Consider the following 49,013-nt stretch of genomic DNA (forward strand, 5'->3'; position numbering starts at 1 on the left):
TTCTTTATGGAACCCCAACCTATACAGGTTGGGGTTCTTTTTTTTATAGGTGCGACGTGTTCGCAAGCTCGGTTCGTCGCCTTTCTTTATGGAATCCTCATCATTCATTTGATGAGGATTTTTTGTTTTTGGGAAGTTTTAGAATTTTACGGCATAATTCATTGACCTGTGTTTAGAGTTTAACATTTAATCTTCATTTTGTTAATTACGTGAATTGAGGATAATAATACGTAAACATCTATTTTTTTATTTCTTCTATTAATTATTTTTGAAAAATATTATTATAGTCAATGGAAACAGGAGCTATTTTATGTCTACCAAAATCTTGTATTTTTTAACAAAAATTAATTATGAAGAAACTTTTTAAAAAAACCTTGTTTGTTGCTGCATTCCTACTTGTTTGTAGTTTTGTGCAAGCTCAATCCGTTACCGGAAAGGTAACTGATTCTGACGGACCTTTACCAGGGGTGAATGTTGCAATCCAAAATTCAAAAATCGGAACAACAACCGATTTAGATGGTAAGTTCACATTGAACGATTTACCAAAAGATGCCGTTTTAAGTTTTAGTTATCTTGGGTACACTACTCAAAAAACAACTTTAAATGGTAAAACAACTATCAATGTAACCCTTGTTTCAGACAATGTTGATTTGAAAGAAGTTGTAGTTGTAGGTTTTGGTTCTACTAAGAAAAAGGACATAACTGGTGCGATTGCAGTGGTAAGTTCAAAGGAATTTGAAGGAAGAGCGAATACCGGAATTGGAAACGCCCTTGAAGGCAAGATTGCCGGAGTTCAAATCACGAAACCATCTGGTCAACCACAGGCTGGTTACACCATTAGAGTTAGGGGAACATCAACCATTACGGCTGGTGCAGAACCTTTGTATATTCTTGACGGCATTCCTACTTCTTCAATAAACGACATCAGTCCATCGGATATTGAGTCGATGACGGTTCTTAAAGACGCTTCTTCGGCAGCGATTTATGGTGCCAATGGTTCTAATGGGGTAATTCTTATTACTACAAAAAGAGGTGGAAACCAGAAAACAAAAGTAACATTAGATGCTTACACCTCGTCTTCGACGGTGTCTAAAAAATTAGATGTGCTAGATGCAACTCAATACAAAGCTTTAATGACTGAAATGGGTCAAACTGTTGACTGGAGCCAATATCCTTATAACAATAACTGGCAAGATAAAGTATTAAGAACTGCGATGTCTAAAAACTATTCGTTAGGTGTTTCTGGTGGTGATGAAAAAACAAATTATTATCTTTCTGGAACTTATCTTAATCAAGAAGGGGTTGTAATGACTAATAAAGTAGAACGATATACTTTTAAATTGAATTTGGATCATAAAGTAAGCAAATCTGTAAAAGTTGGGTCAAGCATTGGGTACAGCAAATGGAAAGATGTTGATGTAAATGAAGGTGGAAAGTTTGGGGTAATTTTAAATTCAATAACAGGTGCGCCAGTGACCGATGTTTACAATGCTGATGGAACCTTTTCAATAAATCCATTTATTCCGGATCTTGAAAGTCCTGTTGCCTTGGTTTTAAAAAATGAACACGCTTACCAAAATTATAAATTTAACGGAAATGTATATACAGAAATCTCCATTTTAAAAGACTTGAAATTCAAATCTTTGTTTGGTTTTGAACAATTGAACAGCACCTATAATTCTTGGGTAGATCCGTATACAAGCAGAGAAGGAAGAGGATTCAAGGGTATGGCATCTTTGTCTAAAGATCAAACTTCTTTTTGGAATTTTGAAAACACGCTTAGTTATGCAAAATCATTCAACAAACACAATTTTAATGCTTTAGTAGGTTATATTGCTTCAGAATCTAGTAATTCTTCTGCTTCAATCAATGCTAGAAATTTTGGTTCAGCTGCAGTACAAACCGTAAACGCAGGATCAGTAAGAACAGCTGGTTATAACGAATCGAAAGGAAGAAATGAAGCTGTAATCGGAAGATTAAATTACAGCTATGAAGACAAATATTTATTGACTGGAAATTTCCGTGCTGATGCTTATTCAGGATTTGGAGAAAAAAACAGATGGGGTTATTTTCCTTCGTTTTCAGGAGGTTGGAGAATTTCAAAAGAAGACTTCTTTAGTGGTGTAAGCGCAATAAATGATTTTAAACTGAGAGCAGGTTGGGGTGAAGTAGGAAACGGTCAAGTGGGGCCTTTTTCTCACTATGGTCTAGTAAATCCTGGAGCTCCTTATGTTATAGGTGGTTCAGTTGTACCGGGTTCAAATCCTTCAACACTTGAAAGTTCTGATCTTAAATGGGAAAAAACCGAGCAAACTAATATTGGTATTGATATTTCATTGTTGAAAAATCGTTTGTCTTTGACAACTGACTATTACATCAAGAAAACAAGTGATATGTTGCTTAAAAAAATAATTCCTTCCAGTACTGGATTTTCAAAAGCATTATTAAATGTTGGAGCAATGGAAAACAAGGGTTTTGAATTTTCGGTAAGTTCTAAAAACTTAGAAAACGAATTAAAATGGAATACTGATTTTAATATTTCATTTAATAAAAGCAAAATCACCAGTCTTCCTGGAGGTAGCATACAATTAGGGCAACTTAATAACGATGGTCGAGGTTTAGTTGCCATAGCGAAAGAAGGACAACCATTAGGGACTTTTTATGGTTATGTTTCTGAAGGAGTTGATCCAGCAACAGGAAATATCAAATATAAAGATATTGATGCTAGCGGTGATTTAAGTGACGGTGACAAAACTATTATTGGTAATGCAAATCCTAAATACACTTTCGGATTGGCAAATGATTTTAAATATAAAAACTGGTCGTTCAATATCTTCTTCCAAGGAGTACAAGGAAATGATATTTTTAATGCCACTAGAATTGATACAGAAGGGATGTATAATGCAAACAATCAATTGACCACTGTATTAAATCGCTGGACTACAGCAGGTCAAATCACTGATATGCCAAGAGCAGATTTTGCAGGAACTAACAATGTTCTAGTTTCTTCAAGATATGTTGAAAATGGTTCTTATGTAAGATTGAAATCATTGACTCTAGGTTACAGTCTTCCTGAAAATTTGGTAAGCAAATTAAGTATGAGTAAAGTGCGTTTCTATTTAACTGCCGAAAATCTATTTACTTGGACAAAATATTCAGGATTAGACCCAGAACTTAGTATTTACGGAAGAAGTAATGATAACTCTTTAAAGAACATTGCACCAGGTATAGATTACGGAACCTACCCACAAACTAGAGATATTATTTTTGGTTTAAACCTTTCTTTTTAATCACATAAAATAAAACAGTATGAAAAATATATATAATAAATTAAGGATAGTAGGATGTTCTTTGATAGTTGTCGCGCTTTCTTCGTGCAGTTCAGACTTCTTAGATGTAGCTCCTACATCTACCCTTACAACAGGTAACGCCTATAATTCGGCTCAAGACCTTAGTAATGCACTAAATGGCGCCTATAGAACTTTTTATGAAGAATATTATCAATGGGATAATGTTCTTTTAGGCGATGTTCGTTCGGATAATTCTTATAATGCCAATGGAGATTCTCCGATTGACGCTTATGATCAACTAAATATTACAACAAGCAACAATAGGATGATGGCTAACTGGAGTCAGTTATATACTGGAATAGCCCGCGCCAATATTATTTTAGAAAAAATAAAAAGCGTTAATGATCCGGAATTAGATAAAAATAATCTAAGACAAAACATCATCGGACAAGCAAGTTTCTTGAGAGCATTTCACTATTTTCAGTTAGTAAGAAATTATGGTGGTGTACCAATCGAACTTCATTCTAATTCAACTGATCCTGGTACAATCAATTTACCTCGCTCAACTGAAAAAGAAGTTTATGATCAAATTGATGCTGACCTTCAAATCGCATTGGCAAACTTGCCTGATTCTTATGCAGGTGGTGCAAGCGAAAACAAGGCTAGAGCTACAAAAGGTGCTGCAAATGCTTTAATGGCAAAAATATGGGCGCAAAGAAGCGATAGAGATTACAATAAAGTGTTAGCCTATGCGAATGCTGTAATCAGTAGCCCTGCAGGCTATGGTCTAGTTGCTAATTATGCTGACCTTTTTGACGGAGCTCATTATTTCAGTAAAGAATCTATCTTGGAAATCTCTTTCCAAGGAGGTAACTGGGATGTATCTAACTGGGGTGTTCAATTGTTTTTGGCTCCAGAAGATGGATGGCAAAAATATGCTACTCCTTCTAAAAATTTAATTGCAGCTTATGATGCTCAAGGTGATGCAGTTCGTAAAAACGCAAGTGTTGTTTTTTGGGATAACCTAGACTGGGCTGACGAAAACTGGAATCCTTGTGGAGACAAAACTATAGCGGTTCCTTTTGTATACAAAGAAAAACATGCTGCAGGATGGAATAGTGGTGATCATCCTTATTTGTTACGTCTTGATGATGTTATCCTGATGAAAGCTGAAGCTCAAAACGAATTAGGAGATTTAGCTGGAGCATTAGTTACTACTAATCAAATTCGTACCAGAGTTGGTTTGCCTAATCTTGTCTCAGCATCAAAAGCAGATATGAAAACTAAAATCTTAAACGAAAGAAGATTAGAGTTGGCTTTTGAAGGCGAACGTTGGTATGATTTAGTTCGTGCAGGTGTTGCTACTACTGTGATGAACGCTTTAAATGAAGTTAAATATACTTGTGGTGGTGGAACTCAAAGTGCTCCAATTAGCATTAACTACAACTGTACAGATGCTAAATGGTTGTGTCCAATACCACAGTTAGAAAGAGATACAAATCCTAATCTGACTCAAAATCCTGGATATTAGTAATTTTTTATAATACAATGTTTGATTAGTTTTTTAATTATTGAATACTTCGGAGGTTTTCTTCGAAGTATTCTTTATTTTTATACACTATTAAAAATGCGATTATGAACAATAAAACAACATCTTTTCTGAGTTTTTTTATTCTGGTTGTTCTGTTTTCCTGTTCTACCAGTTCCAGTCAAAATAATCCAGTTCCTGTAATGCCTCCCGTTGACAATACGCCTCAACCCGTACTCTCAGGGAAAATGGTCTATCATAGTTATTCCTGTTATAATTGCAATGATTCAAAAATATTTCTTTATAATTTCAGCACCAATGAAAGAACAATATTAAGTCAAAATTGGACTATTACAAATCCAATGAATGCCCATTTCTCACCCGATGGGACAAAGATTGTATTTATGGGAATTTCCCAAACGAATAACAGTTGGGATGTTTTTATTTATACTTTAGGGACGAATGTTCAGCCAATAAATCTTACCCAAAATTCTTTAGGAAGAGATGAGGATCCAAAGTTTTCTCCTGATGGTTCTAAAATTGTTTTCAAACAAAATGGAATATTAAAAGAAATGGATACTACAGGAAATATTTTGAGGACATTTACCGTTCCTAACACTGAAGCTTCAATGCCTTATTATACTTCTGATGGTAACAGTATTGTATATTCAGGTAATGAATCCAAAAATGCTACAGCAGACATTATTAAATATTCGATTTCAGATGGCACCACACAGTTATTAGCTTCGATGGTAAATATCAACGAATATTATCCAATCGTCATTGATGCCAATACTTTTTTATTTTCTCGTTCGAGCGGAACTGATCAGGTTTATTTGGGTTATTTTAATGGCACAGCATCTATAAAATTGCCTATCAACGAATCGGACGCAGATTTCTCGGACGCTTATCCAGTTGATAGTCACACCGTTTTACTTTCTAGTACTAAAACGGGTGGAAGAGGAGAATATGATTTGTATTTAGCAGATAAAACCACGGGCAAAAAGTGGTCGTTAAATCTTTATAATCCTTATATTAACAGTGCCAATAACGAATTAGGAGGATGTTATTCCCCTTTGTAATTCACAAAAATAAACTTTATGAAACGTTCCCTAATTATTTTAGTAGCCCTTTTTGTCCATTCAATTTCAGCTAACTCGCAGAAGAAACCTTCTTTTGATGTAAATAAATTGCAAATCAATTGGGAATTGATAACCAATAATTATAATAAAGAGGAAAAAGTGCTCACTTCTTTGAAGTTTACAAATACTGGCAAAACCTTTTTTCCGGCCTCAGGGTGGACAATTTATTTTAATTACAGCCGCAATACTACTCCAACTTTGAACTCAAAAGACTTTAGTATTACACACATTAATGGAGACATTAGCCAGCTTAAATCTACTTCAAACTTCAAAGGATTAAAGCCCAATCAAAGTGTTTATTTTTCATTTATCTCCAATGGGAAGATTCTTAATCTCACCTATGCTCCCGCAGGATTATATATTGTTTGGGACACAAATCCCGAAAAAGGATACAACATTACAAACTATATTATGAAACCCATTGTGGATTCATCCGTCAATTTTGTCACCACCGAAACCACTTATAACAACGACAAATCAATAGAAAACATTCCGGTTGAAAGTTTGCCAAAAATCTTTCCTTCTCCAAAATATTTTAAAGCCAATGAAGGAAATTTTGTTTTGGAGAACAATGTCAACATTCAATCAGATTCCCAATTTTTAAGCGAAGCCAATTACCTTTCGAATGAATTGAACAAAGTTCTCGAAGGAAATATTTTCGTTAATTCAAACGCCAATAACGGAAAACAAATCATTCTAAAGAAAGCAGACTTAAAACACGAAGAATATATTCTTGATATTCAATCCAATAAAATTGAAATTTCGGCTTCATCAGGAAGCGGAATTTTTTATGGAATCCAATCATTGAAATCCCTATTACCTGCAGCATCTTGGAAGAAAAAATTAAAATCTATTCTAGTTTCCAATTGTTACGTAAAAGACGAACCTCGGTTTGGATACAGGGGTTTTATGTTTGACGTGGCACGAAATTTCCAAACCAAAGAAACCATCTTTAAAATGCTGGACGCAATGTCATTGTATAAAATGAACAGTTTTCATTTTCATTTTAGTGACGACGAAGGCTGGCGAATTGAAATTCCATCCTTGCCCGAACTGACTGATATTGGCGGAAAACGTGGACATACAACGAACAGCAAAGACTTTTTACCATCATCTTATGGAGGCGGTCCAGAAATGGGAGTTTATCCTGGAAGTGGTTATTATTCGAGACAGGATTTCATCGAAATATTAAAATATGCCACCGAAAGACATATTCAGGTAATTCCGGAAATTGAATCGCCAGGACACAGTCGAGCCGCAATAAAAGCGATGGATTCACGGTATAATAAATTTATGAAACTCGGAAATCAAGTGGAAGCCGAACGTTATTTGCTTCGAGATTTAAACGATAAATCCGTTCATACCTCGGCGCAACTTTGGAAAGATAATATTATGTGTGTGGCTTTGCCGTCAACCTATACTTTTATGGAAAAAGTAATTGACGAAATTTTGGCAATGTATAAAGATGCCAATGCGCCAATCGAAACGATTCATCTTGGCGGTGACGAAGTGCCAAGCGGAACTTGGAAACTTTCGCCTTTGTGCAACAAACTAATTGCTGATGATGACAAACTCAATTCAACTGATGATCTTTGGTATTATTATTTTGACAAGATGGAAAAAATTGCTTCAAAACATAATCTTGCAGTTTCTGGTTGGGAAGAAGTTGCTATGCGAAAAACAGTTTTGGACGGCAAAAAAACATATATTCCTAATCCTGATTTTGCCAATAAAGGATTTCGTGCTTATGTTTGGAACAATGGAATTGGCTGGGGTTCGGAGGATTTACCGTATCAATTAGCCAATGCAGGTTACAAAGTCGTGCTTTCCTGTGTGAGCAATTTGTACTTCGATTTGGCTTACGAAAAAGCAGCCGATGAGCCAGGATATAATTGGGCTGGATTTAATAATATCGACAAACCGTTCTATTTTATTCCTTTCGATTATTATAAAAACACCAAGGAAGACACTGACGGAAATCCTATTGATTCGAGTTTGTTTAACACAAAAGAGCGTTTGACCGATTATGGAAAATCAAATATTCTTGGAATTCAAGGGCAGCTTTTCAGTGAAAATGTTCGAAATACGGGAATATTGGAATACTTATTATATCCAAAACTATTGGCATTGGCCGAACGTGCTTGGGCACAAGATCCTGTTTGGTCAACAGAAAATGATAAAAGTAAAAGAGAAATCCTGTACAACAAAGATTGGTCAACATTTGTAAATGTTCTTGGAAAAAAAGAAATGCCTCGTTTGGATTATTATTCAGGAGGATTTGGGTATCGAATTCCACCAGTTGGAGCAATTGTCGAAAACGGGGAAGTAATTGCCAATATTCAACAGCCTGGATTCATAATTCGTTACACAATAGATGGCTCTGAGCCAACAAATAATAGTGTAATTTACAAAAAACCAATTTTAACAAAAGGTAAAATCACGCTTTGTGCATTTTCCAGTAATGGAAGAAAAGGAAAGTTGACCATCATTGAAAACAAGGAAAAGGAATAAAATCACATCTAATTTTGGTTGTTTATGTGAACTGATTCTTGCGTATTTTGCATATAAAAATACGCAGATTAAGCATTCATACTATAAAAGTTATGTTACTATTGTGCAAAGTAGCCGTTTATTATAGGATCTACTAATAGTAATCTATAGAGGATGAAAAAAAACATTTCTAAACATAAAATTCATTACGCAATTATCGCTTTGATAATGTTGATTTTCTTTGTAATTTCATTTATTACAAATATTCTTAATTCAATAATTGTTGATGTTAAAACAAGTTTTGACTTGAGTTTAACACTAACAGGATTATTGCCTTTCTCCTTTTTTATTGCTTACGGGGTAATGTCAATTCCCGCTGGATTTCTCTCTGAAAGATACAATGAAAAAAAATTATTAGCGGCCTCTTTTTTGGTCATGATGATTGCTTCGTTGCTTTTTGTAATTTTCCCGGTATATATTGTTTTTAGCTTAACACTTTTTAGTTTAGGTTGTTGTATGGCAGTATTACAAGTAGTTATTAATCCTATGTTGCGAGTGGCTGGAGGTGAAGAACATTTTGCCTTTAATTCTGTGTTGGCACAAGTAGTATTTGGTCTAGCCTCTTTTGCAAGTCCTTATTTGTATCAAAATATAGCAGGTAGGGATACTGGAGAAAACTTCGTTACTAATATTTTAAGAAGTTCAGTTCCATACAATATGCCTTGGGCATCCTTGTATGTTGTTTTTTTGGTGATTTGCTTTGCGTTATTTCTTGTTGTGCTATCAACTAAGTATCCTGATTTTAAAAAAAATGAAGATGAAAAAGCTGGTAATTCGAGTTCCTATCTAGATCTTATGAAAAATAAATGGACGTTACTTTTCTTTATTTCCATTTTTTGTTATACCGGTATCGAGCAAGGAATAGGGAATTGGATTTCACAATTTTTAAAGCAATACCACAGTTTCAACGAAAAAACAATTGGAGCAAATACAGTTGCCTATTTTTGGGCAATGCTTACTGTTGGCTGTCTATTGGGCTTGGTTTTGTTGAAAATAATAGATAGCCGTAAAATTTTAATCGTGACTTCAATTGCAGCTATTGCTTCTTTGTTATTTGCATTAACAGGAAGTTCAGAAGTTGCCTTAATTTGTTTCCCTTTAGTTGGTTTTTTTATATCGGTGATGTGGTCAATCATCTTTTCGTTGGCATTAAATTCTGTAAGCACTCACCACGGTTCTTTATCCGGGATTCTATGCACTGGGATTACCGGTGCCGCAATTATACCTTTTATTATTGGTTGGATAGGGGAGTTAACAAGCCTAAAAATTGGAATGTTTTTTCTTTTCATACCGATGGGTTTTGTTTTGTCAATTGGATTTTGGGCTTCACCATTGGTGAACAATAAAATAATTAGTTTTAAAAAATCGAATTTATAGTTATGGATAGCATAGTATTGGGAATTGATATTGGTGGAACTTACCTAAAAATTGGTCGGGTGGAGAATGGTAGCATAGTAAAACAAACTTTTAATAGCGTTGATAGTAAAGCTAAGGAAAAGGAAACTCTTTCCTCTCTTTTCGAAGCTATCGACAGCATTATAAATTCAGACGTTACTGCCATTGGAATTGGGGTTCCTGCAGTTGTAGATCCTATAACAGGGGTCGTTTATGATGTGCAAAATATCCCTTCCTGGAAAGAAGTGGCGTTGAAAGAAATAATAGAAAAACGTTATAATCTTCCTGTTTACCTGAATAATGATGCTAATTGTTTTGCTTTGGGGGAAAAAATATTTGGAAAGGGAAAAAAATATGAAAATTTCATTGGACTGTCAATTGGAACTGGAATCGGCATGGGAATTATTATCAATAACAATCTATATAATGGGGTTCTTTGTGGTGCAGGAGAAGTAGGGATGTTACCATACAAAGATGGAATTATGGAAGAATATTCCAGTAGTTTTTTCTTTTCTAAAAACTATCAGAAAACCGCAGAGGAATTAAGCTTGAGTGCCGCCGAAGGAAATGAAACCGCTTTGCAAGCCTATGCTGAATTTGGATTTCATTTGGGAGAATGTATTAAATCTATTTTGTATATGTATGCACCAGAAGCAATAATTATTGGAGGTTCCATTAGCAAGTCTTTTTTGCTTTTCAAAGAATCTATGGAGTTGTCCTTGAAATCATTTGCTTATCAAAAACAGATAGAGGGTTTAAAAATTGAGACTTCAAATCAAGAGGGAATCGCCATTTTAGGAGCGGCTTCGCTTTGTTTTCAAGATGTGGAAAATCCTGTTTTGCCAAAATAAATAGCTCTCCTTATTTAGCGTTGGCTTTTCTATACTGAAGTGGTGAACAGCCGTTGATTTGTTTAAACAATCTTGACAGGTTTTTGTTGTCGTTGAAACCTGCTTCGATGGCAATTTCATTGATAGATTTTTCAGATTCTAAAAGTTTATCAGAGAATTTTTCGATGCGCAACTGGCAAATGTATTTGTAAACTGCTGACCCTGTCACTTCAAGAAATCTCTTTTCGAGTGCTCTTCTAGAAATGGATACTTTTTTTAAAACATCAATCACATTGATATTGTTTTCTATGTTTTGATGAATAAAATTTAACGCCATTGCAATTTGAGCATCGGTTGTGGCACAAATATCAGTCGATTGTCTTGTGTAAATTGTGGTAGGTTTTACAATAATATCATAAGGTTCTTGGTCTTTGTTTTCAATTAAAAACCGCATTAGTTTGGCAGTTTCATAACCACCTTTTTCAACATCCAGGCCGATGCTGGATAATGGCGGATCTGACAAATTGCAGGTAAGTTCGTCATTGTCGACTCCTAAAACTGAAACTTCTTCAGGGATTTTTATTTTAGATTGTTTGCAAGCTCCCGTAATATATTGGGCTCTTTCATCGTCACACGCCATAATGGCTATGGGTTTTGGCAATGAAGTAAGCCATTTGCTCAATGCAGACGGTTTGTAATACCATAGTTCTCGCGACAGAATTTTATGGGGCTTGAAAAAATGAACTTTTCCACCTTGTTTTACAATGTAATCTTCGTATCCTTCGGCTCTTTCCCGCGACCAAACAATGTCATTAAAACCATAAAAAGCAAAATTTTTATATCCTTTATTGATGAAGTATTTTGCTCCCATTTGTCCCGTTTCAAAATAAGGTCCCGTAATATTTGGAAACTCCGTGAAACGTTCTTTAAAATCTTCGACTATAACTGGGATATTCGTTTCTTTTAGCTTTTTTATATCAGCGGTATTATATAATTGGGCAATAATTCCATCTGCTTTCCATTCTTTGGCAAACTTTATAAGGTTGTCCATACTCAAGTCTTCCCTATAATGTAAAGGCATTCTACAGAATATCCACGGACCATTTTCTTTTGAATATTTGGTTACGCCTTTTAAAAGGCTTTTGCCATAATCTTCAGAAATATCAATAAGCAATATTATTTTATACATTCTTTTATCAAGTTTTGGATTACCAAAGTTACTTAATAAATCATCATCTAAAAAATTTGCCTTTTTACTCAAGAGAATAGGTTTGCGTATTAATATTCCAGCCTGAAATTATAAGATTCAATTTATGGTCTGATATCAATTTTTTTGGAATAATACATTTTATAGTCCTTTTTTCATCAGGTAATACACTCAAAAAATTATCATCCCAAAAAACCGGAAAAAGTGTATTACCAGTTTTATCCACTATTTTTAAATTAGTAAAAAAGGCCATTTTCGAATTAGTGTTTTCCAAAGTGACGTTCAATTCTAAATTGTTTTCAATAGTTTTTGTAGAATATGTTGTCGTGATTTCTGATTTTGGCAAATCATTTAGTTTAGTAAAATTGGCATATTCTTTCAAAGGCGTGTTTCCCCAAAAAGTTTTGTCCCAGTCGAAAACATCTTTTTTATTGGACAACCAATAAAAATTAGACGCAATTTGAATTCCTTTTTCATCGAATAATTTCAAGTCAAGAAATACATTTTCAGAATAATTTTCCAATTTTAAAATAGATTGGGAAGTGATAGATTGGATGTCAAATTGCACAGTTTCTGTCTTTAACAAATTAGAATTAAAGTCAAAAACTTGAATTTGTACTTTAAGGTTTTGTTCTGGATTTAACGATTCGTTTACTGCTACTATTTCATTTTTGGCATAATCATAAATCAATTGATTGATGATGTTTGCTTTTCGAGTGGCATAATAACTGGAGGTTGGCAACAAATAGTAATCATACAATTGCCAATAAAATGACGGCCAAGCCGAGTTGAGCATCCATTGAATAATGCCCGTAGATTGTGGGATTCTTGCCCGAAATCCCTCGAACATTCCGCTCATCGCTTCATATCCAAGAACATCAGATTTTATTAAATATTCGTTTAAATCTTTGGCTTTTCCGTAGCGGTTTTCCAAGTTAAGCGTGTTGACATCCAAGTTTCGAAATGCCACAGCCGAATGAGTACAATGATAATCCCAAGCTGCGTTTATTGGCCAAAGTTTGTCTTCTGGAATCATTTTTTTAATACTTTCCAATGAAGGAATTGCTGCTCCTGGAGAAGTTTCGGTGTTGAAACCAAAAGCGCCTCCGTTTTTTGTATCTTCAAACCAATAATTGGGCGAAACATATTCATAAGGTCCATTCATTTTCACGCCAACAGGACCGCTTACTTCGCTTGTTCGTGTTCCAGCAGTCAACAAATAAGGGCGATTGTCAATTTTTTCAATCAGGTTTTTATATTTGATTTCCAATTCAGGTTTTGGCAATTTATCACTCCCTAAAAACCACACAAAAATACTCGGATGGTTTCTTAACCAATGAATTTGGTCAGTCAAGGATTCAAGAGCGAGATTGACATCGGCTTCTGTTTGGATTCCGCCAAAAGCATCGCAGGGTTTTCCTAAATATTCTTCCCATTCCCATTGACAACTCCAGCCAACCATTGCCATAATTCCGTATTTATCGCACAAATCATAGACTTCTTGTGATGTTCCCCAAATACTTTCGAATCGCAAAGTATTTAGATTCATATGTTTTACATATTGCAACTGGGTTTCTAAACTTTGGTTCGTGTCTCGAAGGAAAATATCGTCTGTCCAACCGGCTCCCTTGATTAATATTTTTTTGCCATTCAGTATAAATCCTTTGTGTCCTTCAGGTGTAAAATAGGTTTCTATTTCTCGAATGCCAAAAGTGATTTCATCTGAATCACTTGTATTTTTTTTGGTTTCGAAGCGTAGCGAAAGCTTTTGTAGATTAGGTTCGCCAAGATTATTGCACCACCAAAGCTTCGGGTTTTTAATGTACAAAGAAGCAATTTCTTTCGAAGTTAAGGTTACATCTCGACTTTCTTTTGGATTCAAATTTACAGGATAACGAAATTCGTTCTCGCCAATTTTTCCGATTAATGATCCAGAAACAACTTTTGAAGTATAATTTTTGAGTTCAGTTTTTACGGTCAGCCAAGCTTCTTTGAGTGTTGTAGTATTTACTTTAGATTGCACAGCTGTATTTTTCAATCCCACTTTGCCATCAATTTCAATATATACAGGACGCCAAATTCCCATATTTTCATCCAAAGGTCTTGGATTCCAATCGACAAAACCTGCGTTAAAATCACCGGGTTGTGCCCGGAATATTTCAACAGCAAGAACATTTCCTTTCTTTTTGGCTAAAGCCGTAATATCAAATTCAAATTGCCTAAATGTTCCAAAGACTTTGTCGCGTGAAGCTATTAACTTTCCGTTTAACCAAATATTGGCATAATAATTTATCCCGTCAAAATGCAGGGAAATGTTGTTTTCTGGATTGATGCTTGGCAAATCAAATTCGGTTTTATACCACCAAGAATCATCAAATTGGGTTTTGTCTATTTTAGTATAATTACCACCTACAAAAATGTCTTTGTACAAGCCATTTGCAGTCAAAACCCCCATAACCGTTGACGGCACGCTAGCGCTGTACCAACTTTCAGAAATATTGGCGGCGGAAGAAATGGATGCGCCATCGCTTAAAACCTTCTTGTTTTGTTGAACTTTCCAGTTTTCTTTCAATACTATTTGTCTCGATATATTAGATTTCCCTGAAGAAAAGGATTGCTGCGAAAAGGCAATAAGTAACAATAAAATAATTACGCTTGATGTTTTTTTTATGATTTTCATAAATTATCTTTTTTAATCTTTGAGCTGTATTGTTTTTAAAAATTGTGTGTGATAACAAAATTACGAAAATATAACGCCATTTAGTTTATGGTATTATCGCTTATTTTTCAATTAAGATTGGCATCATATTATAAAAATCCCTGCAAGTTTATTTAATACCTGCAGGGAAACCAAACTAAAAAGCTAACCAAAACTTTTTAAAAATAATATCTTTTAAATGCTTCCATAGCAGTGTATTCCGCAAGACCCAGAGCATTATATTTATCTGCCGTGTTTTCCGTCCTTTCTTCCACCCTTACCCAAAATTCTCTCGAATCTTCACCTTGAAACATCACGTTGTCTTTTTGGGATTGATGGTAGAAAATAGCTTTTCGTTTCTTTAACACCTGATCTTCACTCATAGGAACAGCCATTTCGATTTCATGCGGTTCCCATTCGTGCCAAGCGCCACGATACAACCAAACCCAACAATCATTCATAAATGGTTTTGATTTTAATTCTTCAATGGCAGCAAAAATTGCGTCCAGACAAACTTTATGAGTTCCGTGAGGATCTGCTAAATCGCCTGCCGCATAAATTTGGTGGGGTTTAATTTTTGCAATAAGTGTACTTATAATTTCAATATCCTCTGAACCTAAATTGTTTTTCTTGACAGTTCCCGTTTCATAAAAGGGCATGTCCAAAAAGTGAACCTGATTATCTGGAAGTCCTAAATATCGAGTTGCGCCCAATGATTCTTTTCGTCTGATTTGGCCTTTTATTTTGCGAATTATTATTTCGTCGGTTTTACTAATTTTTCTTGTTTGCAAAGAAAGAATTACATTTTTTATGGTCTCATTATTGTCATCGGCAATATCCAAGGCAACTTCGGCATATCGCAGGGCTTCTTCGTCAGAAACCGCAATGTTTCCAGAGGTTTGATAGGCAATGTGAACTTCATGTCCTTGCTCTACAAGTCTGTCGAATGTTCCTCCCATCGAAATCACGTCGTCGTCTGGATGTGGACTGAAAATGATGACTTTTTTCCTTGCGGGCAACGCTCTTTCTGGTCTGTTTTCGTCGCTTGCGTTTGGTTTTCCTCCCGGCCATCCAGTAATGGTGTGTTGTAACTTGTTAAACATTTTTATGTTTAAATCATAAGCCAAACCTTCTTCGGCAAGTAAACCTGACATTCCATTGTCATTGTAATCCTTGTCGTTTAGCTTTAAAACCGGTTTTTTTGATTTTGCACAAAGCCAAACGATTGCCTTACTTTTTAATTCTTCTGTCCAAATGCAGGATGAAACTAACCAAGGGGTTTTTATCCGGGTAAGCTCAGACGAAGCTTCTTTGTCCAATACAAACGTGGTATTGTTATGACTTTGTAAATAAGTGGCTGGAACTTGTGATGAAACATCACCTTCGATGGTTTCTCTAATGATGTCTGCTTTATTTTCTCCCCAAGCCAAAAGCACGATTCTTTTCGCTTTTTTTATGGTTCCAATTCCCATTGTAATTGCTCTTCGAGGCACATTGTTTATTCCCAGAAATGACTGTGCGGCGTCAGCTCTAGTAATGTGATTCAAAGTGATGCTTCTTGTTCCAGAATTGGAGTGGGAACCTGGCTCGTTAAAACCAATATGTCCTGTTCGTCCGATTCCGAGTAATTGAAAGTCTAATCCTCCTGCATTTAGAATGGCGGCTTCATAGTCCAAGCAGTATTGATCTAGGTTTTCTTGGGCAATCATTCCGTTCGGAATATGCACGTTTTCAGCTTTTATGTCGATATGCTTGAAAAGATTTTCGTGCATAAAATAGTGGTAACTTTCAACATTATCTTTTTCCATCGGATAATATTCGTCAAGATTGAAAGTGATTACATTGCCAAAACTCAATCCTTCTTCCTGATGCAATCTGATTAATTCTTCGTAAACTTTTATGGGTGAAGATCCTGTGGCAAGCCCCAAAATGCAATTTTCGTTTTTGGATTGTTTTTCTTTAATTAAACCGGCTATTTCCTGAGCTACTATTTTTGAAGCGATTTCAGATGACTTGAAAATTGTGTTGTGTATTTTTTCAAATCTTGTCTCTTCAAATTGTCCTGGTTCTTTATGTGAAATCGAAAAATTGTTGTTGTCTTGATTTTGCATTTTATTATAAAGGGTTTGTTTTGTTTAATCAATGCTACAAATCTATTTCTAAATGTAAAAAAAGAAATAGGAATATGCGTATTTTATTCTTCAAATTGCGCATAGTGTCTTTGTCGGGTTTGTTGTTTTTTTTTCTAAAACCGATTAAAATGTTGCATTCCTGACAAATTTAAACAAACAATATTATTTTGGAAAAAAAATAAAAAAAGTGCAAGAATTATTTCTTGCACTTTTGATAAAATGATGAATTCTTTTTAATAAAATTACTTTACCATTTTATATTTTACTGTTTCCGTAACGTTTTTCCAATTATCTGTTCTGAATGGTTCTGCTGGAAATCTCTCTTTGTTGTAAAGATTGTCGTCGCTGGCATCATCTGCCCAGCCAAAATGAATCGCGATAGGATTTGGAACATTGTCGCAGTAAATAATCACTTTGTTATCGAGAATTTGGGCATTGGCAAAATAAAACACCATGTCTTCTCCCGCAACTTCGAATCCTTTTACACATCCATATTTATCAGGAGTTGATAATCCTGAACCTATATTTTCGAAGGAAACCACAATCTTGTTTCCTTGTATCTCCATTGATTTGAAAGTTGGCCCACTACATACAATATTTTGTTTATAAACATTTTTTAAGGCAATTGCCGCCAAACGTTTTCCAACATCTTGTTTGTTTTTTGGATGAATGTCGTTTGGATTTCCAATGTCGGTTGTAACGCACATTCCGGTATTTGGCAATTGTAAAGTTTGGGTTTGAATTTCCCGAAGTTCTGCCCACATACTTCCATCATTACTGTTGCCATTAGTTTCATTAAAGCTAGATAATTGAACAAAATAAAAAGGAAAATCATCCTGATTCCACTTTTTTCTCCAGTCGTTTATCAATAACGGAAATGCTTTTTTGTATTGTTGCGCCCTCCAAGCATTGGTTTCGCCTTGATACCACAAAACACCCTGGAAAGCATAAGGAATTAAAGGATTTACCATTGCATTGTACAACAACGAAGGGTAACTATTTGGACTAATATCGCTATTTATGGATTCAACTTGGTATTTCCATTTTCCTTTTAAGGGAATGGTTTCATCTCCAATGGTGAGTTTGAAATCATTGGATTCGCCATATATTCCGCCACCTCCGCCGCCATCAACTACTCTGATGGAGATGATATTTGTGCCATCTTTTAAGATTCCTGCTGGAATAGAATATTTTCTTTGGGCATCCCAAACATTATTTCTTCCCACTTCTACACCATTAATGTATGTAATGTCTTCATCGTCAATCTTGGATAATTCAATTGTGGCCACTTTTCCGGCATCGTTTGCTGAAAGTATAATTGATTTTCGCAACCAAACTATGCCGTCAAACTCACCCAAATCTTGACTTTCCCAAAGTTCAGGTTCGTTGATTTCTGGCCAAGCCGAATCGTTGAATTCGAATTCTTTAAACATTTCTGCTTTCGCTGGATTTATTTTGGAACCTTGAAGTTCTTCTACTCTTTTTGCTATTGATTTATTGAAAACCTTCGAAATAGAATCAAGATTAACGTTGGGCATTTCGGCAATCATTTCTTTGAATTCATCACTGCTTTCGAATGCTTCTCGGCTTGTCCAAGTTTCTGAACCCGTTCCGCCCCAAGAAGTATGGATTAGCCCAATCGGGATTTTTAATTCCGCATAGATTTTTTTGGCAAAAAAGTAACCCACGGCCGTAAAACTCCCCACGGTTGATTTATTGCAAACTTCCCATTTTCCTGATTTTACGTCGTCTTTTGGCAAGGAACTAACGTCTCTGGCAACAGTAAATTCTCGGATAAAAGGATAATCGGCATCGTTTATTTCTTTCTCGGCATTGGCTGCTTCGCTAACTGTGAACGCCATATTCGATTGTCCGCTGCAAATCCAAACTTCGCCAACCAAAACATTTTTTATGACAATTTTATTTTTCCCTTTGACGGTTAATTCATAGGGTCCGCCAGCATTTTCGGCGTCTAAACGGATTATCCATTTTCCGTTTTTGTCGGCTTTTGTGGTTTTTGTTTGCTTATTGAATTGGACTTCTATTTTTTCATTGGCATCCGCCCAGCCCCAAACCGGAATCAATTTATTTCTTTGCAAAACCATATCATCAGCAAATAATTTGGGCAAGCGAACATTGGCATTGGCACAAATACTGAATGCCAATAATAGAAATAATAACTGCTTTTTCATTTTTTGAATTGTTGTTTGAAGTAAAAATAAAGATTCTTATCCGTGAACGGTTTCTTTTTTCCCGTAGTTTGTGATTAGTTCGCCTTCAAAATCAATCCATTCTTGCCAACGTTTGTCAACATCGACTTTCTCTGAATATTTTTTGGCGAAACGAAGAAATGTGGTATAATGTCCGGCTTCACTTATCATTAATTCTTTGTAAAATGCTGCTAATTCTTTGTCTTCAATGTTTTGGGACAATACTTTAAATCTTTCACAACTTCTGGCTTCAATCATTGCCGAGAACAGTAATCTATCCACAAAAGCATCGTTTCTGCTGCCGTCTTTTTTCAAAAACTTAAAAAGTTCGTTGACATAATGGTCTTTTCTTTCCCTCCCCAAGGTTAGACCACGTGCTTTAATTATGTTATGAACCATTTGGAAATGCTCAATTTCTTCTTTGGCAATTTCTAATAAATCAGTGACTAAATCAACGTGTTCTGAATTATAAGTGATTATTGTAATGATGTTCGTTGCCGCTTTTTGCTCACACCAAGCGTGATCGGTCAAGATTTCTTCGATGTTCGATTCAACGATATTTACCCATTTTGGGTCGGTGGCTAACTTTAATCCTAACATTTTCTATTTATTTATGAAGATGGAATGGTAAAAGTACCCTTTTTATTTGTTGAAGTATGGATTGATTTGCGATTTATTTTCCTTATTTTGCATCTTAAATAAGTAATTTTATGATTGTAAATCAGCGCGTTTTAATTCTTGGATTTGTTTGGCCAGAACCCAATTCTTCGGCAGCAGGAGGAAGGATGGTACAATTAATTTCTATTTTTAAGGAACGAGGTTTCGAGGTGACTTTTGCTAGTTCTGCATCGGATAGTGATTACATGGTTGATTTGGAATCTTTGGCTGTAGCCAAAAAATCGATTATCTTAAATTGTTCTAGTTTTGATGTTTTTGTGAAGGAATTAAATCCATCCATCGTTTTGTTTGATCGGTTTATGATGGAAGAGCAATATGGTTGGCGCGTTGCCGAAAATTGTCCCGATGCATTGCGATTGCTGGATACCGAAGATTTGCATTGTTTGCGTTTGGCACGCCAAAAGGCATTCAAGGAAAATAGACAATTCACCACCGAAGATTTATTGGTTGAAGATGTTGCCAAAAGGGAAATTGCCAGTATTTTGCGTTGTGATGTTTCCTTGATGATCTCCGAATATGAAATGGAATTGCTTCAATCCATTTTCAAAATCGATTCTAATTTATTATATTATTTACCTTTGCTGTTGGAGCCAATTAATGATTCAACCATTCAAAATCTGCCTTCTTTTGAAGAGCGAAATAACTTTGTTTTCATTGGAAACTTCCTTCACGAACCCAATTGGAATGCAGTTCAATATTTGAAAGAAACGATTTGGCCACTCATCAGAAAGCAAATGCCAGAAGCGTTTTTGCAAATTTATGGTGCTTATCCTTCTCAAAAAGTATTGCAATTGCATAAGCTGGCAGACGGTTTTCAGATTATGGGTCGTGCCGATGAGGCTCAAGAAGTGGTGCGAAATTCCCGAGTGGTTTTAGCTCCTTTACGTTTTGGCGCAGGAATAAAAGGAAAATTGGTCGAAGCCATGCAATTTGGAACGCCAAGTATTACCACAATTATTGGTGCCGAATCTATGTGTGGTGATTTGCCTTGGAATGGCTTTATTGCTGATGAACCTCAAGTTTTTTCTGATAAAGCAGTGGAATTGTATCAAGATGCAACCCTTTGGCGAAAAGCCCAAGAAAACGGTTTTGAAATTATAGAAAAACGCTATTTGAAATCCTTGTTTACAAATGATTTTGTCAATCATATTTTAAAAGTAAAATCTCATTTAAAACAACATAGATTGAGTAATTTTATGGGAACACTATTGCAACATCATACTTTGACGAGTACAAAATATATGTCGCGTTGGATTGAGGAGAAGAAGAAATTGTAGTTCACATACCTGACAGGTTTTTGAAATCTGTCAGGTATAGGAAAACAAAATCCCGATCATTTCTGAACGGGATTTCAAATATAAACTAAACAGTTATTAAGCCAGCATCGTTACTGGGTTTTCGATATATTGTTTTAAAGTTTGCATGAACTGTGCTCCGGTGGCACCGTCAATCGTTCTGTGATCGCAAGCTAGAGATAACATCATCGTATTTCCTACCACGATTTGTCCATTTTTCACAACCGGTTTTTCTACAATTGCTCCTACTGAAAGGATGGCAGAATTCGGTTGGTTGATGATAGAGTTGAATTCAGAAATCCCAAACATTCCAAGGTTAGAAATAGTAAAAGTACTTCCTTCCATTTCGTTAGGTAATAATTTTTTGTTTTTGGCTCTTCCCGCTAGATCTCTTACGCTTGCCCCAATTTGTGATAAACTCATACCATCCGTAAATGGTAATACAGGAACAACTAATCCGTCTTCAACGGCAACAGCAACACCAATATTCACGTGATAGTTGATGATGATAGATTCGGCAGTCCATTGCGAATTAATTTTTGGATGTTTTTTCAAAGCCATTGCGCTCGCTTTAACCACCATATCGTTAAATGATACTTTTGTATCCGGAACGCTATTGATGATGGTTCTTGATTTCATTGCTTCGTCCATAGTTACCTCAATTACTAAGTTGTAATGTGGTGCGGTAAACAATGATTCTGCCAATCGTTTCGCAATGATTTTACGCATTTGTGAATTCTTTATTTCTTCGGTTACAACTTGTCCAGCTGGAACATAAGGTTTTGCAGTAGCTTCCTGTTTAGCAGTTTCTGGCTCTTGACTCCTGGATTTTGGCTCTTGGCTTCCAACTTTAAAGTTTTCAACATCATTTTTTGTAATGCGTCCATTTTCTCCAGAACCCTTTACTTGCGCTAATTGAATTCCTTTTTCATCTGCAATCTTCTTTGCTAATGGAGAAGCTAAAACACGTTGACCGTCAGTTGCTTCTTCTTGAACAATAGACGCCGCTTGTATAGCTGACGAAGATTTTACTTCTTCAGTCGCAACAGCAGCAGTTTCGCCCGTTTTATAATTTTCGGCAATGCCGCTAATGTCAGTTCCTTCTGGTCCTATTATGGCCAAAAGACTGTCAACAATAGCAGATTCTCCTTCTTTAATTCCAATGTATAATAAGGTTCCTTCGTTGAAGGATTCGAATTCCATTGTTGCTTTATCGGTTTCGATTTCAGCAAGAATATCACCTTCGCCCACTTTATCACCTACTTTTTTCAACCAGGTCGCTACGGTTCCTTCGGCCATCGTGTCGCTCAAACGAGGCATAGTAACAATTATAACTCCTTTTGGCAAACTTGTTGAAGCCGCAACAGCTGTTTCTTCTTTTTTTACTTCTGTTGGTATTGGAGTTTCCTCTTTTGTTGCTGTTTCGTTTCCTGCTATTAATGCAGTAACATCTTCGCCTTCTTCTCCTATGATTGCCAATAAAGAATCAACTGTGGCAGTTTCTCCTTCAGGGATTCCAATGTATAAAAGTGTTCCTTCGTTGAAGGATTCGAATTCCATTGTTGCTTTATCGGTTTCAATTTCGGCAAGAATATCGCCTTCACTAATTTTGTCTCCTACTTTTTTTAGCCAAGTTGCTACCGTTCCTTCCGTCATAGTATCGCTTAAACGAGGCATATTAATTATTGTTGCCATAATTGATTTATAGTTTATGAGGGATAAATGGATAATTTTCTTGTTCGTACACTACGTCGTATAATTGTTGAATTTCAGGATATGGAGATTCTTCAGCAAATTTAACACATTCTTCAATTAAATCTTTTATCTTTTGATCGATTGCTTTAATCTCTTCTTCGGTAGCGTATTTCTGATCCTTTATTACGTCTAAAACTTGTGTAATTGGGTCGATTTTTTTGTATTCTTCTACTTCTTCTTTCGAACGGTATAATTGCGCATCCGACATAGAGTGTCCTCTATAACGATAGGTTTTCATTTCAAGAAATGTTGGTCCGCCACCGCTGCGTGCTCTTTCGATAGCTTCGTTCATTGCTTCAGCAACTTTAACAGGATTCATTCCATCTACTGGGCCACAAGGCATTTCATATCCTAGGCCCAGTTTCCAAATATCGGAATGATTTGCGGTTCTTTCGACAGAGGTTCCCATGGCATAACCATTATTTTCGACGATAAAAACTACCGGAAGATTCCACAACATTGCCATATTGAAGGCTTCATGCAAAGAACCTTGTCTTGATGCACCATCGCCAAAATAAGTCAACGTAACTCCGCCAGTTTCAAAATATTTATCGGCAAATGCCAATCCAGCTCCAAGTGGAATTTGTCCACCCACAATTCCGTGACCACCATAAAAGCGATGTTCTTTTGAGAAAATGTGCATCGAACCACCCATTCCTTTTGATGTTCCGGTTACTTTACCCATCAGTTCGGCCATTACACGTCTTGGATCTACGCCCATCCCAATGGGTTGTACGTGGTTTCTATAAGCGGTAATCATTTTGTCTTTTGTCAAGTCCATAGCGTGCAAAGCACCTGCTAATACGGCTTCTTGACCGTTATATAAGTGTAGAAATCCTCTGATTTTTTGTTGAATGTATAATGCAGCGAGTTTGTCTTCAAACTTTCTCCAAAGCAGCATGTCTTCATACCACTTTAAATAAACCTCTTTTGTAACTTCTTTCATTTGAATAATTTTTTTGCTAAAATGTTGTTGTGTTTGGTTTTTTAACCGACTCACGCAAAAATAGTTTCCTCTCCCCAAATTTGCAATGCAAAAATAAGACATTCCGAGTAAGCATTAAAACTTAAAGGGCAATTTTTGTTTTTATTTACAAGAACTTTTTGTCAAACATAAAAGGAAGAAGGTTTTTTAACGACTCCGATTTGTATATGGCGCCAATTTCGCCCATAAAATAAATTTCGATTGGCGTATCTTGTTTAATTTCATATTCGGCTATCGATTGTCTGCAAGAACCACAAGGAGGAATGGGTGCTTTAGTCGTATTTGTGTCTGAAGCTGCGGTAATCGCCATCAGTACTATTTTGGCTTCTGGATAAATTGATCCCGCTTGAAATATAGCCACTCTTTCAGCACAAAGCCCCGATGGATAAGCTGCGTTTTCTTGGTTTGAACCCAAAACGACTTTCCCGTTATCTAATAAAAGTGCTGCTCCAACTCTGAATTGTGAATAGGGTGCGTAAGCATTTTTTCTGACGGTGATAGCTTGTTCCATCAAATTTTGAACGTCATTTGGTAATTCCTGAACTGAATCAAAAACTGAAAACTGTGTAGTAATTGTTATATCTTTCATTCTTTTTATGGGAAAAAAAATCCAAATTTCGATGAAGTGAAATTTGGATTCAGTGTTATAAATTAATTCGGTTTAATACTCGTCATATTGGTCTCCAAAGTTAAACGTTAAAGAGAAACGCAAGGTGTTTTCCAAAGGGTTTTTTACTTTCGATGCGGAGAATAAATAGGAAACGTCAACTTTAACTACGTTATATTTGAAACCCGCTCCTAGAGATATAAATTGTCTAGCGCCTTTCATTGGGCTTTCATGAAAATATCCCAAACGCATAGCGAATGAATCTTGGTATAAGTATTCGGCACCTACGGAGTAAGTAAATTCTTTTAATTCTTCGCTGAAGCCTCCGGGAGCATCTCCGAAAGATTGAAAAACACCAGGAAGCCATCCAATAGAACGGTAATCGGTATTGTTTTGAGCTCTTTCTTCAGAAGAGATTGTTCCGTTTCCGTTTGAATCTGGGTTTTGTGGTGTTGGTACCAATAGTTTGTTGAACTCAAGATTTACGGCTACTTTATTGTAATCGTCAAGAATGAAATCAAATCCAGTTCCAATTTTTAAATTGGCAGGAAGAAAGTTATTGCTAAATTCAGTGTTGTCATAACTAATTTTTGGACCTAGATTTTGGATGTTAAATCCGGCTCTCCATCTTCCGTTAAATTCATTGTATGCTATTTCTTCTGATTGATAAAAACCAGCAACATCAATAGCAAAAGAGCTTGCTGGTGCGGCATCACCTGTATCTGTAGCTACTTTAAGGCTGGAGTGGATATATCTTGCACCAACAGCCATAGAAAATTTTTCGCTTAGTTTTAAAGAATAAGAACCATCAAAAGAAAATTCGTTTGGAGAGACTATCCTTGGAATTTCGTTTGGGTCTCCAGTTTCCCGTAATTCAATATTTCCCAAGCCAAAAAAGCGAAAACTTGATGCAAAAGCACTTCTTTCGTTTAACCTATTATAATAAGTAAGTTGTCCCAAAGAGATGTCGTTTACCAGGTCAGTTAGATAAGGGGTATAGCTTACCGAAAAACCTTGTTTGTCTATTGCAAAGGCATATTTTGCAGGATTCCATTGTTGAGAAAAAGCATCAGAGGAGGTTGCAACTCCTTGATCAGCCATACCAGCGGCTCTTGCATCGGCGGCTACCAATAAAAATGGAACTCCAGTAGTGATAACATTTTCTTGCGCATTTGTAAATGAAACACCAAATAAGAAGGTAATGAGTAATGCTATTTTTTTCATGAATTTATTGATATTGATAAAGCAAATATAGTGTTTTATTAAAGTATTACAAGTTTTTCAAACTTTTCAGTTTTTGTATTTGTCAAGTTCGATTTGACGGTCAGTTTATAGACATAGACTCCTTTTCCGATTTTATTTCCAAAATCATCTTTGCCGTCCCAAGTAATTTCTTTTGACAGAAATCCTTCATTACTAATGATTTGGTTTCGTGTCCAAACCACTTTTCCTGTTATCGTCATTACCTGAACCTGAACATCTAAGGGTTCGTAAGGTCTATTGTGTGTAAACCAAAACTCGGTATAATTGACAAATGGATTAGGATAATTTAATACATGTGTCAATGTAATCGACTCCTTTCCTATAACTATAAACTGAATTTCGGCAGTCACAGGGTTGTTGTAAACATCCCAAGCTTTGAAGGTGATAGTGTGCAAGCCTACGGCTAAATTTCGAAAAGGAAACCGTAGTGATCCCTTTGTAAAATTATCTAGATTAGTTTGATAATAATCATTTAATACATAAGGATTATTTACATCATCATCTAATATCGCAACCATGTCATGTCCTATCCCGCTTGCGGTGTTTATTCCGCTTTCGTCTTCAAGAATTGCCAATAAAAATGGGGATTCATTCGTGATGCCGCCCGAAACAAAAGTTTCATCGTTCATATATAACTTCACTTTTGGACTAATATTGTCTGCGACTGCATTTTCGTTAATTCCCCCCACTTTTATGCTTATATCATAACCGGCTTCATTTTGAAATAGTTGGTTTTTTTTGGAGTAAAAGCTAATTTTTCCGTTGGCCAACGGAATTCGAATGTCTCTTGGAACGACAAAGCTAAACTCAAACTGTCCATTTGTAACTGATGCGTTACCTCTGAATATGGTTTCTCCCAATGTGTTAAAATTTATCGAAGGACTATATCCATCATTATTTAATGTACTTCTTGAAATCGTTTTGTCGAAAATGGTTGTAGAAACTTCTCCGTTATAATTTGTTATTGGAATGTTATTTTCATCAGTTACTTCACCTGTTATTTTCATTTTTGCCAATGATTTAAAATCGTCGAAGGGTTCTGATATAGCTACATCATTTACTTTTGTTAGCCTTATTTTAGATTTAGGGATAGCAAGCATCAAGGCTGGGTCACCAATATAAAAGACTACATTGCTCGATGAATTTGGATTAGCGTTTTTTGCTAATCGCAAAGATTCTGCAATAGATCGATTGGGTTTTGGATCTACATCATAGGATAGTAGATATTTTGATAAAACATCATTAAAATTCTCGGCACTAAATTGTCCAATGGATCGAATGGTGGAGAGCATGGCAATGGCTCCTCCTTTTGGATTCCAGTAGGTGTATTCCCCTGCGGTTGGTTTGGACGGATTGTCGAACCTTGAAAAATCACAAGTTATGGTTATGAATAAGGGGTATTTATATTGATTAATCAAATTTTGACCGTCAGATTTTTCCCAAATACGTTCGCCTGAAAGGCCATCTTCGCCGCCATGTCCCAAATAATTAAGTATTAAAGCGCCTTTTTCAAACGCGCTAAATAAATCAGTTCTTGCTTTAGGATAACGAGCCCCGCCTGCCGATGCTTCTTGAACATAAGAATCTAATATTATTTTATTGGCGTTAAGAAATGGTTTTTCTTGAGTGATTTTATCTGCTAGACTATTTTGTCGGTTTTGTAATGTGGCGTCCGAAGCTCTATCTGAATCATCGCAAATCAACACAACATTATTTCTCCAGCTTCCATAAGACTTCAAATCATGGTATTCAATCACTTTATTGACCATTTCATCGGCTTGTTTTGCATCATTATTCAACATTCTTCCAACGGCGATGTCAATTCCGCCAAAAAACGAACCTATGTTTCCTTCGCTGGAATCCATTAATCCATAGAAATCATCAGAGGCAAAGGATGATTCGCCAACGGTATTGCTATTTAAGGTATGATATATAGGAACAATATTGGTGTTGTTTGGAATCCTGTTTTTGTAATCGTAGGATGCATCGCCAAAAAGATTGACGTATTTTAATTTTTTCTCGGGTGAGGAAGCATTTTCATAAATGTATTTGATGCAATTTCTGATGGCAGCAATATCTTGTTTTCCAGATGAAAATTCCTGATATATGGCTTCTAGAGGGATAACCTTGACATTTAAACTAGAATAGGAACGATGAAAGTCGGCTAATTTTTCAGCCTGAGCTGATAAAAAAGCAGGGGTGATAATTACATAATCTATGTCTTGAAATTGTCCTTGGGGGCTTTTGAAGAGTGTTCCTTTTAGGTTTTGGTTGGCAATTTTGGACTGACTATTTTTTAAAGGAGTAAAATAATCTGAGGGGTCAAGTACGACATATTTCCTGAGTTCGCCAAGGTTTGCTTTAAACGAAAAGGAAGCTTGATTTTGGTTTTCGATCTTGGTTGCATTTTGTAAATCGGTAACATCCCAAATCTGGGAAATCCCACTTGCATTTGAAACATCATAACTTACAATCCCTATACTGGAATTGGACAAATCATATTGAAATTGAAATTGTTTTCCATATCCTTGGAGTTTGCTTTTGGCGGTAAGCCTAATGTTATCGAGGTATCCTCTTGACCCAGGCACACCATTGTTGTCGTATGTTAATTTGATTTTAATGTTTTCAGAAGCGGGAAAACTGATGTTTGTTGGTAAAGAACCCGAGTTGAATTCAATGCCTGAATAAGCAACTAATGCTGGAAAATTAATTACGCCCAAATCTTGTCCGTTTGCCAAAACCTTGAACGAAGTGGTCGTGAATGCTACCGAAGAGGTGTTGACGAGTATTTTTACAGGTATTGCGGCTTCAATGTTTGGAAAATTAAATTCAAATTCCTGTTCCTGATTGATGTCAAAAGCTTCGCCAAACCATTGTCTTCCTGTGTGAGAAATATTTACAAGATCTAACTCATGGAATTGACGGCTGTCAAATGTATTTAATGTCAAAGTGCTGTTTTCTGTGGGTTGAATCATATTCTGGATTCTTTTTCCGTCACCTCCTTGCACAGTCACATAATAATAGGACTTCGTGTCGTATAAATTATTGTTGGTTTTGCTTTCTTCATTCCAAGTGTCAACTCCTTCGGCGTAAAATAAAATATAATCTTCATTATTGAAAATGCCATCGTTTTCGCCAATAATTTCAATGGCGTTTTCAGCTAAGTCTGACGGGTAGGGAATGTTGTTTGATAAGGGTAACATTCTACCACCATTTCCAAAAATCTTTATTTTTTTTGGATTAACGGTGCTTACATTAAGTCCCAATTGTTGTAAAAAACTTTTCGAAACTTTATAAACCCCTGATTTTTCTACATAAAATTGATACCAATCGCCGGATGCTAATACAGAATTGCTAATGACACTAGAAATTTCACTTGTTTTTGATATTCGGAACCTTCCGCTACTAAGACTATACGAAAAAGACTTGATTCTCTTGAATCCAAGTTTGTCCTTTATTATTGGAGAAAGAACTAAAAATGTTTGTTTTATGTCTCTTGATTCATTAACTTTTATTGATTTTTGAATCATTTTCGGTATATTTTCCCTGGACAAATCACCAAGTTGGGCATCTGAAACATCTTCATAAACCACGTTTGTAATTTGAAGAGAATTTTCGTCAATAGGGGCGGATTCTTCAAGGTTTAAAATATACGAAAGAGACTTTTTTGACGCATCATAACTATAACTGTTCCCGATAAATTGAGGCACATTAATTTTGAAATCGCCAAAAAACATTTCTTTTTTTTCAAGCCATTCTATAGTGACGGCCCCCTTATTTTGCGCAAAAGAAGCTAAAGGAATCAGGAGTATATAAATCAAAAATATTTTTTTCATCAGAATTTAAAACGTAGTTAACGGTAAATTATTACTAGAAGTAAAAATATATCATTTAGTGTAATTGTAAATAATAAAAAGTATAAATTTGCGTTTTTAATGTGTAATTTATTTTAGAGAATAAAGTTAGATATATTTAATAAAACTATGTGGTTGCAGTTTAATGGTTAATTGTTATATTGCACTACGGAAATCATCAACCTACCTTAAAAGTATGAAAGTAAACAAAATAATAGCTTTTCGATTAATGTTGTCAATGATGTTGATCATGGCTTTTGCCAGTTGCAGTAATAAAAAGTCTAGCTCGAAAAATTCTTCAAGTGCAACGGGCTGGAATGTTGACAGCAAAAAAGCTTTAGCAAATAATAAACAAGAAGCAGGACCGGGATTGGTTTTTGTAGAGGGAGGAACATTTACCATGGGTAAAGTTGAAGATGATGTTATGCATGATTGGAACAATACTCCAACGCAGCAACACGTGCAGTCCTTTTATATGGATGAAACAGAAGTCACCAATTCGATGTATTTAGAATACTTAAATTGGTTAAAAAAAGTGTTTCCTCCAACGGAAGAAAACTATAAAAACATTTATGAAGGAGCTTCCCCAGACACATTGGTTTGGAGAGACAGACTGGGTTATAATGAAACGATGACCAATAATTATTTAAGACATCCTTCGTATTCAAATTACCCAGTAGTAGGTGTAAATTGGATTCAGGCAGTTGAATTTAGTAAATGGAGAACAGAACGTGTAAACGAAGCTCTTTTGGAAAAAAACGGATTTCTTAAAAAGAATGCCAAAACAAATGACGTAACTGCTGAAAGTAATTTTGACACAGAAACCTATTTGAATTCACCTACATTGGCTTATGGCGGAAATGCAGATATTGTAATAGCCGGAGGGAAAAACGCTAAGAAAAACAAAAACACTAAAGTGGCTACAAAAGACCCTAAGAACAATAAGGTAATTGTAACTCAGCCAAGTTACGCAACTCGTTCTTCAGGAATAGTACTTCCAGAATATAGACTCCCTACCGAAGCTGAATGGGAATATGCGGCTGCAGCAGATGTTGGGCAAAGAGAATACAACATATATAAAGGTCAGAAAAAATACCCTTGGTCCGGAAGTTATACCCGTTCTGGAAAAAGACAAACCCAAGGCGATCAGCTAGCGAATTTTAAACAAGGAAATGGAGATTATGGAGGTATTGCAGGTTGGTCTGATGATGGCGCCGATATTACTAATGCTGTAAAAAGCTATCCAGCAAATGATTTTGGATTGTATGATATGGCTGGAAATGTAGCCGAATGGGTTATGGATGTATACCGACCAATTGTTGACAATGAAGCGAATGATTTTAATTATTTTAGAGGAAATCAATATACCAAAAATAAAATTGGTAAAGACGGAAAAATTGAAGTTGTAACAAAAGACAACATAAAATATGAAACTTTAAGTAACGGACGAATAATCGCAAGGAATTTTCCAGGTCAAATCGTCCAAGTTCCAGTTGATGACAAAGAAACTTATTTAAGACAAAATTTTGACAAGAGTGACAATACTAATTATAGAGATGGCGATATTCAATCATCAAAATATTTTAATTTTGCCGATTCAGAAAACGACAATAAAGGCGTTAAAGACGAAAGAACGATGTATAATTCTCCTATTCACCCCAATGTTACCACTGACAGTTTAGGAAACATGGTTCGAAAATACGATAAGTCAAACAAAAGAACGACTTTGATAAATAACAATGTTAGAGTTTACAAAGGAGGGTCTTGGAGAGACAGGGCTTACTGGTTAAACCCAGCGCAAAGACGCTATTTTCCTCAGGATATGGCCACTGATTATATTGGGTTTAGGTGTGCAATGTCAAAAGTAGGGCCAAAATTTGAAAAAAGAAAATCTGCAAGAAATTAATTTTTTTTAATAATTTAATAAAAGCCCTTTGATTAGGGCTTTTATTTTTTAATACCGTTTTATATGGATATTGCAAACATTCATAACTTGTTTTTAAAATGCAACTCGGTTTCTATTGACACCCGAAAAATTCAATTGAATTCATTCTTTGTGGCAATAAAAGGGGATAATTTTGATGCTAATATATTTACTAAAGAAGCGCTTGAAAAAGGAGCTTCCTATGTTATAATTGATAATGAAGATTTTTTTATTGACCAAAGAACAATTCTAGTTGATGATAGTTTATTTGCTTTACAGGAATTAGCTAAGTTTCATCGACAATATCTAAAATTACCCATAATTGCTCTTACGGGTAGTAACGGGAAAACAACCACGAAAGAACTTATCAATGTTGTTCTGTCTAAGAAATACAATACAAAAGCCACCATCGGAAACCTTAACAACCACATTGGTGTTCCTTTGACATTATTATCTTTTAATAATGACACAGAAATTGGTATTGTTGAAATGGGGGCGAACCATAAAAAAGAAATTGAATTTCTATGTGAATTGGCTCAGCCAGATTATGGCTATATTACTAATTTTGGCAAGGCGCATTTGGAAGGTTTTGGCGGTATAGAAGGTGTAATAGAAGGAAAAAGTGAAATGTATACTTATCTTTTCAAAAATAATAAAACGGCTTTCATTAATTTGGAAGATCCAATTCAAATCGAGAAATCAAAAAACTTAGAGTCCTTTTCATTTGGGCTAAACAAGGAAAACGCCGGTGTAAATGTTGTTTCTATCAAAGCAAATCCGTTTGTGGAAATTGGCTGTTCAGATCTTATTATTTCAACACATCTAATCGGGCTTTATAACGCCAATAATGTCAATGCAGCAATTGCCCTAGGAAAATATTTTGAGGTTGAGGATTTAGACATAAAAGAAGCTTTGGAAAGTTATATCCCAGAGAACAACAGGTCGCAGTTGATAACTAAGGCAACAAATCAGATTATACTGGATGCTTACAATGCAAATCCGAGCAGTATGGCGGTTGCCGTCGAAAATTTTCTTCAATTGGAGAATTCCAACAAGATCATGATCTTAGGCGATATGTTTGAATTGGGAAAAGAAAGCCAACAGGAACATAAAGGAATTGTAGATTTGCTATTGAATGAAGAAAATGTTATTTGCTATTTTATAGGAAAGGAGTTTTATTCCAATAAAATAGAAAGAAATAATTTTTATTTCTTTGAAAACTTCGATGACTTTTCGAATTATTTAAAAGGAATCAAAATCGAAAACAGTTCCATTCTTATTAAAGGATCCAGAGGAATGGCTTTAGAGAGAACGCTGAATTTTTTCTAATAATTTTAATTAATTTTAGCTAAATACCCATCAAAAAACCTATAAGGTTTTCCTTTTTGTTGAGTTCTAACTTTTTTCTTAATCTATAACGCGCTAATTCAACTCCACCGCCTGAAATATTCATAATTTCGGTGATTTCTTTGGTTGACATATTCATCAATAAATAGGTTGACAAATCCAGTTCGCGTGGTGATATTGTAGGGTATTTTTCCTTTAACCTTTTTAGGAAATCAAAATGAACATTCTTGATGTGTTTTTCTAAATCTTTCCAGCTTTGCTCTGTATTAACTTCTTTTATGATGCTCTTGTTTAATTTGCTAAATTGAAATTTGGCGGATTCATCGAATGATTCCACATTAATATCTTTGAGTTTGTGAATGATTCCATTGAGTATTTTGTTTTTTTTAACTACTTGTAAAGTATTGTTTACTAACTCCTTGTCCTTTACTAATATTTTTATTTTTAGTTTATCACTTTTTAGTCTTTCGATTTCTTTTTCTAAATCATATTGTTCTTGTCTTATTTTTGATTCTTTTTCTAGATAAAGTCTTCTTTGTTCAATGGTTTCGTAATATTTATTTTTTCTTATTTTAGATTGCATTCCTTTTCTAATGTAAAATATTATTGTTGTTATAGCTATGGCGTAAAACAGATAAGCCAAAAAGTGTCTGTACCATGGAGGAGATATGGAGAAGGAAATGGCAGCTTCGTCAGACTCGATTCCATAGCTGTTTTTCACCTTCACTTTCATTTTGTAATTACCTTCTCTTAGATTGGTATATTCCTTTGAAGAAATGGCTAACCAATTACTCCAGTTGCCCTCAAAGCCATCTAATTTATAAGAAAATTTAACATTTTCTATGTTTTCATAAGTGGGCGATGAAAAAGTAAAGTTTACATTATTTGATTGGTAAGGAACTGTGTATTTAGCATTTCTATCCTGACCGTTTCCAGAAATTATAGTGTGTCCTGCATAAAAAAAACTTCTTACAAAAGCTTTAGGTTTTCGTATAAAATTATTTTCTAATGTAGAATCATAATGGGCTAAACCATCTGTAAGTCCTATAAATATATTTTCGGAATTAAAAGTATAAACCGACAAGTTGTTGTCTACTAGATTCCCTGTTAAATTTGAAAACGGAACCGCATTATTGCTGTAATTGCCATTTGGTTTTTTCATTAAAACCCCTATTGATTTATTAAAGACATACCAAATATTGCCACTATTATCTTCGTTTACAGTATTGACTTTAGGAATGTTTTTAAATAAGGTGCTTATTTTTTTATCTTCAAAAAACACTTTTTCTCCTTGCAAATATTTAAAAAAGTGATTGTTTGTTTGAAAATAAACAGTGCCATTTAAAAGCTGTAAGCTTCCAATTCCTTTAAAGTTTTTAGATACATTCTCGTACTTTTCAATGAAAATAAAATCTTTAAAATCCTCTGTGAGTGTCATTTGGTAAATAAGATCATCCTTTACCACCCATATTGTTTTATCATCTATCTCGAAATGACCAACTGATTTATTAAAACCATTGATCTGATGTATAAAGTGCCAGCCATTTAATTTTTTTTCAAATAATGAAAAACCGTTGTAATTGGATCCAATTAAAAAATTGGGGTTATTCGGAATTTTTTTAAATCCCCAATATCCTTTGTCATTAAGTGTTTGTGTAGACTTAACTCCTTCAATTAAGAGAGCTCCTCTGTTGTGTGCGCATATTAATTTTTCGTCTATAATTTGTATATTCCACGCTTGCCCAGTTGTTCCTTCTACAAGGGTAAAAGCGTCTTCTTTAAATGGTTTATTCCATGAATGATAAAAAAGTCCCTGATTAGTTGCTACATATAAATTTTCTTTATAAATAACCGAGGCATAAACAGTGCTAATGTCATGACTGTAGCCAAAATAAGAAATAGGGGAATTTTCATTTATAAATGAGATTCCATTGTCTAGTCCAAGCCAAAGATTGTTTTTGTTGTCAATAAATGAAGCGAGAACGGTATTGTTTAGGAGTCCTTTTTTTCGATTCACGTGTTGAATAATTCTCCCAGATTTGTTGCATATGATAATGCCGTTTAACACAGAATTTAGGGCGATGAAATTGTTGTTTACCGCGACACCACCTAAACAACTGTTTTTTTTGATAAAAACATTAGCTTCTGTTTCCCAAGGAGATATTGTTTTATTATCATACAAAAAAAGACCTTTGTCGATAGTTGCAATCAATAATTTATTATTAGCTATTGGAAACATTCCCCAAACCTCGGTATTGTTCAAGACAGTGGTGCCTTCAAGAGGAATTAACTCTCCATTTTGATACTCCATCAAACCCCTTGAAACATCTTGAAAATAGAGTTTATTATTCACTTGAAACGAAAACTGAAATTTAGTTGGGGGTTTTAGTAGTTTTAGTTTGTTGTTTTTGAATATATAGGCTCCGGCAAATGTTTGAAAAATCACTTCGTCTTTGTAAAGGTGAATTTTCCATACCATATCTATCGTACTGGTAAGGTCTTTGCTTAAGAATTTTGACAGAGAAAAATATACCAGTTTCCCTTCCAAATTAGATTTAAAATAACCAAATTCATTATAGGCGCCAACGAAAATTTTTCCTGATTTTTCAGTTTTCAAAGACCGGATAGCCTGAAGATTAGGCAAGCTGTATTTACTCCAAGTAGCACCGTCAAATTGAAAAAGCCCATTATTATTGGCGAAATAAATATTTCCATTTTTGTCTTGGTCAATATTCCAGTTTTGGGTACCTCCTTTATAGTCTGTTCTTTTATAATTCCTGATTTCTGGTAGTCCAATGCTTTTTACTTGACCAAACAGGGCAGTTGATATTAAAAGCAATAATAAAAGCACAGAAAGTTTTGTGAATCTCATATTGGGGTATTAAATTAAGGAGTATAAAATAGATAAAACATCAACCTTGAATATATGTAAGAAATACCAATTTATACTTTAATTAAAATACCATAAATGCTACACATTTCGCTTGATTTTCAAATGTAGTGTTTGTTTTTTTATTTTTTCATTTATAAATAATATAAATAAAAATATAAAGAGCAGTAATACAGCTATATAAATCTTATACGATGTGTTTTTGTAACGTTTAAAAATAGAGTTTGATGTGTTTTTGTAATAATAAAATTATAACATATCTAAAACGATAAGCTTACTATTGTATTGAATTGCTAATTAATGGGATGTTAATATGCGTATTTCGTTTTTATTAGTATCATAACTATTAGCCGGAATTCATTTTTTTATACCATAAATTATACTAATTAACCAACTTTTTAACAATTAACACTTTATTTATTATGAAAACAAAATTACATTTATTATTAATTGCTATATTCTTTAGCTTTAATAGCTTTGCTCAATTTACACCGGTTACTATTACAGGTAGTGGAGTAGGTGGCTGGAATATGCCGGGATCAATAGTTATGGAAACTACTGATGGAATCACTTACACTAAAGTAGGGATGCAGCTTAAGGGAGATTTCAATTTAAAATTTGCGATAAACAATGCTTGGGGAACTACTGGTGGCTCATTAACTGGTGGATGGCCTTCAGGGACAGCCTCGCTTGTTGGAACAGGAGCAAACATTGTTGGAGCAGCTGGTTTTTGGAATGTAACTATTGACATTACTACTGGTGTATATGCATTTACTCAAGGAGTAAACCCTAATCGTAATGTTAACTTTTCAGGTGCAGGTTTGTCATCTGATGTAAGTTTGACTTCAACTAACAATCTAGATTATTCAAAAGAAAGCGTTACATTCGTTACTGGAGGAAATGGATCATTTATAGAAATGACTAGTCCTATTAACCCTTCTCCTACTGCTAACTGGTCAAGTGTTGGTTTTCCTTCTGGAACAGGAACTCAAGGTGGCGCTCCTATTCCTGTTGTTCCGGGAACTTATTATATGTTCTTAAATGCAAATACTGGTGCCTATGATTTCCTGGATACTACTGTAAGTATAGTGGGTGGTTTTAATGATTGGAGTAATACTAATTCTGTAGATTTGACCAGTACTGATAATATAAATTATACTCTTTTAAGTTATACTTTTACGTCTAGTACAGGTTTAAAATTTATGGACAACCACAGTTGGAATATTAATATGGGGTCAACTACTAATCCATCAGGTTTCCCGACAGGAATCGCAACTCAAACTGGACCAACAGATATAGCTGTGCCTGCAGGGACATATAACATTACTTTTAATAGAACTACTTTAGCTTACGAATTTATCAGTCTAAATGCAGCAGTTAACTATGTAGGAACTACATCTACACCTTCTACTAAAGCCTTAAGTACTGCCGATGGAACAAATTATTCTGGACAAGAAATAACCTTTTCTGGCACTGGTAGTGGAGATTTTAATGAAATTGCTAGTGTTTTAAATACGGGGTCTTCTTTTTTTACTTGGCCAGCAGTTGCCTCACCAGTCGCAGGGTTTTGGAATGTAATGTTAAATATAACTACTGGAGTTAATAGTTTTGTACCAACTGTAGTTTCTGTTATTGGAGGTTTTAATCCTGAAAACTGGTCAGACGTTGAAATGACTTCTGCTGATGGAGTTACTTACACTTCAGGTAATTTGGTTGTTACAGGAGCTAGAAATAATTTTAAATTTAGAGACAACCACGATTGGACTTTTCAGTTTGGTCATGCTGTGGCCCTTGCTGACGGTGAATTTAGTCCTTTAACAGGTACTTTAACAGGTACTGACACTAAAGATATGTGGTTAACTACAGGGACGTATAGCTTTACTTTTAATAGAGTTACACTTGCTTATACTATTACAGTCGTTGATTTGGCAGCAAATAAATTTGATATTAATAAATTTTCAGTATATCCAAACCCAACAAAAAATGCTTGGAACTTTGCTTCTGGAAACAGCGACATTTCTTCTGTGAAAATTATTGATATGTTAGGTAGATCTGTAATGAGCAAAAACGCTACTTCTAAAGAAGTTTCTGTTGATGCTTCTTCTTTGTCAAAAGGAATGTACTTTGCAAAAATCACTTCTGGAGATTCAGTTCAAACTTTAAAAGTTATTAAAAACTAAAAGATTGATCGTTTAATTGACAAATCCCTTATGACATTTTTGCTATAAGGGATTTTTTTTAAAGTAGATAAAATTTCAAATGCTTTATAACATCAGAAATGTTAATTCGAAGCTGTAAATTTTTTATAGTATTTTTTAACTAAGTTGTCTTTTACATTCAAGTAAAAGGGGAATTTTTAGTCAAAAATACATTATATTAACCCGTTGGGCGGAATTAGTTTTTGATGATAATTTTTCGGCAGTTCGAATAATTTTAATAGAAAATTGCATCGAGAACAAGAAAAATTTATTAAAAACGGCTCTCGATATATTTTTGTTTCGTTTTATTGCACAAAAAAACTCGAACTGCATTTTTAATAATTACACCCACAGGGTTATATTAAAAAAATGGTTGAAACGTTCAAACAAGTATAAATAAATTATCAAATTAAATTAACCAAAATTTTAGAAAAATGAAATTAACAAAATTGCTTATTTTTTGTTTTTTATCTACTCTATTCTCAGTTTACGGGCAGGCACAAGAGGTTACCGTGAGCGGAAAAGTTATAGACGAAGACGGGCTACCTATCCCAGGAGTAACCATTTTAATCAAAACAACCACTAAAGCTACAGCTTCAGATATTGACGGAAATTATCAAATTAAAATTCATTCAAAAGGATCTTTAGTTTATAGTTATATTGGCTATACTAAAGTTGAAGAATCCATAAAAGGGAGAGTTCGAATTGATGTTAAACTAGTTCCTGAATCTCAGACTTTGCAAGAAGTTGTGGTTGTGGGATATGGTACTCAAAAGAAAAGCGTTGTGACCGGTGCTATTTCTAGTGTTAAAGCAAAAGACCTCGAAAATGTGCCGAATGGCCGTATCGAACAAGCTTTGCAAGGTAGGGTTTCGGGCTTGACAGTTGCTGCAAATGCGGGGCAACCAGGTTCCGCTTCGACTATTCGCATTAGGGGGATAACTACTTTTTCTGAAGGGGGTAATGATCCGCTATGGGTTGTTGATGGTGTTGTTGTTGATAATGGAGGAATAGGTTATTTGAATCAATCGGATATTGAGTCGATAGAGGTGCTTAAAGACGCTGCTTCATTAGCAATCTATGGTTCTCGATCTGCAGGTGGAGTTATTTTGGTTACAACTAAAAAAGGAAAATCTGGAAAGATTAGCGTTAATTATAGTGGCTTTTCGGGTGTTTCGAGTCCCGAAAAAATATTAAAATTATTAAATGCTACCCAATATGGTTCATTGCAGAATGAACAATCCGTTAGTGGAGGAGGGAGTATTTTGCATCCTAATTTAGCCATTCTAGGAAAAGGAACCGATTGGCAAAAAGCTATCTTTAGTAATAATGCAAGTCGCTATTCACACGAAATAAGTTTTAGTGGTGGAAATGATGTTTCTACTTTTTATATTTCCTTTGGAGGTCAAGACCAACAAGGAATTGTTACTCCTGAGATTTCAAATTTCAATAAAAAGAACATCCGTATCAACTCAACTCATAAACTTTCGAAGTATTTTACTCTTGGGGAATCATTGGGCTATTCACATCAAAAAACAAATGGTATTGGAAATACCAATGCAGAACAAGGAGGCCCTTTGAGTTCTGCTATTCATTTAGATCCCATTACGCCATTGGTCGAAACGGATCCTGTAAAATTAAATAATGTTCCTTATTTTGGAAGAACAGATTTAATGACAGATGCAAATGGGAATCCTTACGGTCTTTCTAATACAGTACAAAACAATATGACCAATCCGTTGGCATATGTAAAGACAAGATTAGGAAACTATGATTGGTCTGATAATTTTGTTGGGAATACGTATCTTGAAATTTCTCCTATAAAAGGGTTGAAAATTAGATCCACTTTGGGAGCGAAATTAGCTTATTGGGGGGCTGAAAACTTCACACCACAGTTTTATCTTAATTCAAATACAATTTCTACTGCAAATAGTATTAGCAGAAATACAAATACTGGATTTGGTTGGAATAATGAAAACATTGTTTCTTATGCAAGAGAAATTAAGAATCACAATTTTACCGTGTTAGTTGGGCAAGGCGTTTATGTAGACAATATTTCTAGTGGTGCAAATGTTACTTATTCAGGTTTGCCTACATCAGACTATAAGGAAGCTTCATTTAATTTTAGCACTTTGCCCGAAAACATTACTGCATCAGCCTATACTGGTAATCAGCACAAGCTAACTTCTTTATTCTCCAGATTAAATTATGATTATAAAGAAAGATATTTACTGACAGGGGTTGTTCGTCGTGATGGTTCTTCGAGATTTGGGCCCAATAACAAATATGGTATTTTCCCTTCTGTTTCTGGAGGATGGGCAGTTAGTAAAGAAGAATTTTGGAAAGATAATAATGTATTGAATACCCTAAAAATTAGGGCAGGGTATGGTGTAACAGGAAATGATGCAATAAAAGATTTTGGTTATCAAGCTCTTATCGGAGGAGGTAGAAATTATCCTTTCGGACCTGATGGAAGCATTCTAGTGGGGAATAGTCCAGACGCCCCTTCTAATCCGGATTTAAAATGGGAAGAGACTATTCAAACCGATATTGGTATAGATGCCAAATGGTTTAATAACAGCGTGAATATGACAGTGGATGTTTACAGTAAAAAAACCACAGGTATTTTGCAAGAGGTTGATATTCCAACTTTTATTGGAGCTTCTGCAAGACCTGTAGGAAATGTAGCTGATATGGAAAACCGAGGAATTGAATTGGAGTTGGGCTTCAATAAAAAATTTGGAGGTCTTAATTTTAGAGTTAGTGGAAACGGTGCTTATGTAGAAAATAAGGTTACTTTTTTAGGACAAGGAAAAACATTTATTAATTCAGGACCTGGATTTCAAACAATAGGACCCTTAACTAGATCAGAAGTAGGGCAATCTAGAAATTCATTTTATGGTTTTAAAACAGCAGGAATTTTTCAAAATCAGACAGAAATTGATGCTTATAAAAATGCAACAGGAGGTTTAATACAGCCTATTGCTAAACCAGGGGATTTCCGTTGGGTAGACACCAATGGGGATGGAACTATTACTGATGCTGACAAACAATATTTAGGACTTACGCTTCCAAAATATACATTTGGGTTTAATTTTAGTGCAGACTATAAGGGATTTGATTTGGGTGTGTTTATGCAAGGAGCTGCAGGAAATAAAATTTTCCAAGGATTGAGGAGAGTCGATATTGGAACCGGAGCTAATTTTCAAACCACGGCTTTGGGTCGTTGGACAGGCGAAGGAACATCAGATACCTATCCTCGACTTACTACTAATGATACCAATTTAAACTTTTCTAGAGTTTCTGATTTTTATCTTGAAAAAGGAGATTATTTGAGATTTAAGTTACTTACACTAGGATATTCCTTGCCGGCTAAAGTAATCGGTTCTATAGGGGCCAGTAAAGTGAGGTTTTATGTGCAAGGAGAAAATTTGATGACCTTTACAAAATATTCAGGATATGATCCTGAAATTGGAGGGAGTACAATGGGAATAGATAGAGGCTATTATCCTCAGGCACGTACCTTTATGTTTGGGGCTAATTTGCAATTTTAACAATATATAAATATGAAAACAAAAAACAGTATAAGTTTATTTATTACGGGAGTAATGATGATTATGTTGGCATCCTGTAGCAAAGATTTTTTAGAGGTTGAATCCAAAGGAACCAGTCTTGAAGGAGCTTATTATAAAAACGAAAGTGATGCTACTTCGGCTCTTGTCGCCGTATATGATATAATGAATGTTAATTCGAGTTCATTTGCGAATATGATTACTTTTATGAATGCAGGTTCAGATGATAATTTTGGAGGAGGAGGCCCTGGGGAAGGAAGTAATACAATTGCTCAATTTTCAAGTTTTGGAGTAAATCCTGTAAATATGAATGATGCAGGTGCTTCGGGTCTTTGGACTAATCATTTTCAAGGAATTTTTAGAGCCAATACCTTATTGCAAAAATTACCGGGTATTTCTATGGATGCTAACTTGAAAGTAAGATATGCAGCAGAGTGTCAAGCAATGCGAGCCTATTATAATTTTAATTTGGTAAGAATGTTTGGGAATATTCCTCTTTTGACTACTACCATTACTCCTACAGATGCGCTTACATATCCTCAATCGACACCTGCGGAAATATATGTCCAAATTGAGATAGATTTGAAGGACGCCATAGCGGGTTTACCATCAAGTATTAATATTGCTACCGAGGGAGGTCGTTGGTCAAAAGGTGCCGCTCAAGCAATGCTTGGAAAAGTATACCTCTATGAAAAAAAGAATGCCGAAGCAGCAGCTCAACTAGCTATTGTAAATGGGTCAAACTCCGGAATTGTTTTTTCAAGCCCTTATGGGTATCAACTATTGACTGATTTTAGTGATCTTTGGGTTCATGCAAATAAATTTAATTCCGAATGTATTCTTTCGGATAGTCACAGTAAGGGAGGAAATGCAACCTGGGGTGGAGTTAGCTGGGGAACCGAAGGGAATGTTTTAAATGTAATGACAGGGATAAGAGGCTATACAAGATCGGCTAGTTCAACCGCTCCTGATTATTATTCAGGTGGTTGGGGATATAATACGGTTACTCAAAATTTATATGATGTTTTGAACGGTGATCCCCGTTTTGATGCTACAATCATTGATGCAAAAGCACTAAAAGCTTCTGGTCAGATTATAGGTTATACAGTTGGTAATCAAGATACAGGTTATTTTATGGCCAAGTTTGCTCCAAAAAATTCCGATGTAACACCAGTAGCTGCAGCAGCACAGGAATTAAATTTCACGCAAAACACTTATATCATCAGGTTAGCCGATACCTATCTTATGGAGGCGGAAGCTTTAGGAGGTTCAGGAGTCAGAGCTCAAGCATTATTAGATGCTGTGAGAGCTAGAGTTGGTTTAGCATCCGTTCCTGTAACTTTAGATGCTATTGCATTAGAACGCAGAAAGGAATTGGCTTGCGAAGGACACCGTTTCTTTGATTTGGTGAGAACAGGAAAGGCCTTCACAGTATTAGCAAGCAGAGGATTTATTGCAAATAAAAATGAGATTTTACCAATTCCTTATAGAGATTTAGAAAATTCGGTATTGAAACAAAACCCTGGATATTAATAATTATAATTTTAAAAAGATGAAAAAAATAAATATAATATTCTCCTTTCTAGTATTACTAACTATTGCAATTAGTTGTAGTATTCCTGATGGAATTAGCCAAGACACAGCATTTGACAAAACGGGCGCTCCTACAGACGTGGCCTCTATTTTGGATATTACCAATGACAATTCCGGGAAAGTAACTTTTACGCCTAGCGCATCAGGCGCGGGTGCCTACTCGGTTTATTTTGGAGATGGCACAGCTAATCCTGCACAAGTGCAATTTGGAGCTAATGTAAGTCACCAATATAAAGAAGGAAATTACACGGTAAAAGTAGTTGCAAATGGGCTCAACGGCGTTAATGTAGAAAAAACGTATCCTTTATCAATTGTATTTAGAGCTCCAGAAAATTTGGCTGTAATTTTCATAAAAAAAGGCCATAATTTAAAAGTGAAAGCTTCAGCTCTTTATGCAGCTTCTTTTTTAGTCTATTTTGGAGATGTGGGAGCTGATGAAGTTGGAACTCCTTTGGCTAATTTAGAAGAAATATCCCATAATTATACAAATGTGGGAAGCTATAGTGTTAAGCTCATTGCATTAAGTGGGGGATTAGCACGTTCTGAAAAAATAACAGTAGTTAATATTAATGATCCATTTGAATTGCCAATTACTTTTGAAAATCCTAATGTTATTTATTCTTTTGTAATTACTGGAGGTTTTTCTTTTTCAAAAGTACCCAATCCGAATGTTTCAGGGGTTAACACAAGTGCTATGGTAGGTAAATTTTTCAAGGTTGTAGGGTCTGTAAAAAATTCTGCCAGCACCAGTTTATTAGACAATCCTATAGATTTTTCATCTGGAAATAAAGTGAGAGTCTGGGCTTATAATCCCACAGCATCAAATATTGGAAAAAAATTAAACATAGAGTTGCAATCGGCTGTTGGGGGTATTCCAGCAAATAATGTTGCGGTTTTGAAAGTAGCATTTACCACATCAGGTGCTTGGGAAGAATTGGTATTTGATTTTAGTACTATTTCTGAAATTCCGAATACTGCAAAATTTAACCAGCTTGTATTTAGATTTAATGATATTTCAGTAGGAAGAAACGAAACTTTCTATTTAGATAATATTAGATTAACTAATTAAAACACTTTAGAAGATATTAAGTATAATAAAATAATATAAACCATGAAAAAAACAAAATTAATCTTCAGCCTGATGTTTGCCGTTGTGGTAACATTTAGCTTATTGACAGCCTGTCAACCTGATGATGTAGGGAGTGGCAATGGATTATTAGGGCCAGTACTAGACGCATCGTTTACGGTGACTCCAGTAACAGGAAAAACGAATACATATGCTTTGAAATCGACAACGAATAATTATATTGGTTCAAAATGGGATATGGGAGCAGGTGCCGGTACAAATTCTGGAAAATCGGAAGAGATAGTGTCTTTTCCTGATCAAGGAACTTATACTATTACTCATACTGCTGTAGGAATTGGAGGTCAACAATATTCTGCATCCAAAGATATTGTTGTGGCTACTTCTGATCCTATTGCTGGAAATATTGTGCAAGGAGGTAAATTTGCAAATGCGACCGATTGGGCAAAATGGACAAAGTTTAATAAAAATGCTACTGATCCTATGGATCAATGGAAATTTTTCCCAGGATATGCCACATTTACTCCTCCTGGTCATGATTATCTTGGTGGAGGAATTTACCAAGCAATTGATGTTGAAGCCAATAAAAAATACAAAATAGATATGATAGTCTCTTGCCCTGTTGGTCTTGTAGAGTCTTGGTTTGAAGTATATTGCTTAGCAACCCCTCCTGTTGTTGGAACAGATTATGGTGATGCAGCCACTCAAGGAACTGTTGCGCTCCATACTTGGACAGGAACTGGATTAGTACCTTTCAATGGGAAAATTAGTGTTATTGGAAAGAAAACCCTTCCTTTCTATGACGGGGTTTCGTTTCCAACAAGTGGTAAAGTGTATTTAATGATTCGCTCTGGAACAAATAATACAACTCCAACAATAACATTAAAAAATGTAGAAATGAGAATAACTTCTTAATTCAAGAATAGAGGGTAAAAAAAATACCCTATAATAATTATATTATAGGGTATTTTATAATTAAATTGCAAGAATATTTAGGGTAAATGAATAAATTTAAAGGATATAACATTACAATTGCAATATTGTTTTTACTGCTTTTTTCGGAATGTAGTTCCAAAAAAGCAAAGGCTAATAATAAGATTGCTTTCGCTGATAATTGTGTTGTTGCTCATCGTGGCGCGTGGAAAAAAATGGGGTTCCCAGAAAATTCCATCGCCTCACTTAAACACGCAATTGAATTAAAATGTACGGGATCTGAATTTGACGTTAGGATGACGGCTGATGATTCACTTGTCATCAATCACGATCCTCATTACAATAATCTTCCTATTGAAAGCACAGCCTATACAGATTTATTAAAATTCAAATTATCAAACGGGGAAAAGCTACCTACATTAAGGGAATATGTTCTGGCAGGAATCGAAAACAACATTTCCACTAGATTAGTTTGCGAAATAAAACCTTCCGAAATAAGCAAGGAAAGAGGCCAAATAGTTGCCGCAAAAGTGGTTCAGTTGGTAAAAGAACTTAAAGCACAAGACATCGTAGTTTATATAAGTTTCGATTATGACATTCTAAAAAAAATAAGAACATTGAATCCTACAGTTTCTCTTCAATATTTAGAAGGAAATAAATCTCCAGAACAAGTAAAAGCAGATGGAATTTCAGGGTTAGATTGTCATTTTTCGGTTTTTAAAGAACATCCCGATTGGATAGAAAGTGCCAAGAAAAACAATATAACCCTAAATGCTTGGACAGTAAATGACCCAAATGATATGGACTGGCTTATCGCCAATGGGTTTGATTTCATTACCACAAATGAACCAGAATTATTAAAGGAAAGAATTAAATTATCTCCTGTCTCAAACGGAATGAAATTAATTTGGTCTGATGAATTTAATACCAAAGGATTGCCAGATTCCACAAAATGGAATTTTGAAGAAGGTGGACACGGGTGGGGAAATGGAGAGTCCCAATATTATACCAGCAGACCCGAAAATGCAAATATTCAAAATGGCATATTAAGTATAAAAATTATTAAAGAAAATTATAAAGGGAGTAGTTATACTTCTGCTCGGATTAATACTAAAAATAAATTTTCTTTCAAATATGGAAAAGTAGAAATGAGAGCAAAACAGCCTTCGGGTGGTGGAGTTTGGCCTGCATTATGGATGTTAGGTGATAATAAAGCAGCGGTTGGTTGGCCAGCTTGTGGCGAAATTGACATTATGGAATATGCTGGAAACCGCATGAATAAAGTTACCGCAGCTTTACATCATCCTGATCATTCTGGGGCTAATCCAGATGGAGGATACACAATGATTACGAATGCGGATACAGAATTTCATATTTATACTTTGGAATGGACACCTTCAGACATAAAGATATCTGTTGACAACCAACATTTTTTTGTGTTTGCAAATTCAAGCAGCATCCCTTTTAATCACGACTTCTTTTTGATATTTAATTGTGCAATTGGAGGGCATTATGGAGGGGCAATAGATCCTAATTTTAGCTCTTCGAATTTCGATATAGACTATGTTAGAGTATTCCAAAACAAGTAAAAAATAAAATGAAATACATCCTTTTTTTTATTACAACATTAAATATATTTTGTTTAAACGCACAAAATTTAAAAGTAATGACTTATAACATCCGTTTGGATGTTGAAGTTGACGGAGAAAACGATTGGACCCATCGCAAACCTTTTTTTACTTCTCAAATTCAATTTTATGAACCAGATGTTTTTGGAGTTCAGGAGGCTAAACCTAATCAAGTTATTGATATTGCAACGGCACTTTCTCCATATAGTTATATAGGAATTGGAAGAGATGGTATTGGTATGGGGGAATCCTCTAATATCTTTTATAAAAGAGATAGATTTAAAGTGGTTCAAGAAAGTACATTTTGGCTTTCAGAAACGCCTGACATTATTTCAAAAGGGTGGGACGCAGCTTTTAATAGAGTTTGTACCTATGCTTTGTTCAAAGATTTGAAAACGAGAAAAATGTTTTGGGTTTTCAATACCCATTTAGATCATATGGGGGAATTGGCACGAACGAATGGAATTAAGCTCATTCTTTCGAAAATCGCGGCATTAAACACTAAAAACTATCCCGCAATTTTTATGGGAGATTTTAATTCTGAACCCGCTTCTGATAGAATAATTGCCTTGAATAATGAAATGATAGATACCCGAGAAATCTCAGAAGAAAAACCTTTTGGACCATCAGGAACTTTCAATGGTTTCAAACACGATGAGCCAGTAAAATTGTTAATTGATTATATTTTTATCTCCAATAATAACAAGTTTGGAGTAAAGAAATTCGCCGTTTTGAGTGACTCGAAAGATTTAAGATATCCTTCGGATCATTTGGCGGTTTATGTTGAAATATTTTACCAATAAAATAATTATGAAAAGATTTATGAGAATTTTCCTTTTAGTATCACTAACAGTTTTATTATTGAAATGTTCTACATCGAATGGAGGAACAGCTCCGCCACCAAACCCGACACCTCCTCAAGTAGTAAATAATGAAGTGGATTTTTGGCTAACAAAAGGGGATCAATCCGTTAAACTGACAAAACAATCCACCATTTTGGCATTTGGAACAACTCCTAATGCCTACCAAAATATTGAAGTAAATGACACGCAGACTTTCCAGACAATTGACGGATTCGGATTTTCCTTAACTGGAGGAAGCGCACAAGTTATCAATCAATTAAGTGCTGCCAAAAAACAGGAATTATTGCAGGAATTATTTGGAACTAATGCTAATTCTATTTCGATTAGTTATTTAAGGATTAGTATGGGAGCTTCTGATTTAGATGGGACAACATTTTCTTATGATGATATGCCTGTTGGTCAAGCGGATTCGGCCTTGGCTAATTTTAGCCTAGCTCCAGATATGACAAACTTAGTGCCTATTCTAAAAGAAATTATTGCCATAAATCCAAATATGAAGATCATTGCAACTCCTTGGTCGGCACCAGTTTGGATGAAGGATGTTAATAGTACAATTGGAGGAAGATTGCAACCCATATATTATAGTGCTTATGCAAAATATTTTGTAAAATATATTCAAGCTATGAAGCAACAAGGAATAACTATTCATGCCATTACCCCTCAAAACGAACCATTATATGGGGGCAATAATCCAAGTATGTTGATGGAGGCAAATTTGCAAGCTAATTTTATAAAAAACAATTTAGGACCGGAGTTTCAAAATGCTAACATCAACACTAAAATTATTGTTTATGACCATAACTGTGATAGACCTGATTACCCAATTGCAATTTTAAATGATGCTGCTGCAAATTCTTTTGTAGATGGTTCGGCATTTCATTTATACGGAGGTGATATTAGTGCTTTATCGACGGTTCACAATGCCTTTCCTTCAAAAAATGTCTATTTTACAGAGCAATGGACTTCATCCACAGGTAATTTCGGAGGAGACTTAAAATGGCATTTAAAAAATGTAGTGATTGGCTCTATGCGCAATTGGAGCAAAGTTGCTCTGGAATGGAATTTGGCAAACAATGCTTCATTTGGACCACACACTTCGGGAGGTTGTACCCAATGTAAAGGCGCTATAACTATAAGTACCGGAGACAGCTTCGAAAGAAATGTAGGCTATTATATAATAGCCCATGCTTCAAAATTTGTTCCTACAGGTTCAATAAGAATTGCCAGTAATATTAGCGGTAATTTAAGCAATGTAGCTTTTAAAACCCCAGCTGGAAAAAAAGTTTTAATTGTCGAAAATGACGGAAATTCAACTGAAGTATTTAATATAAAATTTAATGGAGCATGGATTGTTACTTCATTAGAAAGCGGCTCGGTTGGTACTTATATCTGGTAATAATTAATTAGAATTTACAAAATAAAAATTTACAATGAAAAAAATAATTTTAACAACATTTTTAGCGGCTTCTTTTTTTTCTTTTTCACAGAATAAAGGAGAATTAGTAAGCGCACCATTTTCTATAAATAACAAAACGGTTACGGTTTATACATCAGCTGATAGT

General features: G+C 35.0%; 28 protein-coding genes. 17 read left to right on the forward strand and 11 right to left on the reverse strand.

Features of this window, described 5'->3' with window-relative positions:
* Window positions 1-350 precede the first annotated feature (350 nt).
* The 6 genes from AABM59_RS04770 to AABM59_RS04795 all read left to right on the forward strand — a co-directional run bounded on the left by AABM59_RS04770 (window position 351) and on the right by AABM59_RS04795 (window position 10,756).
* Entirely contained in the window at window positions 351-3,290 is a 2,940-nt protein-coding gene (locus AABM59_RS04770; protein WP_338407834.1) for a TonB-dependent receptor, read from the forward strand.
* A gap of 19 nt (window positions 3,291-3,309) precedes the next feature.
* A complete protein-coding gene (locus AABM59_RS04775) occupies window positions 3,310-4,821 on the forward strand; it encodes a RagB/SusD family nutrient uptake outer membrane protein (RefSeq protein WP_338407835.1) in 1,512 nt (503 codons plus the stop codon).
* 104 nt (window positions 4,822-4,925) lie between these two features.
* A complete protein-coding gene (locus AABM59_RS04780) occupies window positions 4,926-5,900 on the forward strand; it encodes a hypothetical protein (protein ID WP_338407836.1) in 975 nt (324 codons plus the stop codon).
* Between the two features lie 18 nt (window positions 5,901-5,918).
* Complete coding sequence (locus AABM59_RS04785) at window positions 5,919-8,471, forward strand: family 20 glycosylhydrolase (protein WP_338407837.1); 2,553 nt, start codon at window positions 5,919-5,921, stop codon at window positions 8,469-8,471.
* A 153-nt stretch (window positions 8,472-8,624) separates the two neighbouring features.
* The gene (locus AABM59_RS04790) at window positions 8,625-9,887 is read left to right on the forward strand and encodes an MFS transporter (RefSeq protein ID WP_338407838.1); all 1,263 of its coding nucleotides are present in this window, start codon (window positions 8,625-8,627) and stop codon (window positions 9,885-9,887) included.
* Window positions 9,888-9,889: 2 nt separating this feature from the next.
* Complete coding sequence (locus AABM59_RS04795; protein ID WP_338407839.1) at window positions 9,890-10,756, forward strand: ROK family protein; 867 nt, start codon at window positions 9,890-9,892, stop codon at window positions 10,754-10,756.
* A 10-nt stretch (window positions 10,757-10,766) separates the two neighbouring features.
* On the opposite strand, the gene AABM59_RS04800 is transcribed toward AABM59_RS04795, so the two are convergent.
* From AABM59_RS04800 to AABM59_RS04820, 5 genes are all read right to left on the reverse strand, one after another.
* Complete coding sequence (locus AABM59_RS04800; RefSeq protein ID WP_338407840.1) at window positions 10,767-11,924, reverse strand: DNA-binding transcriptional regulator; 1,158 nt, start codon at window positions 11,922-11,924, stop codon at window positions 10,767-10,769.
* A gap of 64 nt (window positions 11,925-11,988) precedes the next feature.
* Window positions 11,989-14,622, reverse strand: a complete 2,634-nt coding sequence (locus tag AABM59_RS04805; RefSeq protein WP_338407841.1) for a sugar-binding domain-containing protein — start codon at window positions 14,620-14,622, stop codon at window positions 11,989-11,991.
* Window positions 14,623-14,819: 197 nt separating this feature from the next.
* Window positions 14,820-16,751 (reverse strand): glucosamine-6-phosphate deaminase, encoded by a 1,932-nt coding sequence (gene nagB / locus AABM59_RS04810; RefSeq protein ID WP_338407842.1) that lies wholly within the window; start codon window positions 16,749-16,751, stop codon window positions 14,820-14,822.
* A gap of 263 nt (window positions 16,752-17,014) precedes the next feature.
* Window positions 17,015-18,964, reverse strand: coding sequence for a sialate O-acetylesterase (locus AABM59_RS04815; RefSeq protein WP_338407843.1), 1,950 nt, complete (start codon window positions 18,962-18,964; stop codon window positions 17,015-17,017).
* A gap of 36 nt (window positions 18,965-19,000) precedes the next feature.
* Entirely contained in the window at window positions 19,001-19,582 is a 582-nt protein-coding gene (locus tag AABM59_RS04820; protein ID WP_338407844.1) for a tRNA-(ms[2]io[6]A)-hydroxylase, read from the reverse strand.
* A gap of 110 nt (window positions 19,583-19,692) precedes the next feature.
* On the opposite strand from AABM59_RS04820, the gene AABM59_RS04825 reads away from it, so the two are divergent.
* On the forward strand, window positions 19,693-20,937 hold the full coding sequence (locus AABM59_RS04825; protein ID WP_338407845.1) for a glycosyltransferase: 1,245 nt from the start codon (window positions 19,693-19,695) through the stop codon (window positions 20,935-20,937).
* 96 nt (window positions 20,938-21,033) lie between these two features.
* Here AABM59_RS04825 and AABM59_RS04830 read toward each other — a convergent pair whose 3' ends face one another.
* The 5 genes from AABM59_RS04830 to porU all read right to left on the reverse strand — a co-directional run bounded on the left by AABM59_RS04830 (window position 21,034) and on the right by porU (window position 29,401).
* Window positions 21,034-22,650: a 2-oxo acid dehydrogenase subunit E2 gene (locus AABM59_RS04830; RefSeq protein ID WP_338407846.1), complete on the reverse strand. Its 1,617-nt coding sequence runs from the start codon at window positions 22,648-22,650 to the stop codon at window positions 21,034-21,036.
* Window positions 22,651-22,657: 7 nt separating this feature from the next.
* Window positions 22,658-23,656 (reverse strand): pyruvate dehydrogenase (acetyl-transferring) E1 component subunit alpha, encoded by a 999-nt coding sequence (pdhA, locus tag AABM59_RS04835; RefSeq protein ID WP_338407847.1) that lies wholly within the window; start codon window positions 23,654-23,656, stop codon window positions 22,658-22,660.
* A gap of 145 nt (window positions 23,657-23,801) precedes the next feature.
* Window positions 23,802-24,284 (reverse strand): cytidine deaminase, encoded by a 483-nt coding sequence (gene cdd / locus AABM59_RS04840; protein WP_338407848.1) that lies wholly within the window; start codon window positions 24,282-24,284, stop codon window positions 23,802-23,804.
* Window positions 24,285-24,356: 72 nt separating this feature from the next.
* Complete coding sequence (gene porV / locus AABM59_RS04845; RefSeq protein WP_338407849.1) at window positions 24,357-25,526, reverse strand: type IX secretion system outer membrane channel protein PorV; 1,170 nt, start codon at window positions 25,524-25,526, stop codon at window positions 24,357-24,359.
* Window positions 25,527-25,564: 38 nt separating this feature from the next.
* Window positions 25,565-29,401, reverse strand: a complete 3,837-nt coding sequence (gene porU / locus AABM59_RS04850) for a type IX secretion system sortase PorU (RefSeq protein WP_338407850.1) — start codon at window positions 29,399-29,401, stop codon at window positions 25,565-25,567.
* Window positions 29,402-29,615: 214 nt separating this feature from the next.
* On the opposite strand from porU, the gene gldJ reads away from it, so the two are divergent.
* Together gldJ and murF are read left to right on the forward strand one after the other, a co-directional pair.
* On the forward strand, window positions 29,616-31,325 hold the full coding sequence (gene gldJ, locus AABM59_RS04855) for a gliding motility lipoprotein GldJ (RefSeq protein ID WP_338407851.1): 1,710 nt from the start codon (window positions 29,616-29,618) through the stop codon (window positions 31,323-31,325).
* Window positions 31,326-31,388: 63 nt separating this feature from the next.
* Window positions 31,389-32,672: a UDP-N-acetylmuramoyl-tripeptide--D-alanyl-D-alanine ligase gene (gene murF, locus AABM59_RS04860; protein ID WP_338407852.1), complete on the forward strand. Its 1,284-nt coding sequence runs from the start codon at window positions 31,389-31,391 to the stop codon at window positions 32,670-32,672.
* A 19-nt stretch (window positions 32,673-32,691) separates the two neighbouring features.
* Here murF and AABM59_RS04865 read toward each other — a convergent pair whose 3' ends face one another.
* A complete protein-coding gene (locus AABM59_RS04865) occupies window positions 32,692-35,562 on the reverse strand; it encodes a triple tyrosine motif-containing protein (RefSeq protein WP_338407853.1) in 2,871 nt (956 codons plus the stop codon).
* Between the two features lie 440 nt (window positions 35,563-36,002).
* On the opposite strand from AABM59_RS04865, the gene AABM59_RS04870 reads away from it, so the two are divergent.
* From AABM59_RS04870 to AABM59_RS04905, 8 genes are all read left to right on the forward strand, one after another.
* The gene (locus AABM59_RS04870; RefSeq protein ID WP_338407854.1) at window positions 36,003-37,760 is read left to right on the forward strand and encodes a T9SS type A sorting domain-containing protein; all 1,758 of its coding nucleotides are present in this window, start codon (window positions 36,003-36,005) and stop codon (window positions 37,758-37,760) included.
* A 452-nt stretch (window positions 37,761-38,212) separates the two neighbouring features.
* Window positions 38,213-41,332: a TonB-dependent receptor gene (locus AABM59_RS04875; RefSeq protein ID WP_338407855.1), complete on the forward strand. Its 3,120-nt coding sequence runs from the start codon at window positions 38,213-38,215 to the stop codon at window positions 41,330-41,332.
* Window positions 41,333-41,344: 12 nt separating this feature from the next.
* On the forward strand, window positions 41,345-42,883 hold the full coding sequence (locus tag AABM59_RS04880) for a RagB/SusD family nutrient uptake outer membrane protein (RefSeq protein WP_338407856.1): 1,539 nt from the start codon (window positions 41,345-41,347) through the stop codon (window positions 42,881-42,883).
* A 19-nt stretch (window positions 42,884-42,902) separates the two neighbouring features.
* The gene (locus tag AABM59_RS04885; RefSeq protein WP_338407857.1) at window positions 42,903-44,012 is read left to right on the forward strand and encodes a hypothetical protein; all 1,110 of its coding nucleotides are present in this window, start codon (window positions 42,903-42,905) and stop codon (window positions 44,010-44,012) included.
* Window positions 44,013-44,054: 42 nt separating this feature from the next.
* Entirely contained in the window at window positions 44,055-44,942 is an 888-nt protein-coding gene (locus AABM59_RS04890; RefSeq protein ID WP_338407858.1) for a hypothetical protein, read from the forward strand.
* Between the two features lie 86 nt (window positions 44,943-45,028).
* Window positions 45,029-46,549, forward strand: coding sequence for a family 16 glycosylhydrolase (locus AABM59_RS04895; protein WP_338407859.1), 1,521 nt, complete (start codon window positions 45,029-45,031; stop codon window positions 46,547-46,549).
* Between the two features lie 77 nt (window positions 46,550-46,626).
* Window positions 46,627-47,391, forward strand: coding sequence for an endonuclease/exonuclease/phosphatase family protein (locus tag AABM59_RS04900; RefSeq protein WP_338407860.1), 765 nt, complete (start codon window positions 46,627-46,629; stop codon window positions 47,389-47,391).
* Window positions 47,392-47,410: 19 nt separating this feature from the next.
* Window positions 47,411-48,847 carry a glycoside hydrolase family 30 beta sandwich domain-containing protein gene (locus tag AABM59_RS04905; protein ID WP_338407861.1) on the forward strand — a complete coding sequence of 479 codons (1,437 nt, stop codon included), beginning with the start codon at window positions 47,411-47,413 and terminating at the stop codon, window positions 48,845-48,847.
* Window positions 48,848-49,013: the final 166 nt, after the last annotated feature.

Source organism: uncultured Flavobacterium sp., assembly GCF_963925185.1.
Taxonomy (GTDB): domain Bacteria; phylum Bacteroidota; class Bacteroidia; order Flavobacteriales; family Flavobacteriaceae; genus Flavobacterium.

Bases quoted from the DNA above. Each gene is read 5' to 3' on its own strand.
- AABM59_RS04770 (WP_338407834.1), top strand. From the start codon at position 351: ATGAAGAAACTTTTTAAAAAAACCTTGTTTGTTGCTGCATTCCTACTT.
- AABM59_RS04775 (WP_338407835.1), top strand. From the start codon at position 3,310: ATGAAAAATATATATAATAAATTAAGGATAGTAGGATGTTCTTTGATA.
- AABM59_RS04780 (WP_338407836.1), top strand. From the start codon at position 4,926: ATGAACAATAAAACAACATCTTTTCTGAGTTTTTTTATTCTGGTTGTT.
- AABM59_RS04785 (WP_338407837.1), top strand. From the start codon at position 5,919: ATGAAACGTTCCCTAATTATTTTAGTAGCCCTTTTTGTCCATTCAATT.
- AABM59_RS04790 (WP_338407838.1), top strand. From the start codon at position 8,625: ATGAAAAAAAACATTTCTAAACATAAAATTCATTACGCAATTATCGCT.
- AABM59_RS04795 (WP_338407839.1), top strand. From the start codon at position 9,890: ATGGATAGCATAGTATTGGGAATTGATATTGGTGGAACTTACCTAAAA.
- AABM59_RS04800 (WP_338407840.1), bottom strand. From the start codon at position 11,924: ATGTATAAAATAATATTGCTTATTGATATTTCTGAAGATTATGGCAAA.
- AABM59_RS04805 (WP_338407841.1), bottom strand. From the start codon at position 14,622: ATGAAAATCATAAAAAAAACATCAAGCGTAATTATTTTATTGTTACTT.
- nagB (WP_338407842.1), bottom strand. From the start codon at position 16,751: ATGCAAAATCAAGACAACAACAATTTTTCGATTTCACATAAAGAACCA.
- AABM59_RS04815 (WP_338407843.1), bottom strand. From the start codon at position 18,964: ATGAAAAAGCAGTTATTATTTCTATTATTGGCATTCAGTATTTGTGCC.
- AABM59_RS04820 (WP_338407844.1), bottom strand. From the start codon at position 19,582: ATGTTAGGATTAAAGTTAGCCACCGACCCAAAATGGGTAAATATCGTT.
- AABM59_RS04825 (WP_338407845.1), top strand. From the start codon at position 19,693: ATGATTGTAAATCAGCGCGTTTTAATTCTTGGATTTGTTTGGCCAGAA.
- AABM59_RS04830 (WP_338407846.1), bottom strand. From the start codon at position 22,650: ATGGCAACAATAATTAATATGCCTCGTTTAAGCGATACTATGACGGAA.
- pdhA (WP_338407847.1), bottom strand. From the start codon at position 23,656: ATGAAAGAAGTTACAAAAGAGGTTTATTTAAAGTGGTATGAAGACATG.
- cdd (WP_338407848.1), bottom strand. From the start codon at position 24,284: ATGAAAGATATAACAATTACTACACAGTTTTCAGTTTTTGATTCAGTT.
- porV (WP_338407849.1), bottom strand. From the start codon at position 25,526: ATGAAAAAAATAGCATTACTCATTACCTTCTTATTTGGTGTTTCATTT.
- porU (WP_338407850.1), bottom strand. From the start codon at position 29,401: ATGAAAAAAATATTTTTGATTTATATACTCCTGATTCCTTTAGCTTCT.
- gldJ (WP_338407851.1), top strand. From the start codon at position 29,616: ATGAAAGTAAACAAAATAATAGCTTTTCGATTAATGTTGTCAATGATG.
- murF (WP_338407852.1), top strand. From the start codon at position 31,389: ATGGATATTGCAAACATTCATAACTTGTTTTTAAAATGCAACTCGGTT.
- AABM59_RS04865 (WP_338407853.1), bottom strand. From the start codon at position 35,562: ATGAGATTCACAAAACTTTCTGTGCTTTTATTATTGCTTTTAATATCA.
- AABM59_RS04870 (WP_338407854.1), top strand. From the start codon at position 36,003: ATGAAAACAAAATTACATTTATTATTAATTGCTATATTCTTTAGCTTT.
- AABM59_RS04875 (WP_338407855.1), top strand. From the start codon at position 38,213: ATGAAATTAACAAAATTGCTTATTTTTTGTTTTTTATCTACTCTATTC.
- AABM59_RS04880 (WP_338407856.1), top strand. From the start codon at position 41,345: ATGAAAACAAAAAACAGTATAAGTTTATTTATTACGGGAGTAATGATG.
- AABM59_RS04885 (WP_338407857.1), top strand. From the start codon at position 42,903: ATGAAAAAAATAAATATAATATTCTCCTTTCTAGTATTACTAACTATT.
- AABM59_RS04890 (WP_338407858.1), top strand. From the start codon at position 44,055: ATGAAAAAAACAAAATTAATCTTCAGCCTGATGTTTGCCGTTGTGGTA.
- AABM59_RS04895 (WP_338407859.1), top strand. From the start codon at position 45,029: ATGAATAAATTTAAAGGATATAACATTACAATTGCAATATTGTTTTTA.
- AABM59_RS04900 (WP_338407860.1), top strand. From the start codon at position 46,627: ATGACTTATAACATCCGTTTGGATGTTGAAGTTGACGGAGAAAACGAT.
- AABM59_RS04905 (WP_338407861.1), top strand. From the start codon at position 47,411: ATGAGAATTTTCCTTTTAGTATCACTAACAGTTTTATTATTGAAATGT.